The sequence below is a fragment of the Chryseobacterium cheonjiense genome, from assembly GCF_012927265.1.
Lineage (GTDB): Bacteria > Bacteroidota > Bacteroidia > Flavobacteriales > Weeksellaceae > Chryseobacterium > Chryseobacterium cheonjiense.
On sequence record NZ_JABBGF010000001.1, the window covers coordinates 1 to 57,671 of the forward strand.

The window sequence follows — 57,671 nt, forward strand, 5'->3', positions numbered from 1 at the left end:
GCATAGCCGAGTAGTACTAATTACCCGTAGATTTATTGCCTATTGGTTCTCAATAAAGCCTTATAAGTGCAACCAAGGTTTTGCCTTTGTGATGAAATTTACCGATAAAAACGGTTCAAGGTTCAATGTTTAAGATTCAAGGTTAAAACTTTGAACATTAAACTGAAAAAACCTTAAACCTATATACAGCCTTTAGGGTGGTTTTAGCGGTGGGGCTCACCTGTTCCCATTCCGAACACAGAAGTTAAGCCCACCAGCGCCGATGGTACTGCTAACGCGGGAGAGTAGGTCGCCGCCAGTTTTTATTTAAAAGTCTCATAGATTAATTTCTATGAGACTTTTTTTGTTTATATCCACTTAAGATTCAAGATTCAAAATTCAAAGTTTAAAATTCAAAGTTTAAGGTTCAGAGTTTAAGGTTCAAAGTTCAAAGTTCAAAATTCAAAGCTCAGAGTTTATTTAAATAGAATATCCTGGATTATACCCATACTTTATTACACATTACGCATTACCCATTACCCATTACTCATTACTCATTACCGATTACTTATGTAAGATAGGACTACCGGCTCTCGTGACGACAACTGCCCTAGCCTCGATAGTAACGGTTACCCCGCAGTAAGGATGGGAATGTGTGGACTTAGTAAGGCACGTACCGGAACGAGGAGTAAAAGTGGATAGCGAGAGAAAGCTTCTGAAAATAATAATATGTTATTCTAATTAGTAAAAATTAAAATAGACGAAATCTTTTACGAAAGCGCAGATTATATTGTAACTTTATTGATATGAAAGAGCATATTGTAAGAGGTTTCAGATTTGGTAATTACCAACCGCCGGAAATGTCTGTATTCGACAGATTGCTGGAGATTTTCACCGATCTGCTGACCCATACTTCAGGAGATTTTGATGAAGCGATCGACTGGCTGCGTATGCTTGATGAAGAGTATGAGCTGACAACACCGGACTATACCATTGATGATTTTATAGAAGACCTTAAGAAAAAAGGATATATCCGCGAGGAAATTGATCCCAATGGAAATGGAAATGGGATACGTCTTAGTGCTAAAATGGAACAGAATATTCGCAAACAGGCACTTAACCAAATATTTGGAAATCTTCAGAAAAGTGGAACCGGAAATCATAAAACCAGTAAAAGCGGTGCTGGAGAAGATACTACAGGGGAATTTCGGAATTATAATTTTGGAGATCCGGTAGAGAAGATCTCAATTACAGAAAGTATTAAAAATGCCCAGATCAATAATGGAATCGGTGATTTTCACCTTACTGAAAGTGATCTGGTAGTTGAAGACAGTGTTCATCAATCGCAAATGAGTACTGTTCTGATGATTGATATCAGTCACAGCATGATCTTATATGGTGAAGATAGAATCACTCCTGCAAAGAAAGTGGCTATGGCTCTTGCTGAATTAATAACAACAAGATATCCTAAAGATACATTAGATATTATTGTTTTTGGTGATGATGCATGGCCGGTAAAAATTCAGGAACTGCCTTATCTTCAGGTAGGTCCTTATCATACCAACACGGTTGCCGGGCTTCAGCTGGCGATGGATATATTACGTCGTAAACGAAATACGAATAAGCAGATCTTTATGATTACCGATGGCAAGCCAAGCTGCGTAAGAGAACCTGACGGTACTTACTATATGAATTCCTATGGTTTGGATGAATATGTTGTTCAGAAATGTTATAATATGGCGGCTCAGGCACGCCGGCTTCATATTCCTGTTACTACTTTTATGATCGCTCAGGATTCTTATCTTCAGCAGTTTGTCAGAGAATTTACAGAAGCCAACCAGGGGAAAGCCTTTTATACCGGACTTAATGGTCTGGGGCAGATGATCTTTGAAGATTATGAGGCCAACCGTAAAAAAAGAATACGTTAAATAAAATAATGTTTAAAAACATTACTATAAATATACATACAATGACTGCAAAGCCAGATATAAAAACATTAGGTTCATTAAAAGAATCAGGATATACCATTAAAAGCATAAAAGACGAATTAAGAGATAATTTAATCATTAAAATCCGAAATAAGGAGAATGTGTTTGAGGGAATTTTCGGGTATGAAAATAGTGTAATTCCTCAGTTGGAGCACGCTATTCTCAGCCGCCATAATATCAATTTGCTTGGACTGCGCGGGCAGGCAAAAACAAGATTGGCCAGAATGATGACAACATTGCTGGACGAATGGATTCCTTTTGTAAGCGGAAGTGAGATTAATGATGATCCTTTAAGCCCGATCTCGCGTTATGCAAAAGAGCTTATCGAGGCTGAAGGAGACAATGCACCGATAGACTGGCTGCATCGTGATGAAAGGTTTTTTGAAAAACTGGCGACTCCGGATGTAACGGTTGCCGATCTCATTGGAGATGTCGATCCTATAAAGGCTGCCAATCTAAAGCTTTCTTATGCGGATGACAGGGTTATCCACTTCGGGATGATTCCTCGTGCCAACAGAAGTATTTTTGTCATTAATGAATTGCCGGATCTTCAGGCCAGAATTCAGGTGTCTTTGTTTAATATTCTTCAGGAAGGTGATGTGCAGATTCGTGGCTTTAAAGTAAGAATGCCGTTGGATATACAATTTATCTTCACGGCCAATCCGGAAGATTATACCAACAGAGGAAGTATCGTGACGCCGCTGAAAGATAGAATTGGCTCTCAAATCCTTACTCACTATCCGGAAAACATTCATGTGGCGAAGGAAATTACAAAATATGAATCCAGCTTAGACAGCCGACAGCAAAAGGGAGTCTATGTTCCCGAACTGGCAAAAGATCTTTTAGAACAGATCGGATTTGAAGCACGCGACAGTGAATTTGTAGACTACAAAAGCGGAGTGAGTGCAAGAATGAGCATCACGGCATTCGAAAACCTTTTGAGTACCGCAGAAAGAAGGTCCCTTCTAACCGGAGACGAAAAAACATCTGTAAGATTGAGCGATTTTATGGGAGTAATTCCGGCCATTACCGGAAAAGTGGAACTGGTTTATGAAGGTGAGCAGGAAGGTGCAGAAGCAGTGGCACAGATCCTCATCGACAACGCCATTAAAACATTGTTTACCTCTTACTTTCCGAAAGTGGAAAAGCTGGAAAAGAAAGATGCAGCAGGACCTTTCCAACAGATTACCGACTGGTTCCTGGAAGATGACGGTTTCATAGAAATTACCGACGAATCATCGGATGAATCGTACGCTAAAGCACTTAATCGAATTAATGCACTCGACAGAATTATAGAGAAATACCAACCGGATACGAAGAAGGAAGATCTTTTGTTTATGAAAGAGTTCATTCTTTGGGGATTATCGGCCAATAAAAAACTAAACAAGGAAAGATTTCGTAGCGGAGTGTTCTTTTCCTGATAAATGAATTAATTTTCCGGGAGCAATTTGACTATGTCGAAAAGTTATTATTTATTTTTATTTGAAGCTTTTTCCTGCTTTCCGCACTCGCTATTTTTTTAGTTTTGGCTGCGGCGGCGAAGCCGCCGCAGCCAAAACTAAAAAAATGAGCTCAGACAATTGCTGCAATCAGGGCTAGGCTGATGGCACTAAATCAATATGGCACAAACGAAATAATATCCAAAAAAAGATGCGGAAACCTTCCGCATCTTTTTTATTTATAATCAATCATCAATCATTAAACCTGTATTACACCCAGATTGAACTTCTCAGTAATCGGAGAATGATTAGCCGCTTCAATTCCCATAGAAATCCATTTTCTTGTATCTACCGGATTGATAATGGCATCTGTCCAAAGCCTTGCCGCTGCGTACGTTGCTTCCGTTTGCTTCTGATATTTCTTTGAAATGCTTTCCAGAATTTCATTATGCTTTTTCTCTGTTATTTCTTTTCCCTGCTTCTTAAGCGTAGATTCCTGGATCTGCGCCAGAACTTTTGCCGCCTGTGCGCCGCCCATTACCGCAAGATCTGCCCATGGCCAGGCTACAATAAGCCTTGGATCATAAGCTTTTCCGCACATTGCGTAATTTCCGGCACCATAAGAATTTCCTGTAATCACGGTAAATTTAGGAACTACAGAATTAGAAACCGCATTTACCATTTTGGCACCATCTTTAATAATTCCTCCGTGCTCAGATTTAGAACCGACCATAAAACCCGTTACATCCTGTAAAAACACCAAAGGAATCTTTCTCTGATTACAATTCGCAATAAACCTTGTAGCCTTATCTGCAGAATCAGAATAAATTACACCGCCGAATTGCATTTCGCCCTTTCCACTTTTTACAAGCTTTCTCTGGTTGGCAACAATTCCTACCGACCAGCCGTCGACTCTTGCCGTCGCACAAATGATGCTTTTACCGTAATCAGGTTTATATTCTTCATATTCCGAATTGTCGACCAGGCATTTCATGATCTCATACGTATCATACTGCTCTGCCCTTGAAGCCGGCATAATTCCGAAAATATTTTCAGGTTTTTCTTTCGGTTGTGCACTTTCTATCCTGTCGAAACCGGCTTTCTCAGTGCTTCCCAAAGACTTCATAATATTTTTGATTCTATTCAGAGCATCTTTATCATCCTTCGCTTTATAATCGGTCACTCCGGAGATCGAACAGTGCGTTGTTGCACCTCCCAATGTTTCATTGTCAATACTTTCACCAATAGCAGCCTTCACCAGATAACTTCCAGCCAGGAAGATAGAACCTGTTTTATCAACAATCATTGCCTCATCACTCATGATCGGCAGGTAAGCTCCACCCGCAACACAGCTGCCCATCACAGCAGAAATCTGGATGATCCCGGCAGCACTCATCTTCGCATTATTTCTGAAAATTCTTCCGAACATTTCCTTGTCAGGGAAAATTTCGTCCTGCATCGGAAGATAAACACCCGCTGAATCTACAAGGTAAATAATTGGCAGTCTGTTTTCCATGGCGATTTCCTGGGCTCTCAGGTTTTTCTTACCCGTTATCGGAAACCAGGCCCCCGCTTTTACAGAAGCATCGTTGGCAACAATGATACATTGTCTTCCCGATACATACCCCATTACCACCACTACACCACCGCTTGGGCAGCCGCCGTGCTCCTCATACATTTCATAACCGGCAAATGCACCGATCTCTATGGAATCAGAATCTTTATCAAGAAGATATTCAACCCGTTCTCTTGCTGTCATTTTTCCTTCATCACGAAGCTTTTGCAGCCTTTTTTCTCCGCCTCCCTTTTTAATTTCACTGAGTAAACGATTTATTTCTGATAATTTTAATCTGTTTTGATCTTCTCTTTTGTTGAATTCAATGTCCATAAATCACAATTTTTTCGTTTTAAAGATACTATTTTTTAAATGGAATGAAAATTGCTCTAAACATTTGTTTAAGAAATTGGTTTTCAGAATTTTATGAAATATTTAACAAAAAATATATTTTTTATGGTTCGTTATTTGCTAACTTTACCATAGAGAAAGTAAGAGTGAAATCTTACACTTTTCTCTAAGTTCCTAGTTTATTTTTTTAATAGTTTATTATTTGAAGGCCCTGAAAGTTGAATAAATTTTCAGGGTTTTTGTTTTCTTATATTTTGCCTAAACTCAGACAATACATTCTACAGTAAAATCAATATTTTACTGACAGGCTTACATTCTGCATCTTGTTTTTATCTTTCATATAAAAATTTAACACAGTAAAATAAAAGTTAGAAATAAGCTGATTTTGTTGCCAATAAATAACTGCATTGTAAAACCGATTTGTAAATTTGCAAAAAAAATAAAAAGAAGTAGGATATGCATAAATTGGCTCTTTTCAGATTGCATTTGATAGTGTTTTTATGGGGGTTTACGGCAATTTTGGGAAAATTGATTCATGCCAATGCAGAGATTCTGGTTTTTTATCGGATGCTTTTTGCCGCTGTATGCCTTTTTATTTACATCAGGGTATTCCGGAAAGAAAGTATTAAAGTCTCAAAGAAAATTTTTTTTCAGCTGGCTGCCATAGGCTTCTCTATGGCTTTTCACTGGTACTGTTTTTTTTATTCCATTAAAATCTCAAACGTTTCTATTGCGCTGAGCTGTCTTTCCCTTTCTACCTTATTCGCTTCCATTTTAGAGCCCATTATTTTTAAAAGAAAAATTGATGTTTCTGAAGTCATCATGGGAATCGTTATTGTTGCATGTATTTTATTAATCTTCAAAACCGAATTCAGATTCAAAGAAGGAATTTTCTATGGAGTGCTGTGTGCAATTTTCGGGACTATATTTTCAGTGTTCAATGGTAAGATGTTTGGCAAGACGAGCTCAGGAAATATTATTTTTTATGAAATCTTCTGTGGATGGGGCATTTTAATGCTGATTTATTTATTTACGGGGCAAATTTTTCATATGAATGAAATAAGTTACCGTGATATTGCGTTAATATGCTTGTTGGCAGGTGTTTTCACAGCTTTTCCGATGCTGGAATCGGTGAATCTGATGAAATATATTTCGCCTTTTACACTAATTTTAACAGTTAATTTAGAACCGGTTTACGGAATTATACTAGCTTTTTTTATCTTTGGAGAATCAGAACATATGAGTCCTGTTTTTTACGTGGCTTCAGGAGTTATGATACTGGCAATCATTGTCAACGGATTAATAAAAGCTAAAAAACAAAAAACTATAAATTAAGCATCAACTATATGATGAAAAAATATCTTTTACCTGTATTTTTCCTGATGTTCGGGATTTCGCAATCGCAGATCATCAGAAAGTATTCTAACGAATTCTTAAATATCGGAGCCGGAGCCAGAGGTCTGGCGATGGGCGGGGCAGTAGTTTCCAACCAGGATGATGTTTATTCGCCGATGTGGAACCCGGCAGGACTCATGGCGATCGAAAAAGACTGGCAGGGAGCAGCAATGCACGCCGAATATTTTGAATCAATTGCCAAATACGACTATCTTGCTTACGCCAAAGTTCTTGAAACCGGTGTTTTCGGGGTATCTGTCGTAAGACTTGGGGTTGATAATATCCTCAATACCACACAGCTTATCGATACCGAGGGAAATATTGATTACGATAAAATTACAAAATTCTCACAATCGGATTATGCGGCTATACTTTCATATGCTTTCAATCCGGGAGGCAATACGAAGCTGGATGTCGGGATTAATGCGAAAATTGTCTACAGAAATGTAGGAAAGTTTGCCAACGGATACGGCTTTGGTTTCGATGTCGGTGCCATTTATAAAATGGACAACGGCTGGAAGCTGGGAGGTATGCTGAGAGACGCCACTACTACAGTAAACTTCTGGAGTGTTAATCAGAAAGAGCTTTCCACAGTGGTCAACGGAGAAGAATTTAACCCTGCCCCTAAAGATAAAATGGAGCTTACCATGCCAAAACTGAACATCGGTGCCAGTAAAATATTTGATATTAACAGCAGTGTATATGTTTTGCCAGAAGCGGGTTTGAATATCGATTTTGCTAAAACAGCAGCCCTTATTTCCTCGGATATTGCAAGTATCACTCCTTATGCGGGAGCCGAACTTGGGTATCAGAAAATGATTTTTGTGAGACTTGGGGTCAACAGATTCCAGTCGATTACAGATATTGAAGATCTTCGAAGAAAAGTTTCCTTCCAGCCGAGCGCGGGAATCGGGATCAGATACAGAGGTCTTACGTTAGATTATGCCATTACCAATTCCGGAATAGGAGGATCTAATTTTTATTCTAACTTCTTTTCTCTGAAACTGGATATGGGACAATTCAGAAATGATTAATTTATTTAAAATGAAAAAACTCTCACTCGTTATACTGACAGCATGCTCAACATTTGTATTTGGACAAAAAGTTTCCGATTATCAATATGTTTCAATTCCGTCAAAGTTTGAAAGCTTTAAACAGGATTATGGTCTGGCTGATATGCTTGCCAAAACCTTAAAAAGTAAAAATTATACCGTTATACCGTCAGACAAATTGCAGTGGCCGGCTGAAGCACAGGCCAACCCATGCAGTGTATTAATGGCGGATGTGGTAAACGACAGCGGTCTTCTCAGAAATAAAGTATTGCTTCAATTTAAGGACTGTAATGACAAAATATTGTCTTCTGCGAAAGGTGCTTCCAGTATTAAAGAATTTAAGGAAGGTTTTCAGGATGCCCTTCAACAGACTTTTATATCACTTTCTCCTTCCAGCCCAATCGTTCATACACCGACAGCAGTCACCACTACATCTTCTGTTACAGAGACAAAACAAAGAGATACTACAAGCTCGATGACACAAGACAATAATGCCATAAAATTCAGTAATGGAAAAGTTGATCTAATGAAAGTGCAGTTGGATAATCATCAGTTTATTTTGGTAAACTCAAACAGTTCTTCGCCGTATGCGACGTTTAAAACAACAACAAAAGCAGACGTTTTCAGAGTGAAACTGCAGAACGGAGAGGCGACTCTAGGATATTATGAAAACGGAAATATTGTCATTGAATTGCCTAAAGCAAATGGTGAGTATGAAAAAGAGATATTTATAAAGAAATAATTTGAGATAGTGAAAAGGTTGGAAATTTTCCAACCTTTTTTGTTTTATTCATTATTAAAAAATTCGTATACAATTTTGGCTTTACTTTTCCCAAGAATTTCTTCCAGGGTTTCCAGGCTTGATTCTTTAATTCTTTTTACGGATTTTAACCGGGATAAAAGTAATTCAATTGTTTTTCCGCCCACACCGGGAATTTCTTCCAGCTCAGATTTTATCGTAGAATTTTTTCTTCTGGTTCTGTGGTGCTTTACACCAAACCGGTGCGCTTCGTCCCGTACTCTCTGTAAAATTTTAAGCGTCTCGGATTTTTTATCAAGGTATAACGGGATAGAATCTTCCGGAAAGAAAAGCTCTTCCAGCCTTTTTGCAATGCCGATGATGGTAATTTTACCGTATAATCCCAACAGACGTAAGCTTTTCACCGCTGAAGAAAGCTGGCCTTTACCTCCGTCGATCAGGATCAGCTGCGGTAGGTCTTCTCCTTCATCCAGCATTCTTTTATAACGCCTGTAAATGACTTCTTCCATCGTCGCAAAATCGTTCGGACCTTCTACGGTTCTAGGATGAAAAATTCTGTAGTCAGCCTTGCTGGGCTTTCCGTCTTTGAAAACAACACAAGCCGAAACAGGATTCGTTCCCTGGATATTCGAGTTGTCAAATCCCTCGATATGGCGCGGTTCTACAGGCATTCTGAGCAGTTTCTGCATTTCTGCCATAATGCGGTTGGTATGTCGTTCCGGGTCTACAATCTGTACCTGCTTCAGCTTTTCCAGACGGTATTCTTTGGCATTTTTTTCTGAAAGCTCTACAATACGCTTTTTGTCCCCTACTTTAGGAACAATCAGTTTTACATTCGGGATCTCAATAGCCAGGTGAAAAGGCAGCAAAACCTCCTTGGAATTTGAATCAAATTTTTGACGGATCTCAATTAAAGCCTCTTCCATAATCTCTTCATCTGTTTCCTCAAGGATTTTTTTGATTTCGGTCGTAAAACTCTGAATGATATTCCCGTTCCTGATCTTAAAAAAGTTCACATAAGCGGCAGTCTCATCGCTGGTCATTCCAAAAACATCTACATCATCAATGCTTGGATTGACGACTGTATTTTTAGCCTGGTAATCTTCAAGGGCATCCAGTCTTTCCTTTACGATCTGTGCGCTTTCAAACTGAAGATTTGTGGCATATTTCATCATCTGATTCATCAGATATTCCTTTGCTTTGCGGAAATCTCCCTTGATAATCCCGCGTATGGCATCGATCTTTTCATCATAATCTTCCTTGCTTTCCAGTCCTTCACACGGTCCTTCACAGTTTTTAATATGATATTCCAGACATACTTTGTATTTACCTTCCTCAATCTTCGCAGGAGCCAGATTAAGATTACAGGTTCTCAGTTTATAGATATGTTTGATGGTATCCAGTAAGATCTTTGCAGGACGCACTTTCGCATAAGGTCCGTAATATTCAGATCCGTCTTTGATCTTGGTTCTCGTTAAAAATATTCTCGGAAAATCTTCATTTTTAATACAGATCCACGGATAGGTCTTGTCATCCTTCAGCATGACATTATAAAACGGCTGATGTTCTTTGATGAGATTATTTTCTAATAAAAGCGCATCGTATTCACTATTAACGATCGTAGTTTCCAGGCGGTTTATCTTCCCGACCATTATTCTTGTACGGTAGCCGGAAAGGGTCTTATTGAAATAGGAGAGTACTCTTTTCTTCAGATTTTTGGCCTTACCCACATACAGCAGCTGATCGTTTTTATCATAATAACGATAAACGCCGGGTTCAGATGGTAAAGTTTTCAGCTGTAATTCTAAGGAAGGATTCATATAACAAATTTAAGGAATTTAAAGGCAAAAAAAAAGCCGAATAGCTACCTGGGTTTTCCATGTTCATTTACTATATCTATTAAATTGTAACAGGGTTGTGTTTATTTTGTTTAAACAGCTGTGTAATAGGATCAGGTTACATGTTATTTATTTATAAAGCCATGTTAACGATTATACTTAAAATATTAGTTGTATAATGTGTTGATTTTCAGTATTAATTGTGATTGTGTGGAAACGTGATGATATTTCGGTCAAAACCTGCTCAGGTTTTTGATAAAAGGTGCTTAGGTTTCAGGTGAAAGGTGCTTAGGTTTTATAAGAAACCTGCGCGGCTTTTAGAACACATAAAAAATGCTGCCTCTGATAAAGGCAGCATACTTTAATATAGATGTAAGATTATCCGTTGCTCATTGACGTATACTCATTCACCAAAAAGCTGAAGTAATCCCATTCTACAGAATTTTTAGGATATTTTTTCATGAATTCCGCATTATCTCCGAAAAGAAAATCGTAGTTGTCTTCAAAGTCATCTTTATGAAGCCACATCACTTTATCGCCTTTTTTTACATAATAAGACTTAATAACACCGCCTCCCATCTGAGGTCCGTATCCGAAAGAAACTCCTCCGGTTTCTTTCGCTCTGGGATCATGGTAAACCGAAATAATATCATCAAATCCGGGATTGATTACCTGCATCAGGAATTCTTTATCGTCTTTTTTATTTTTTAAAGAAACCGTCTGATTGATAAAATATATTCTGTCGTTATTGGTAGTTTTGGTAAGTTTTCGGGTGCTGTAATTTCTAATGTTTCCCATGTATTTGGCCACCTTTGCAATTTTCTCAGCATTGCTTGGGTAAATGTACATTTCCGCGATATGATCGGCATCAAAAGTCTCTGTCTTTTTCGTGATGCTGTCTTTCAGGGAAACTTCAAAGATCTGTCCTTTTTTGGAATCCGTTTTACTGCAGAAACCTTTGTGTACGCTTCCGTCTTTTAAAATAACAGTTGAAGTTTTCTTTGGTGACGGCATATTGAACCCTTCATTGAAAAGGTATTGTTCCATCTTTTTAATTTCTTCTTTCGAGTATTTTACTTTCTGAGCGAAAGATGCGGTACTGAAAAGAACCAACGCAAACAGTAATGTTTTAAGTTTCATAAGGATATTAATTTTTTTTATTTCGGCGGTAAAAATAGGAAATTAATCTGCTTGTTTTCAGAAAATTTTTATCGCAGAAAATTAGTTTTCCCAATTATGGCTAAATGCGTAATTTTAAGACAAAATTTAGAGAATGATATACGGCGTAGATGTTTTGAGTTTCCATGATGTTCTGGAGATCTGCAAAACTCCCAATAAAGCTAAACTTAATAAAGCAGCAAAAGAACAAATTTTAAAATCACAAAAGAACGTTCAGAAAATTGTAGAGTCAGACCGTTGTGTTTATGGGATCAACACGGGTTTCGGACCTCTTTGCGATACGAAAATTTCAGCGGATGAAACCGCACTTTTACAATATAATCTTATCATTTCCCATGCGGTAGGTGTAGGAAAGCCTATTGATAAAGAACTTTCAAAAATCATGATGATTGCCAAAGTTCATGCTTTGTCTAAAGGATTTTCGGGAGTTTCTCTCGATGTGATTGAAAGAATGATCCTGATGCTGGAAAAAGATATCATCCCAGTTGTTCCGGAACAGGGTTCTGTCGGAGCTTCCGGTGACCTTGCCCCGCTCGCTCATTTGGTATTGCCGCTTTTAGGATTAGGAAAAGTATGGGTTGGAAACGATATATTTCCTACTGCAGAAATTTTAGAAGAAAACGATCTTTTGCCATTATCACTGGGCCCAAAAGAAGGATTGGGATTGATTAACGGAACCCAATTTATTTTAGCCCATGCGATTAAAGGGCTGGAAAAATTTGAATATTTACTGGATCTTGCGGATATGACGGCAGCCATGAGCCTTGAAGCGTATAGGGGTTCTGCAAGTCCCTTCAAGAAAGAACTTCATGAGATCAGACCTTTTGAAGGCAGTAAAAAAGTGGCCGCAAGAATGCTGAAATTTTTAAAAGGCTCGGAAAACCTGCAGGCTCATGAAGATTGCGAGCGTGTTCAGGATCCGTATTCCATGCGATGCGTTCCACAGGTTCACGGGGCAAGCAGAAACGCTTTTGAGCACCTGAAAATGATGGCGGAGACGGAATTGAATTCCGTAACGGACAACCCGATTGTTTTAAGTGCCGAAGAATCCATCTCCGGAGGGAATTTCCACGGTCAGCTGATGGCTTTACCGCTGGATTACGCTACTTTGGCGGCGGCTGAATTAGGAAATATTTCTGATAGGAGAAGCTACTTATTGTTAGAAGGAAAATACGGTTTACCAAGATTATTAACGGAAAGCTCAGGACTGAATTCCGGATTTATGATTCCACAGTATACCTCAGCAGCATTGGTTACGGAGAATAAAACATTGTGCTTCCCGGCTTCTGCGGATTCTATCCCGACAAGTCTCGGACAGGAAGATCATGTTTCGATGGGAAGTATTTCAGGAAGAAAATTCAATCAGGTTCTTGGAAATCTGGTGAATATTTTAGCGGTAGAATTGATGTTTGCCGCACAAGGCTTAGAATTCAGAAGACCGTCAAAATGTTCAAAAATCATTGAAGAAAATGTTGCAATTTTACGATCAAAAGTTACAAAGCTTGAGGATGACCGTTTAATTGGAGAAGATATGCTGGCGATCGCAGAATTGATAAATGAAAGGAAATTCGTAGTAAATTAACATAAAGCATTTATAATAATTTATCCAAAAGCTCCTTCGTCCGGAGCTTTTGGTTTTTTTAATTCAATAAAAATTTAGTTATGAAAATTCAGAGAACAGATTCTTCCGGCAGAGATTTTCGGGATTTGGTACAGCTTTTAGATGCTGATCTGGCAGTTCGTAATGGTGAAGACCAGGCATTTTATAGCCAGTTTAATAAAATCGATATGATTAAAAACTGTATTGTTGTTTACATCGATGAAATTCCTGCGGCATGTGGCGCTTTTAAAAAGTTTGAAGACGATACGGTAGAAATTAAAAGAATGTACACGCATCCTGATTTCAGGAAAAGAGGTCTGGCAACAGCTATTGTAAAAGAGCTTGAAAAATGGGCAAAGGAGTTAAATTACAAAAAAGCGGTTCTGGAATCTTCATTGGAACAGAATGAAGCACTCTCAGTGTATGAAAAAAGTGGCTATATAAGAATCCCTAATTATGGGCAGTATATAGGCATTGAGAAGAGCGTCTGCTATGAGAAAATTCTATAAATTTTCAGTGAATATTATTTTCAGCATAATAAAAATTCACCAGAATTTAGACTTTAATATTCTGTAATTCAATGTAAAGTGATATCTTGGTTTACCAATCAAATATTATTTTATATGAAGAAACATGTATTCTACTTACTCATGCTGTTTTTTGTTTTTACGGCATGTAACAGAGATGATCTGCAGAATTTATCTGCAGATATGGAAATCACCCAGAAAGACCCACTTTCTGCAAAACAGATCAATGAGAAAATTAATGAAACCATTAAAACAAAAGGAAGATTCTCGTGGAAGGGATCATCCGATCATTTTGTATGGAGTGCTATTTTTCAGGGAAATAAAATTGCTTCGATAGGCTTCGGATCTTCTTTCGACAGAAGCCAGACACCAGACAGCAAATCTATTGAGTCAGAAATTTTAAAAACAATTGAGCAGTATGAAGGGAAAAAAGACAGGATCGTATTGTCTTCCGACCCATATCTCAACCAGATGGACGTTGCCATCGAAAAGCAGGAAACGGTGATTGCTTTACGTAAAATGAAGAATATCCGTTATGTGGAACCTGCAGATTACCGCTATTTTGAAAATGAAAGAAAACTGAATGGTACTGCAAAATCCAGCAGCTCCTCATCAGGATGCGGATTTGAATCTACAGCATTGAGCGCGCCAGATTATACAACCGTTACACCCAATGCCAAAGCGCCATGGTCTTTTTTGAAACATAACATTATCAATGCCTGGAGTTACAGCACCGGTGCCGGAATTACCATCGGCGTGATCGACAGCGGCGTTTCTTCAGAGCAGTCTCTCTTAGGCTCCGGTTTCAACAACGGATTGTCTTCGGGCAGAAGCATCAGTAAAAACGGGGTCTATGTAGATTCCATATGGCCGTGGAGTACAGGGTATGATGGTTCGGCAGATCAATGCGGACACGGAACTAGCATGGCTTCTGCAATGGCAGCACCACGAAATAATATGGGGCAGCCGGTAGGAGTTGCCTATAATGCCAATTTGGTTACGTATAGAGCGGCATCCAATGTTGTGTTGGATGGCTATCACGAACAGAACGGGGTTAAAATTGCCTTCACGGAATTAGGGAACAATGCCAATGTAAAAATTATATCTATGTCGATGGGTCATATTTTCTCCGTAGGAAAAATTGAGGATGGAGTGAAATATGCGTATTCAAAAGGAAAATTGATTTTCTGTGCAGGCGGAACTTCAACAAGCTTTACCAATTTCGTAGGAGTGATTTTTCCGGCTTGGATGCCTGAGACGCAGGCTATAACAGGAGTAAAAGAAAATACATCCAATCAGAGATGTGATGTGTGTCACTCCGGTGCCGAGATTGATTTTACGTATCAGATGGAAAGAGCTTCTGGAAATAGTGTCCCCGTATTGAGTTATTATAACGGACAAACGGATTACGTGGGCGGATCTTCTGTAGCAACAGCTTCCACCGCAGGAATTGCCGCTTTGGTATGGTCTAAAAATCCTTCATGGACGAGAGATCAGGTGCTGAACAAAATGCGGCAGTCGGCTACTTATTATCCTACTCCGAATTCTGATTACGGATACGGTAATATTAATGTTCTCCAGGCAGTACAGTAATTCTCCATTGATAAATTAATACAGAGACAGCGATAATTATTGCTGTCTTTTTAATTATTATAATTAACTAGGTACTTTTACGTAATCTAAAATTGAGTATATCTACTCTATCATTTATCTGTTTTCTGAAGTAGCTTTGTCATGTGATCACAACAAAACATTTCGACTTTTACAATTGATAATTTTACCATTATTTATGTATTTGGGAGGAGGTTTAAAAACTAAAACTATGGAGCCAGAAACCATTCAAACGGGGCGTATCCGAAAGGCCATAAGAGTAGGAAAACAAAAATATTAATCATGACAGAACAACAAGAAACATTAGTAGGAGGCTGGACAGCATTTCACCCTCTTACTCCGGAAGATCAAAAAGTATTTGACGAAGCGATGAGAGGATTTGTGGGGGTAAAATATTCACCTTACGAAGTATCAACACAAGTGGTAAATGGCACCAATTACCGTTTCAAGTGCGACGCTTCAATGCCACCTGCAGATGTTATGTGGCAGGCAATTGTGGAAATCTATCAGCCGATTAACGGTCAGCCACACGTTGTTGGTATCACAAGAATCTAAAAAGCTTTATGCATATTCTAAGGTCGGGGAATTTTATTCCTCGATTTTTTATTGTTTAAATATCAGCCAATTCTTACACTCGTCATACTAAGGGAACCTCCAATCAGTTCATCATTGAACAAAGACAGCTCATCTGAAGAAGTTTTCAGTCCCAGTGTATAAATTAGGGGAAGATAATGGTCAGGAGTTGGAACAGCATATTGCAATGAGATTCCTTGTTTGTGATAATCAATGATAGGATCAAAATTTCCATCCAATAGCCAATTGTTGGTTTTTTCACGGGCTTCAACAGCCCAGTCCCATCCGGCTCCTACAGTATTGATATTTCTCCAGTCAATTAGCCTTAAATTGTGAATAATATTTCCGCTTCCGATGATCAGGATTCCTTTTTCGCGAAGTTTGTTCAGTTTTTGGGCTAAATCAAAATGATATTGCGGAGGCTTTGAATAATCAATGCTCATCTGAATTACCGGAATATCTGCTTCAGGATACATGTGCTTAATAACAGACCATGCACCATGATCCAATCCCCAGCTGTGGTCTTCTTCTACAAAAACAGGCTCTAATAATTCAGCGGTCTCTTTAGCCAGTTCCGGAGATCCCGGAGCAGGATATTGTACATCAAACAGCGCCTGTGGAAAACCTCCGAAATCATGAATGGTTCTCGGCATCGACATAGCGGTCACCTTAGTTCCGTCTGTAAACCAATGTGCCGAAATACATAAAATGGCATTCGGTTTCGGAATCTCAGAAGCGGCCTTGCGGAATCCCTGCACAAACTGGTTTTCTTCGATAGCATTCATAGGAGATCCGTGTCCCAGAAACAGCACCGGCATTTTTGCCGTATTGCTGAAAAGACCACTTATGTTTTGAAGATCGTTGAGGTTCATTTTTTATCTCATATTCATTAAAAAGGTTCAAGGCTTTTGCTCCCTGAACCTTTTATGTTATTTAAATAAAAACAGGATTGGCATCCTGTTGTCGGATAGTTCGTCCTTGCGGACTCATTTGTTTTTTTTAATAAATCGGATTAGCATCCGATTCTGTTATAGGTCGTCCCTTCAGGACTCCCCGGACTCCGTTAATGAATTATGCCTGTTTTACAAACTGTAATTCACCGGCGATTTTTACTTCTTCGCTTACCATAACACCTCCTGCTTCAAGAGCTGCATTCCAGTTCAGTCCGAAATCCTTTCTGTTAATTTTCCCTTCAAAAGAAAAACCAGCTTTTGTATTTCCCCATGGATCTACATTGATTCCGTTAAAATCAACGTCTAATGTTACAGGTTTTGTAATTCCGTTGATGGTAAGATTTCCTGTTACTTCGTTGTTCAGGGCTGAAGATTCAAAAGTAATCGTAGGATTAGCTTCAGCGTTAAAGAACTCAGCAGATCTTAAGTGGTTATCTCTGTCTGTATTGTGTGTAGAGATAGAAGCTGTCTGAATGGTAGCCGTTGTTTTAGCGTTGGAAAAACTATCGTCATCAGCATCGATTTCTGCTGTAAAATCGGTAAAGTTTCCTTTGATGTTAGAGATCATCATGTGTTTTACTTTAAAAGTAAGTTCACTATGTGCTGGGTCTAATGTCCATTTTGTTGCCATTGTTTTGTAATTTTGATTGTTATTAATGATGCAAATGTATGTCGGAATACAGGTTCGTTTCATTGACGTAGGATAAGAAATGATTTTTTGGCTTAAAACTGTATCATTTTAATTTTCCGTTCAATAACAAAAAGGTAAGGATAATGCCTCAATTTCCATTGTCAGCGTTTTGTTTTAACATTTTCTTAACGGGTCATATTTATTTCTTATTTTTGGAGGATTCAATTTTTATCAAATGAAATTATATAAATTTTCTTTACTGATAGTGCTTCTGGGAAGTTCTGCATTTGCCCAGACTCAGAAATTTACGATGGCAGAAGCTGTTAATGGGTTGAGAACTAATCTTGCAGTGAAAAATATTTCCCAGTTTTCATGGTCCGGAGACGGAAAATCATATATTCAGGCCGTGAAAGGCGGCTATCTTGTCACAGATCTGAAAACCAATAAGCAGGACACGCTGGTATCTTTAACACAGTTAAAAAGAAACCTTGCAGACAATACATTAAAAGCGGTTCCGCAAATCAAATTCATCAGTAATTCCCGAGGATATTTCAATTCCGCCGGAAAGATGACCTGGATTGAAAAATCCGGTAACGACTGGAAAATAAAAGATCAAATCACTATTGACGAAAATGCTTCAGATCTGAAACTTTTCGGCGACAGCCAGACTTTTGCATTTACCGTAAAGAATAATTTATTTGTCAATAAGAATGGTAAAACCATTGCCGTAACAAATGATACGGATGAAAATATCCTGAACGGAGCATCCAATGTTCACCGCAATGAATTCGGTATTGATACAGGGATTTTCCCGGCACCAAATTCCGAAAGTGTAGCTTTCTACAGAATGGATCAGACCATGGTAGCAGATTACCCGATCATCGACTGGTCCGTAACACCTGCTGTGAACCACAATATCAAATACCCAATGGCAGGACAGACTTCCCATCAGGTAACGTTAGGTGTGTTTAATATCAAGAATCAGTCAACCACATTTTTAAAGATTGAAGGTGAAAAAGATCAGTATTTAACGGCGGTAACATGGAGCCCGGATTCTAAATATATTTTTGTAGGCGTGCTGAACAGGGGACAGAATCACCTTACAATGAATCAGTACGATGCGGCAACAGGAAATTTTGTGAAAACATTATTTGAAGAAACCAGTGATAAATATGTAGAACCGCAGCACCCGCTTACCTTCTTCCCGAATTCCAATACTGATTTCATCTGGCAGAGTCAGAGAACAGGATATAACCATTTGTTTCATTATAGTTTGGAAAAAGGTCTTATTGCTCAGATCACCAAAGGAGATTGGCTGGTTACCGATATTTTAGGTTTTAACGAAAAGAAAAAAGAGATTTATTTTGCTTCCACCAAAGAAACTCCTTTGGAGAAGCATTTGTACAGAATCAACTGGACTAATTTCAAAATGCAGCGGTTGGATAATGCAGATGGTATCCACACCGGGATTTTAAGCAGTGACGGGAACCATTTGTATGATATCTACAGCAATGCAACCACTCCGAGAGTAGCAAGTATAATCAATACAAACAGTCTTAAATCAAATACAATTTTGACTGCTGAAAATCCGCTGAAAAATTACCAGCGTCCCGAAATAAAAGATGTCGTATTAAAAGCTGACGATGGTACTCCGCTGTACGGAAAGATTATCCTTCCAACTAATTTTGATGCATCTAAGAAATACCCGGTGATTGTGTATTTATACAATGGCCCGCATTTACAGTTAATTACCAATTCATTTCCGGCATCCGGGAATCTTTGGTACGAATATATGGCGCAGAACGGATATATCATCTTCACGATGGACGGAAGAGGTTCTGCAAACAGAGGATTGAAATTTGAGCAGGCTGTTTTCAGAAATCTGGGTACTACCGAGATGAATGACCAGATGAAAGGGGTAGATTACCTGAAATCATTGCCTTATGTAGATTCTGAAAGAATGGGGATTCATGGATGGAGCTTCGGAGGATTTATGACAACCAGCTTTATGCTTCGTCATCCTGAAGTTTTCAAAGTGGGCGTTGCAGGCGGCCCGGTAATCGACTGGAGTATGTACGAGATCATGTACGGAGAAAGATATATGGATACGCCCCAGGAAAATCCGCAGGGTTATGCAAAAGCCAGTCTCCTGGATAAAGTACAGAATCTTAAAGGAAAGCTGTTAATGATTCACGGAGCACAGGATGATGTGGTGGTGTGGCAGCATTCGGTTAAATTTATCAAATCTGCTGTAGACAACGGGGTACAGGTAGATTATTTTGTATATCCGGGACATCCGCATAATGTAATCGGAAAAGACAGAGTACACCTTATGCAGAAAGTAACAGATTATTTTGATTTATATCTGAAAAAATAATCTATTCCGGCATAATGAATTTTATACAAAAAGACAGAGTACACTTTCATACGTTTGATTCGTTGAGGTTTCTGTCTTTTTTGTTGGTTTTCCTCCATCATTCACCGGTTCCAAAAGATAATTTTCTTCATTACTTTGCTAAAGAAGGCGGGATTGGCGTTTCCTTTTTCTTTGTACTCAGCGGTTTCCTGATTACCTATATTCTGATGGTTGAGAAAGTAAATACTCATGGGAAAATTGACCTGAAAAAGTTTTTCATAAGAAGAATATTAAGAATCTGGCCGTTATATTATGCCATGGTTTTATTTGCCATGTTTACGCCTTTTATTCTTGATTTTTTTCATATTTCCTATTCTAATGAAGGATATGAACCCAATTGGTTTTTAACCTGTACTTTCCTGGAAAATTATATGCAGATGTGGACGGGCACATTTCCCAATGTTTCTCCGTTAAACGTTATCTGGTCGCTCTGTATTGAAGAACATTTTTATATCTTCTGGGGGCTGGCTTTTTATTGGACTTCCTTAAAAAATATTCCGAAACTGCTTTTGGGATGTATTGTTTTTTCATTCGTGATGCAGACAGTGTATCAACATTACGGGATCATTACGCTGGATCTTTTTACCAATATTCATTACTTTGCGTTTGGCGGAATTCCGGCTTATATTTTTGTTTTCAGAAAAGATATTATTAAAAAGCTGGAATTGATTCCTGCAGTTTACAAATATTTGTATGCGTTGTCCGTTCTGGCAATAATTATCCTTCTGGCAAATACCGGGATAATATCTGATCCTAAAGTAATCTCATTGCTGCTGAGTATTTTGTTTTCTGGATTGATCTTATCTACGCTGGGAACGAAGAATGTTTTTAAGATATCCGATAAAACTATTCCTGCAAAACTCGGAAAATACACCTATGGGCTGTATTTACTCCATCCTGTTTTCATTATGCTGTTTGTGAAAATGGGTAATTATTTTGAATGGAGCTGGTTTGTCATTGTTTTGTTATCCTTCATGGCTACGGTAATTTTTTCTTTTTTATCCTATCATCTTTTTGAAAAGCAGTTTCTTAAACTTAAAAGCAAACTGTAGATTCTGCAACCTGTTTCTTATCAAAGATCAATGTGCCTGATTTTTGCCTGAAGTATCTTTGTATCATAAAATCAACAATATGGAATTAGGTATCGGAATGTTTGGCGATCTGGCAGTAGATCAGTCAACCGGAAAATATAAAGATGCAGGAATTAAAATCCGTGAAATCATTGATCAGGTAAAACTGATGGACGAAGTGGGAATTGATGTTTTTGCTATGGGCGAACATCACCGCCCTGACTATGCAGTTTCATCGCCGGAAATTGTGTTGGCTGCGGCAGCAAGTGTTACCAAAAATATAAAGCTTGCAAGTGGGGTAACGGTTCTCAGCTCATCCGAACCTGTGAAAGTTTATGAAGATTTTGCAACAATTGATTTAATTTCAGACGGGCGTGCAGAAATTTTCGTAGGCCGTGGAAGTTTCATTGAATCTTTTCCGCTCTACGGATATTCTTTAAATGATTACGAAGAACTTTTTGATGAAAAACTGGAACTGCTTTTAAAGATCAATTCTGAAGAAAACGTTTCCTGGTCTGGAAAACTTCGTGCACCCATGCAGAACCAGACTGTTTATCCAAGAGCCAAAAATGAAGGAAGGATTCCAATCTGGAGAGCCGTTGGCGGCACACCACAGTCTGTTTTGAGTGCTGCAAAATTGGGAATGCCGCTAGTTGTTGCGATCATTGGCGGAATGCCGATACAGTTTAAAAATCTGATCGACTTTTATAAGCAGGAATATCTGAAAGCCGGCCATCCGGAATCTGAAATGCAGATTGCCATTCACTCGCATACTTTTGTAAGTGAAGACCAGGAAATCATAGACGGATATTTTCATAATTATAAATCACAGATGGACAGGATCGGTTCGTCAAGAGGCTGGGCGCCTTACACCAAAATGCAATATGAGGGCGGAAGAAGCAATGACGGTGCTTTATTCATTGGAAATGCTAATCAAGTAGCCGACAAAATTGCCTATATGAAAGAGATTTTCGGGATTACGAGATTCATCGGACACATGGACGTCGGAGCTCCGGAAAATGATATCATGAGAAAATCAATCGAGTTATTTGGTGAAAAAGTTGGTCCGCAGGTAAGATAATAAGAATTCCGCTGAAGTTACTTCAGCGGAATTTTAATTTTAAATGGTAGAATCAAACTTCGCTTTATATTCATTCAGAAGTTCGGCAAGCTTGTCTGCAGACATTCCGTAGGTGTCGGGAAAACCTCCCTGCCGGCGCTTTAATTTTTCTCCCGCAAGATTTTTATTAAGATCAAAAATCACGAGCTTATTAAAAGCCACCCATTTTGTACGGAAAGAATGTACCGCCTGCCACGGAATAAAGGTTATTCTGAAAAGATTTTTCATCTCAATTCCTTTTTCATCAATCTTAAGATAAGAGGAACCGGGAATAAGATTAAGAAGAAAAACAATAAAACAAATTCCGAAAAATACAATATTCAGGATCGCGATAAGCATATTTGTGTCTAGGAGAGAAATTCCTAAAGCAACAAATCCTATGCTGATGACCAATAAAATGCTGCTTTTTACTTTTCCGGGTTTTAAAATAAGAGGTGTATTTTGCATGTTATATTTAAAAATAATTAATTAGATTATACGATTTCAATCTGGCTGCCTTTTTCTTCGTCCTTAATGATATTCAGTGATACTGGGATTTTCTCCTTGAGCTCTTCCACATGGGAAATGATGCCTACAATCCTGTTTTCTCTCTGAAGATTCACAAGGGTTTCAAAAACAATATTCACTGATTCCAGATCCTGAGTTCCGAAGCCTTCATCAATAAAGAAGAAGTTTTTTTCTGCCTTTGCATTGCTTTGTACACTTTCTGCCAAAGCCAGCGCAAGACTCAGAGACACCTGAAAAGCCTGTCCGCCGGAAAGGGTTTTTACACTTCTGCTGCGGCCTTCGTTGAGGTAGTCGATAATTTCAAATTCGTTGTTGTCGTTAAGCTGCAGACTCAGCTGATTTCTTGTCATTCTGTGAAAACGTACATTCGCATGGTCGCACAGTTGCCGCAGATAAATTGAGGAAACGTACTGTACGAATCCCGCCCCTTTGAAGAGGTTCATCATGATTTTCAGATTTTCTGCCCGTTTTTGAAGCTGCGCCGAAACTTTTAAAAGATCTTCTTTTTTCTTAAACTCTTTTTCCAGCCTTTCAATTTCCGCTTTTGTTTTTACAACCGCATCATTGGCTGCTTTTACTTCAAGCTCAAGGGTGGCAAACCGCATTTCAGCGGCTGAAAACTCCTCAGGATCAAAAGTGAAATCTTTTAATTTTATTTCAAGCTCAAGAATGCTGTTTTTTAAGGTTTCAAACTTTATTCTGAATTCCTGGATGAGGTTTTTGGCTTCCTGAACATCTATTTTCTCAGCCAGAATTTCCAGCACTTTATTCTGGTCAAACGGCTGTTCTGCTATAGCTTTTTCAATTGAAAGCGTATTTTCTGAAATTTCCTGCTCCAGCTCGGAAATTCTTTTTTCCAGCTGCTTCACAATGGTTTTTTGTTCTGCCAGCTTTGGAGAAATTTCTTTTTCTTGTTTAAGCAGTTGCTGATAATGCTGCTCCGTTTCGCGGTTGGAAATGCTGAGTTTATTAAGAGCTTCCTCTACTTCCGAAGCCTCTTTTTCAAGATAATTCTTCCATTCCAGGATTTTCAGGTTGGCTTCATTCGTTTTAATCTGCTCTTCTTTTTTAGCTTCATCCAAGCGGAATTTTTCCAGTGCTTTGTTGTAGCTGTCGAGGGTATTTCTTTCTTTATCAAGATTTTTCTGCTCTACGCTGATCTGCTCATTCAGTTCTTCCATCTGCTTTTCGATGGTGAAAGAATGCTGTCTTTTTTCTTCAAAATCAGTTTCATTTGTTGCATTAAATTCTTTCCAGGTAAAATTTTTAAGATGAATTTCTATCTGATTCTGAATCAGTTTTGTCTGGCTCTCTTCATATTTTAGCTGTTCTTCAAAGATTTTCTTTCGGTCGAGGATTTTTTCCGTTTCAGACACTTGTTTCTGAAGAAGATCCTTCCGGTGTTCAAGCTGGTCTATTTGCTGCTGAATTTCATCTAATTCTGAATTAACATCGGCATATTGTACAATATTCGGATGTTCCAGGGCGCCACAGAGCGGACATGCTTTTCCGTCGTGCAGTTCAATGGCAAAATGAGAAAGCTTTTGCTGAACCTCCAGCTGACTACGTTTTTCAGAAAGTATTTTTTTCTGATTTTCCAGATTTTCAGCCTGAATCTTAAAATCTTCTCTGAAGGTTTCGGGATTAATCTTTAAAACTTCAAGCTCTTTGGAAATGGCAATAATTTCATTTTTTTTAACTTCAGCTTTTTGGATCTGGCTGTTGAGGTTTTCCGTTAATTTTTTGTGCTCCAGAAACCAGTTTCCTACACTCACCAGTAATCCGGGTTCCAGTTTTCCGGGTTTTAACAGTTCGTGTTTTTTAGAAAGCGCTTCGATTTTCTGCTGAAGCAGCTTTTGCTGAGTTTCAACTTCTTTTACTTTTTGGAAACCATTTTCCGTTCTTTCTTTTAAGATTTTAATTTCATCAGATACCCTCATCATCTGCAGAATCAGGCTCAAATCGTTTTCCTGAATTTTCGACTGATGAAGGGCTTCATACTGGGGCTGTATCGCTGCAAGTTCGCTTTTTACCTTTTCAAACTGAAACTCCGTGCTCTGTACAACTAGTAACTGTTGTTTTTTTTGCTGCTGCTGTTCAGCAATTTCTTTTGCCAGTTTATTTTTTTCAGAAAACAGGGGAGTGAAGATTCGCGACACCCGGTCGTACAGTTCTGTTTTTGTCTCCAGCAAGTCTACATTTTCCTTTTGTTCAGTTAGCTGCTTAAAATGGGCTTTCTTCTGATGCAGCAGTTCAAAGTCTTCTTTTAAAATTTTCAGTTTGGAATACATGTTTTCCGTTTCTTTGAAACTTTTCAATATTTCTTCAAACTTCTGCTGTTCCTGCCTCAGATTTTCTTTCTGTGATGAAATCTGTTCTTCATTTACCTCTTCAAATCCTTTCAGCTGACCTTCCAGCTGATCAAGCTCCGAACGGTTTTTGGTATTGATAAGGGAAACATTGTTCTGAAGATCAAATCGCTGAAGACCGAATATTTCCTTCATCATATTCGTCCGCTCTGCGGCTCCCAATTCCAGGAATTCTTTGAATTGGCCCTGAGGAATAATAATGGTCCGTTTAAAATTAGCATAACTTAGCCCTACAATCTGCTCTGCATTCGAGTGATCAAGCGGAATCCAGTTTTCATTTTTCCATTCGTAAAAAGTGACTGACGGGGTTTTTACATCTTCAAAGTTTTTAGAATTTCTTTTAAATTCGCGTGTTGCACGGTATTTTTTGTTTTCGGAATTAATAAAATCAAACTCGATATAAGATCGGTTGGATTTCAGGTTCATCATATTGTATGCGCGTCTGTCACGGGCATTAAGACGCTCGGTTTCTCCGTAAAGTGCAAACGAAATTGCTTCCAGGATTGAAGATTTTCCTGAACCCACAGCTCCGAATATACCGAAAAGGCCCGCTTCCGTAAGATTTTCAAAGTCAATTTTCTGACGCTCCTGATATGAGTAGATGCCCTCTAAAGTTAATTGAACCGGAATCATAGGTTAGGGTTAAGAATTTCGTTAAACAGATTGATAAGTTCGTCATTGGCTTCCTGGCCCCCGTTTTTCGATTTAAAATAATCTCCGAACAAAGACTGGATATCCTGATTAAGGTTGATCTCCCGAAGCTGATTTTCATTCAATTCCTGGTTTTTAACTTTCGGAATAAGATGTACGATTCCGGTATGGGTTTGATACAGTCGTTTTCTTTCATCAGCTTTAAGGAAGGTTTCGCTTTCTAAAGTCAGTTCTACGAATGTGTCCTGGTTTTCCGTAAGCCATTCCACCGTTTTTTCGATACAGTCAAAGCTTTTTCTTTCGAGGCATTTGCCGTTTTTAATCGGAATTCTTTTAAATTGAACGGTTTTCGCAGGTTCCGCTTCAATGATAGAAATATATTTGGTCTGTCCTGCTTCACTGAAGCTGTAGCAAAGGGGAGAAGATGAATACACGACAGGTTTTTCTTCGGTTCCGATATTCTGAAAACGGTGAAGATGTCCTAATGCCGTATACTGAATCTGTGGAGGAATGCTATCTGAAAAAATAAGGTCTGCATTTCCGATCCTGAGTGGCTTTTCACCTTCGGGTTCGTCCAGAAGGGGAGCGCCTTTTTTATTCATGTACAAATGGGTCATGAGGAGGTTAACCCCTTTTTCATCACAAAATTCATCAGCATTTTTCTGCCAGTGTTCTGCCAGAACTTTATTCAGTTCGGCTTCCTTTTCTTCACCGAAATACTGCTTAAGCCTGATCTCGTTGGCATAAGGCGTATGAAGAATTCTCACGGGATGATCCAGGCTTTTTAAAGTAAGTTCAATATATCCTTCGTCAGATTTTGAAATGCTGAAATGTTCCAGTTCAAAAGGAGTGATAATCGCTTTGGGATGGCCAATGAGAATAATACCGCATTCCCGGGCCAAAGGATCTGGTGCGTCAATAAGGTTCGGAGAATCGTGGTTTCCCGAAATAGCAATTACGGGCCGCTTTCCGTTCAGCGACAGCCTTTTTAACGTTTTATAAAATAATTGTACGGCGTCGACACCGGGATTGAAGTTATCAAATAAATCTCCGGCAATCAGGATGAGATCAACATTTTGTTCGTCAGCAATCTCTACAAGCTCATCCATCACCAAAACCTGTTCTTCGAGTCTTGAAAATCGGTCGAGTCTTTTACCCAAATGCCAGTCGGCAGTATGCAGAATTTTCATATTGTAAATGTAAAGAAGATAAATGAAAAGTAAGAATTGTGGTATACAACATTATTATCGCTATTTTTGCAAAAACTAACTACCATGAAACCAATACTGACAGTATTTGCTGTTTTGTTCATCCTTTTTGTGAATGCCCAAAATCCTGAAAAACTCTCCAAAGAAATCAATGAAGAAGGAATTGCCCTGTATCACAGCGAAATGACAAGCTGGAACGGTACCGATATTTTTATTGAAAATTATAAAAACAGGGAAAATATAGGAGGCTATTTCTCTTATCTGGATGAAGGTGTCCCGAAATGTATTTTTTTCTCTAAAAGCCAAAAAGTGATCGGCACCATTTGTTTTCCTGCAAACTACAACCCTAAAGATGCGAAACTTGATCTTACTGAAAGAGATTTTACGCCCCAGGAGACCGAATATTTTACGATAAGAAAAAATGCTTTGGAAAGAATTCAGAATGATACGATCTTTAAAATATATAAAGATACCAACCTTAATATTGTTCCGCTGATTAGAAATAAAGTTAAAAAAGTATATGTTTTAACGGGAACTTCAGCCGGGGATACGGTCATATTCGGAAATGATTATCTGATTACTTTTGATCACAAAAATCAGGTGAAAAATGCTGAGAGGCTCCACAATACTATGATTGTACATAAGATTAATGACGAGGAAATAGGGCATACGATAAGCGGAGTCCACAGTCATGTCATCAAAAACTGGCAGGCCATGACCCCTACCGATGTCTGTACACTGATGTTACATCAGAAATTTACCGGTTGGGAAAGCTATACCACTGTTTCTAAAAAGTTCGTGAGCGTATGGAACCCCAGCAATAACCTGATGATTATGAAAACTGAAAATTTTAAAGGTATTGCAGAGAATATTCTTAAAAATAAAAAGGAAAAATCTGAGTCCGAGAAAAAGAAAAATAGTTCTGATTAGGATATGAACAGGATTTTTTAGAATTAAAATAATCCTTTCAAAAAGTCTTTTCGGTATATTTCAGATCTGATTATTATTAAATTATATCTACTTTTACACCATGGAACAGCAACCTAAAGATCCCCTTCACGGGAAAAGACTTGACGCCATTCTTGAAGAACTGGTAGAATATTACAACGGTTTTGAAAAGCTTGGTGAGCAGATCAGCATCAAATGTTTTACAGATAATCCCAGCATCAGCTCATCTCTTAAATTTCTCAGGAAAACGCCTTGGGCCAGAACAAAAGTAGAAAGTTTGTATCTTTTTGTGCTGAGAGAGAAAAAAAGAAAAGAAACAAGAGGGCAGAAGTAGGATGCAAAGGATGCTTCTTTACCCCGTTATTTTCTCCTAATGAATCCAAAAACAGTATATTTGTAACGTTAATCGTGAAAATTCACGAAAAAAAGAAAAAAATATGACAATCGAAAACAATCATGTTGTAGCTGTAAGTTACATACTTCACACCATCGAAGAAGACGGGAGTAAAACTCTTGTAGAAGAGACAACAGCAGAAAATCCACTTACGTTTTTGTACGGTGTTGGAATGATGATTCCAAAATTTGAACAGAATATTTTGGGATTGCAGGCTGGAGATAAAGCAGCATTTGTAATTCAGCCGGAAGAAGCTTATGGTGAAAGACAGCCGGATGCAATGGCACAGCTGCCGGTAGATATGTTCCAGGAATCCGGATTACCGCCGGTTGGTGCAATTTTACCATTATCCGATAACCAGGGGAATAATTTCCAGGCATTCGTGGTAGAGGTAACACCGGATGTAGTAATAGCAGACCTTAACCATCCAATGGCCGGAAAAGTTTTGGATTTTCAGGTAGAAATTTTGAACACACGTCCTGCAACACAAGAAGAGCTTGCACATGGTCACGCTCACGGCGTTGACGGAAACGAAGCTCACTAAATATAAAATGTCCGATTCTTTCGGACATTTTTTTTATTCTAAAAATTCACCGCTTACATAATACCACCGGTTCTGAATCAGTTTAAATGTTGATAATTCATGATGAATCTGTGCTTTATTATTTTCATCAATGTAAAAAGCTTTAAACTCCACTTTATATAAAGAAGGCTTGTTTATAATTTCCAGACGTGTCCATTTGTTGCTTTCTCCCCATTCCTGTAAATCCTTTTTATTGTGATATTTCCTTTTGCTGGGCAGCGTTGTGTCCATTAAATATTCACCATTCGGAATAGCAAACGCCGAAAATCTTGAACGCATTAAGGCTTCAGCCGTCGGAGCATTCTTCTCGCCGTTATGATAGGGCTTACAGCATTCTTCGTAGGTTTTTCCGGAGCAACAGGGACAGTTCATTTTCTGATTTTATTTTAAAACACAAATTTACACGAATATTTTCTACCAATCATATAATGTCCAAATCAATAGAGGCGGGCTTTAGCCCGGCTTGACAATAATCAATTCAATTTGGCTTTAGCCCAAACTTATAATGTTGCAAATCTGTGCGTTTGCAAAGTCAGCGTAAAGAACTCATGTAGTCATTAATGTTTACAAAAAAAGCATCCAAAAAAAAAAATTGAATGCTTTTAAAAATTATTTTATAAAACCTCTGCTTCTCAATAAAGGCTTAATATCCGGATCGTGTCCTGTAAAATCTCTGAACGCCTGATTCAGGTCCACAGAATTCCCTACGGAAAGAATATATTTTCTGAAACGGTCACCGTTTTCTCTGGTAAGCCCGCCGTTATTCTTGATCCATTCCCAGGCATCATTATCCAGTGTTTCAGACCAAAGATATGCGTAATAACCTGCAGAATAACCACCACCCCAGATATGGGCAAAGTAAGGCGTATGATATCTTGGAGGAACAGTTTTTAAAGTAAATCCGTGCTTCGTTAATGATTCTTTTTCAAAATCTAAAACGGGAATTAACTGGCTTTCGTCAGTTACCGTATGCCAATCCATATCCAGTTCTGCGGCAGAAACCAGTTCCGTAGTCATATACCCCTGGTTAAAGGTTGACGCTTTCTTGATTTTATCTACCAGAGTCTGCGGAATCGGCTGTTTTGTATCGTAACGAATTGCATAATTCTTAAGAATTACAGGATCCAGCGCCCAATGTTCATTGATCTGTGAAGGGAATTCCACAAAGTCTCGTGGTACGTTGGTTCCGGACAGAGAAGGATATTTCTGGCTCGCAAACATTCCGTGGATAGAGTGCCCAAATTCATGGAATATCGTTGAAACATCATCAAAACTGATTAATGAAGGTTTTCCCGGTGCAGGTTTCTGGTAATTGTAGCAGTTTACAATCACAGGTTTTGTGCCCAGTAAATAAGACTGTTCAACAAAGTTGCTCATCCAGGCTCCTCCGTTTTTAGAGTCCCTCGTATAGAAATCAAGATAATAGATCGCAATAGATTTACCATCATGGTCAAAAACTTCATAGGTTACCACATCCGGATGATACACTGGAAGGTCTGTTCTTTTTTTGAAAGTAAGTCCGTAGAATTTTTCGGCAGCAAAGAAAACCCCTTTTTCAAGAACTGTTGTAATCTCAAAATAAGGCTTGATTTCACTTTCGTCAAGATCAAATTTTGCTTTTCTCACCTGTTCGGCATAGAAGTTCCAGTCCCAAGGCTCCAATTGAAAACCTCCGTTTTGCTGATTGATAAGATCCTGAATATCTTTAGCTTCACGTTTTGCGGTTTCAACGGCAGGGATAGCAATCTGATTCATTAGGTTGGTTGCTGCCTCCGGGGTTTTGGCCATCTGATCCTGAAGTTTCCATTCTGCGAAGCTCTTTTTGCCTAAAATCTGTGCTTTTTTAAGCCTTAATTTAGCAAGCTTCTCGATAGTTTCCCTGGTATCGTTAGCATCCCCTTTCTCCGCTCTTGTCCATGATGCTTTGAAGAGTTTTTCTCTTGTTGATCTGTTTTTAAGGTTTTGAAGAAGAGGCTGCTGCGTAGTATTCTGTAATGCCAGAAGATATTGGCCTTCTTTTTCTGCGTTTTTGGCATCGGTAGCCGCAGCTGCAATTTCATCTGCGGAAAGACCGTCAAGTTCTTTTGCATCCGTAAAGAAAACGCCGCCCTGCTTTCTTGCTTCCAATAATTTATTGGAGTATTGGGTAGATAAAGAAGCCAGCTCCTGATTAATCTGCTTCAGTTTTTCTTTGTCTGCGGCAGAAAGATTGGCTCCGGCAATTTCAAAATTTTGCTTGTAATATTGTAATAATCTTTTGCTTTCAGAATCTAAGCCATTTTCAGAAATAGCCTTGATTCTTTTATAAAGATTTTCATTCAGATACATTTTATCGGAATGTGCCGCGAAAATCGGCGCATATTCTTCATCCAGCGCCTGTAAAGTGGGGTTGGTATTGGCACTTGTAAGATTAGAAAATACAATGGTGGCTCTTTTTAGAATTTCCCCGCTTTTTTCCAGGGCTACCAACGTATTTTCAAAAGTTGGAGCTTCCGGGTTATTGGCTATTTTCAGAATTTCAGCGTCATGTTGCTTTAATCCGAAATCGAATGCCGGCTTAAAATGTTCATCTTTAATTTTGTCAAACTCAGGGGCCTCATACTGAAGTTTGCTTTTCTTCATAAAAGGATTAGACGACAGGGAAGCATCCGGTGAAGGAACTTCCTTTTGAGTTTCAGTGCTTTTCATTGTGGTACAGGATTGATTAAATGCTAACGCAGAAATTAATAATACTGATGAAATCTTCTTCATAAATGATTTATTAATAATGCCTAAAGATATTAAATCTTCCGTTAAAAAATGCAGGATTTACATCTATCATCAAGAAATAAAGCTCTTCCGAATTAGGAAAAGCTCTATTATATTGCATTGAAAAATTAAAATGAGTCTAAATGTGTCTTGGTGTGTGAACTGTTGATATCGCTTTTCTGGAAAGCAATACGGCAACAATTTCAAAAGCACCTAAAATAACATGCGGAAGGTAAATCCTGTCGCTGAACCCGAATAGCCATGGTGATACCAGCAAAAGAGCACCTGCTATAAAGTCGATTGTAAGGTGAATCCTGTACGGAATTACTTTTGCCACAGAATATTCGTAATTGGTAAGAATACTGTACAATAATGTTGAAGCCCCCAGAATTACAGGAATTACAGTAGCAGCACTATCGTCAGCAAATCCTAACAACCATGGGACAGCAATTAATAACAAACCTACAAGGTAATCCAGCATTGCGTGTATTTTTGATGAAATCATAATATATATTTTTTTGTGTTGTGTAACATATGCAGTTCAATACGTATACCATTGAATGAGAAAACGTGGTATAAATTATTGATTTTTAGAGTGTTTTATTTTTGAATTAATAGAAACAAAGTATTTTGAAAATGTAGATTATGATTCAGATCGTATAATATTGAGACAGGATGTAATATTTTTTATAAATTAGGTGTCAATAAATAAGATAATCATAAAACCATTGAATATGAAATCAACAAAACTTTTTATTTTTTCCGCATTTATTATATTGACATCATGTGATGGCAGAAAAGAAAAGCACGAAAACAGTGACGGCGACTGGGTGAAAAAAGTAGTCAGTACCGATCATGGACCTGTAAGAGAAAAACAGGTAACGGGCGATTTTGATGAGATTGAAGTCTCCCAGGCTATAGAAGCCGAGATTATCAAGTCGGATGTAGAAAAAGTAGTTATTTCCGCCCCGGAAAATATTATTGATGAGGTATTGGTGGATATCAGCGGAGGCAAGCTTCATATTCACTATAAAAAAGGCATCAGGGTAATGAACAGCCATAATGTTTCAGCAAAGATCTATGCTAAAGATTTCTCCAAAATAAATGCAAATTCTGCAGCAGGAATCACTATTAAAGATAAATTCGTTCAGGACAAAACTGATATCGAGGTTTCAAGCTCAGGATCCATAAACGGAGACCTTGAAGCCAATGACTTTGAAATTTCTGTAGGAAGCGCAAGCAATTTTACCGGAAAAATATGGGCAGTAGATCTTGATATTGACGCTTCATCCGGAGCAAGTCTTGATCTTTCGGGAAAAGCGAAGAAAGCGGAAGTTTCATCATCATCAGGAAGCAGCGTTTCTGCTAAAAATCTCGTTGCCGATAATTTAAAGGCAGAAGCATCTAGCGGAGCGAGTATTGATATCAGTGCTTCATCATCCATTAATGCAGAAGCCTCTTCCGGAGGAAGCGTAGATGTCTACAAAAAAGGAAATGTAACTTCTGTAACGAAGCAGGAAAACAGCGGTGGAAGTGTAAGCATCCATTAATTATTTTCGCTTTCATCTTCATCATTTGATGAATCTTCCCATTGCTTATTATCAAAATTAAGATTGTCGTAAGCCAGTAATTCCTCCTCTCTCTGGAGGATTTCTTTTGTGGTAAAAAGATGAATCTCATCATCTTCCTCTGCCTTGGCAAGTTTGCGGATGGATTCTTTATCAATAGCCATAAATCTTTGCCCGAGACGTCTTGCGGCATACTTCCGCATTCCCGTTTCATGAAGGACGTCTACGGCCATATCTACAGCTGTACCCAATGTTTCACGGTAAATATTATTAATTCCGTTATTCAGATAATCGTACGCGTCGATTCTGTTTTTAGCCCTTACGAATATTTTCACATGAGGATAATTTTCACGCACAATATCGGCAACAAACTTATTATTATCCGGATCGTCCAGGCAGAGAATAAGTATTTCGGCGTCCTCAATTCCTGCGGCACGCAACGTTGGAATTTTAGTAGCATCACCGTAATATACTTTAAAACCATAGCTCCTTAATAATTTAACACGGTCAGAATCCCTGTCTAAAACCGTTGCCGAAATTTTATTAGCTTTTAAAAGTCTCCCCACCGTACTTCCGAAGTGCCCGAACCCCACAATAATGATTTTCTTTTGTCGGACATTGCCGTCCAGAATGTTAAAATCATTGTCAGAATCCGGAACCTCTCTGATAAAACGGGGCGTAATCAATTTATCATTAATAATCAGCAGAAACGGAGTAATACACATCGTAATGGCTGTAACGGCCATCATCTGGGCATTAAGTTCAGGGCTCAGCAGATAAAGGTTAGATGCATAGTTGATCAGTACAAAGGCAAACTCTCCTACCTGAGAAAGCGCAAAAGCATAAAATAGAGTTTGAGGATTATCGAGCTTAAAAAATTTCCCGATAGAAAAAAGTACAACGAACTTGATAATCAGCACCGCAAAAACAGTACTGAAAATAAAAAGAGGATCTTCCCGGATAATATTAAAATTCATAGTTGAACCTACGCTTACAAAAAAGACGGCAAGTAATAACCCCTTAAAAGGATCAATCTGGGCTTCCAGTTCGTGCCGGAATTCACTGTTCGCAAGCATTACTCCTGCAAGAAATGCTCCCAATGCCGGAGATAGCCCAATGGCAACCATTAATTCAGAAACGCCAATAACCAGAAACAGGGAAGAAGCAGTTAACAGTTCCGTCATTCCCGATTTTGAAACATATCTTAAAAAAGGGACAAAGACATATCTTCCCAATAGAATCAGTATCACCACTCCCAAAATTACCGTTGCAAACTGCATCCATTCCGGAAGTGTCTGAATCAATACCTGGATTTCATTATCATGATCTCTGGTCTTATAATTGGCAATGAGAGGTAGAATAGCGAGAATAGGAATTACCGCAATATCCTGAAACAAAAGCGTGGAAAATGAAGCTTCTCCGGCAAGTGTTTTTAAATTGTTCTTTTCCTGTAGAGTCTGCAGAACAATGGCCGTAGAAGAAAGGGCAAAACACATAGCGATAGCAATGGATTTATCCAACGGCCATCCCACCATTATAAAAACAAGGAAAAGCAGCGAAATGGTAAGAAGCATCTGCGTGAGGCCAAGCCCGATAATTTTCTTCCGCATTTCCCAGAATTTTCTCGGTTCAAGCTCAAGCCCGACTAAAAAAAGCAGCATGATGACCCCAAACTCACTGGCATGCATGATATCATTAACGTCCTTACCTGTCAATTTTAATACATATGGACCGATAATTATTCCTCCTGCAATATACCCGATAACAGAACTTAGTCCGAATTTCCTCGCCAGCGGAACCATAATAATGGCAACGCCCAGAAATAAAAGGGTATTCATGGCTAAGCTTGTTTCCATAATTTATTGATTAAGAAGTTTAGTGAACTCCTGTTTATGTATGATAATTTCTTTTTTTGAGAGTTTGTTGGCTTCGTAAACGGTTTTGATATGTTTGATATCAGCCTTAAAAACATTCAGTGATACGATGAGTCCGCTGATCAGCTCTTCAATCGTAAATTTGTAGGTGCCTTCTTTGTGGAAAGATCTTTCCTTGCCGCCTGTGGTTACCAGAATATAAACCTCTTTTCCCTCCAGCGGGTTGTAATTTCCTTCTTTAATCCAGTCACGGTCGAAGACCTCATCGATCCAGAGTTTTAGCAGAGGAGGCATGCCAAACCATATCAGTGGAAACTGGAAAATAAAACGATCATAATTTTTTATTCTCTTTCTTTCCCTGAATGCGGCAATATGAAAATCCGGATATTCTTCATATAGATCTCTTAAGGTAAAATGTTGTTGACGAACATAGAAATTGATGAGCTCTGCATTCGAGTTTGAGTGCTCTAGATAAGGATGTGCAAAAACTACCAACGTCTTCTTCATAAACCTGTTTTCAGTAAATATAATGAAAAAAAATTGGATTAAAAACAGATTTAAAGGGAACTTACTGATTATTTAACATTAATAATAGAGATTTTCGCTATTAAGATTAAAAAAATCGAAAAAAATTCCTAATTATGAAATGAATACATAAAAACTATAAATAGCGGGAAATGTTTTTACCATCCTCCTGATGCGCCGCCACCGCCGAAGCTTCCGCCACCGCCAAATCCTCCGAAACCTCCTCCTCCGGAACTTCCGCCGCCAAAGCCGCCGCCTCCGAAACTACCCGGGAAAGGGAAGAATCCACCGGGATAATTTCTCCGGCCTCTTCTTGACAGGATAACATCATCGTCATCCCCGTTTCCGCCTCTTCCGCCGCCTCGGTTTCCGAAAAGTACCACGAAAATGATGAATATGATAAAGGCGATAATCATAATTCTGACAAGACCTCCATCACTGTTTTTCTGATGTTGCTTTAAAGGTTTGAATTTTCCCTGTACCGCTTCCATGATGGCAGAAGTACCGCGATCAATACCTTCAAACCATTCGCCATGTTTGAAATGCGGTGTTACGATATAATCAAGGATCTGTCCTGAAACGGAAGCTGTTAAGTATTGCTCGACCGCGCGGCCTTGCTGGATCGACATTGTGTGATCTTCGGTTGCAATTAAAAAAACAACACCATTATCTACACCTTTCTGGCCGATTCCCCATTTCTCGCCGAACATGGTCGCCAGAAAATTAACATCTTCTCCATTTGTTGATTTGATGATAATCACCTCAATTTCTGTGGAAGTAGAATCTGAGAAAGCAATCAGTTTTTTATTAAGGTCGTTTTTTTCCTGTTCGGAAAGAAGATTAGCTTCATCAAAAACAGGATATAGAACCGCAGGCTTTTTAGGAACAGAGTACTGTGCTGATACGAATGTGTAAAAGCATATAAGGATGAATGAAAATACTATTTTAAGAGAACGTAATTTCATTAGACAGCTGATTGGGGTTTTCTCCCGTTACAGGAAAATGTTTTTTGAGTTCAAGACCGGTTTCCAGAATCGCACTTTTCAGTGCTTTGTAATAATTTCCTTTGGCAAATTCCGAGGTGATATAATCGTGCAGATGATCCCAGTAAGACTGGCGTACTTTTTCATGGATTCCCGTATCGCCGATGATGGTAAGATATTTCCGTTCAAAATTAACATGAAAAAGCACGGCATTTCTTTCCGTAGTTTTCCCCATGCACAATTCTTCAAAGACCCTGAATGCTGTTTTCGCACTGTCATTATCCGAATTCGAATCTATATGCACACGGATTTCGCCGGTAGAATGTTCTTCTGCTGACTGAATAGCTTCCACAAGGGAAGCTATCTGCTGACTTGTTAGGAAATTACCGGCCATTATTCTGTGAATACTTCAGGTGCTTTTTCAGCGCCCGCTTCTGCTTTAAAATAAGGTTTTTCTTTAAAGTTGGTAAAGTTCGCCAGAATATTATTCGGGAACGTTTTGATAGCGGTATTATATTCCTGAGCTGCCTGGTTGTAATACACCGTTTCTGTACGGATGCTGTTTTCAATGGCAGTATATTCTCTCTGGAAATTAATGTATTGCTGGTCTGCTTTTAGGTTGGGATAAGATTCCACAACAGCCATTAATCTGCTTAATGCACCTGATAATTCTCCCTGTGCAGCCTGGAATCTTGCCATATCCTGCTCTGTCATATTGGTAGGGTCAACATTGATGGAAGTCGCTTTTGAGCGCGCCTCAACAACTTTTGTCAATGTTTCCTGTTCAAATTTGGAGTATGATTTTACCGTTCTTTCAAGATTAGGAATCAGGTTTGCCCTTTTTTGATAAACCGTTTCTATATTAGACCATTTTGTATTTACATTCTGTTCTTTCGTAACAAAATTGTTGTAGCCGCTTTTTCCCCAGAAGAATAAAACCGCAACGATAATCAGAAGAGCAATGCCGATGGTACCGGCGCTCAGACAGCCCCTGTTTTTCATAGTTTAATTTTTTTAAAATTTTTTTGTGCTAACCAAATATACAAATTATGTGCTAATTTTGTGAAAAATAATTTTAATGACAACAATAGTCGTGGCAATGGGAGAAAAGAACGAAATTGGTTTTGAAAATCAATTACTTTGGGGTCTCCCGAAAGATCTGAAACACTTTAAAGATATTACTTCCGGACATCCGGTTATTATGGGAAGGAAAACGTATGAAAGTATCGGGAAACCGCTTCCCAACCGTACGAATATTGTTGTATCAAGAAGAAACGACTGGTTTGAAGAAGGTATTCTGATTGTCGGAAGCATCAAAGAAGCCATAAAATTTGCGAAGAAAATAGATGAAGAAATTTTTATCATCGGGGGAGGTAAAATTTATGAACAGACGATGGATTTGGTCGACCGGCTTGAGATAACCAGGGTAAAGGCTGATTTTACTGCTGATACTTTTTTTCCTGAAATTGATGCAAATGTATGGAAGAAAGTAAATGAAGAATGCCATGAAAAAGATGAAAAGAATCAATATGATTTCTGTTTTCAGACCTACGAAAAAATTTAAAATTTGAAGTTCGAGGTTTCAAGTTTGAAGTTCTACATTCTGACCCTGAACTTTAGCCACTGAACCCTAACCTCTAAACCTTAATTTTATTATCTTTGCACTTCTAAAATTTAATAATGAATAAATATATAAAACTTGCTGTTGCTGCAGTCCTGATACTTCTGGGACTTTATATGATGTTTTTTACCAGAAATCTGGGATGGGGAATTGTAGTTTTCCTCTTAGCAGGGGCACCTATTCTGCTTTTCTTTAAAAATGAATATATCCTCCTGGCTTTCTGGCAGCTTAGAAAGCAGAATATGGAAAAAGCGGCGGAGTGGCTGAAAAATGTCACAGATTATAAGGCACAGCTTCACAAGTCTCAGTATGGGTATTTTCATTACCTTACAGGATTGACGCAGGCTCAGGATCATCCGACAAAAGTGGAACCTCTGATGAAAAAAGCATTGGAATATGGTCTCAACATGAAACATGACCGTGCAATGGCTACGTTAAACCTTGCCGCAGCGGCGATTTCCAAAGGAAGAAAGCAGGAAGGACAAAAATTATTGGAAGAGGCAAAACGACTGGACAGCGCCGGAATGATGACCGACCAGATCAAAATGATGAAAGAGCAGCTGAAAATGCCGACTATGCAGAAACATATGCATAACCCGAATATGAGAAACCGAGGGAAATTCTTTTAACAATATCGTTAATAAAAATACAAAAGCACTTGAAATCAGGTGCTTTTTTTATTTTAAACAAGTAGCTTAATATTTTTAGCCGCTTAAATATCCTTAATGGTTAAAATTAATTTTACATCTCAGAATTATTTTCATACCCATAAAATTTCGGGATCTGCCAATGGTATTTTACCGCTAAAGTTCTGATCGAAACAATCAGCAAAATGGTAAAAATCTGAATAACAGTATATGATAAAGTCGTAAATTTAGTTAATAGTAAAAATGCAGCACCTCCTACAATACAGGCCGTTGCATAGATTTCTTTCCTGAAAATCAAAGGGATCCTGTTGAGCAGAATGTCCCGGATAATTCCTCCGAAACATCCGGTAATGGTTCCCAATCCGATGCATATTAAAGGGTGAATATCGGCATGAAGTCCTTTCTGAACACCAATGATGGTAAACAGCCCCAGTCCGAAACTGTCAAAAATAAATAAAGTAACCCTGAAGTTTTTTTCAAAAGATTTAAAAACCATAGTGAAAATGCTGGTCAGGATAATCAAAGCACAGGTTAGCAGATCGTGCATCCAGAATACCGGGATATCCAACAATAAATCTCTTACCGTTCCGCCGCCAACTGAAGTGACAAATGCAATGATCAGCACCCCGAACGGATCCAGCCGTTTCTGCATTGCCGCAAAACTTCCCGACATCGAAAAAGATATCGTCCCAAGGACTTCTATGGCAAAATTGAACTGTTCGTGCATATTGTATGATTGATAAATGATGATCGATTATTGATAATTGATAATAGTGAAGATTTATCAATCATCATTTATCAATTATCAATAATCTATTTTTCCACTCTCACCGAGTCCGGTACCAAAAGTCCGTATTCTCCGCCGTGGTTGATGATTTCCCTTACGATGCTGCTGCTGATGAAGGATTTTCCGGATGAGGTCAGTAAAAAGACCGTTTCCAGTTTTTTATGGGCTAACGTTCTGTTGGTATGGGCGATGGCTTTTTCAAATTCAAAATCTGCGGGATTTCTAAGTCCTCTTATGATGTACTGAGCGTTTTTTTCAAAACAGTAATCTACCGTTAAGCCTTCAAAATAATCAACTTCTACATTCGGAAATTCAGCGACGGAGTTTTGGATAAATTCCATTCTTTTTTCCAGAGGAAACATATATTTCTTTTGGGAGTTCTGCCCGATGGCGATGATCAGTTTATCAAATAGCGGAGCTGCCCGTTCTATGATGTCGTAATGTCCTAAAGTGATCGGGTCAAATGATCCCGGAAAAACAGCAATTTTCATGCGTAAAATAGTTTTGAGTTTAGGTCTTGCGTTCGGATTTTACAACCGCTCACTTCGAACCTCTAATATCTAACTTTATTTTTTATTAAGTGCTTTTTCAACCTCATTTCCGCAAAGGTCTGTTATGGAGATTCCGTAAATTTTGGCCTGCTGCGGAAGAATACTTGCAGGAGAAAATCCGGGATTGGTATTCATTTCCAGCATGTAGGGAATTCCATCCATTAGAATGAACTCGCTTCTTGAAAAACCGCTCATCCCAAGAGAATTGTAGGCTCTTTTTGCAATTTCTTCTACACGGATTCTCGTTTCATCATCGATTCTTGCTGGGGTAATTTCTTCGGATGCTCCTTCGTATTTGGCTTCATAATCGAAGAACTCATTTTTAGGAACAATTTCCGTGATGCCCAGAACAATGGTTTCTCCTTTATAATCAATAACGCCCACAGAAACCTCCATGCCGTTAAGAAAACTTTCAATTAAAATTTCATCATCTTCTTTAAAAGCAATTTCTGTTGCAGCAATTAATTCGGATTTTTCTTTCACTTTTGAAATTCCCAATGAAGAGCCCGACTGGTTCGGCTTAACAAAAACAGGCAAACCGAGATTTTCTGTAATTTCATCCACATGGATGTCTTCGCCTTTTCTCAGGTAAACACTCTTTGCAGAAGGAATTCCATATTTGGAAAGTACGGCTAACGTATCTTTTTTATTGAAGGTAAGAGCACTCTGGTAAAAATCGCAGCCGGTATATTTCTGGCCGATGGCATCCCAATATGCCTGAAGAATACCGTTTTCTCCCGGTATTCCGTGAATGATGTTGAAGCAGACATCAAATTTCAGCGGGGTGTTGTTATCGATGGTTACAGAAAAATCAGCTTTATTAATCTGGAATTTCTGATTATTTTCATCTAAAAAATACCATTCATCCCGAAGAATAATCACTTTGTATACATCATAAAGATTTCTGTCCAGAGAATCGTAAATCAGCTGCCCGCTCTTTAATGATACGACATATTCGTCAGAATAGCCTCCCATTACTACAGCAACACTTTTTTTGCTCATATTTCTAAAGTATCAATTAGGGCAAATTTAATGATTTTATATCATGCAATTTTGGAAATTCCAAAATTTTGAAAACGAAAATGCGCAACGGAAATCAAAGCACATTCTAAAATATTAATTATATTTGCTGTCTAATTATAGTAATAATAGTATGCTTAAATCACTTTTCAATTGGAAAGTTTTACTGAACTTAGTTGTTGCCATCGGTGTTTTCGTGGGATTGGTTTGGCTTACATTCCGTTGGCTGGAGTATCACACCAATCACGGCCAGGAAATTCCCGTTCCCAATATTGTCAATAAATCAGTGCAGGAAGCAATCAAAATATTGGACGATTCCGGACTGGATTATGAAGTGGATAGTTTTAAATATGATCCTAAATACAGACCATTCCAGGTATTGCAGGTGTATCCTGCTCCCGGCTCGCGTGTAAAAGACGGAAGAGCAATTCAGCTGAAAGTAAACCCGAGAACCTGGGCCAGAGTGGAAGTTCCTGATGTTATCAATAAATATTCGGGGCTTGCATTCCAGAGATTGGAGCAGGTGGGATTAAAAGTAGGAGATACTATTTTTGAGCCGAGCATTCAGAAAGATGCGGTTTTAAGAATACTGTATAAAGGAACGGCTGTAAAACCTAAAACAAAACTTCCGAGATTTTCTGTAGTAGATGTTGTGATCGGTTCAGGACCGTTAAGAAATATTACGATACCTAATGTTGTAGGACTTACCGTAAAAGAAGCCAGAGCTGTGATTGCAAGAAGCATGTTTGAAGTAGGTCTTGTAGAACATGAAGACGGCAGTAAAGATGAATCGGATATTATTTATTATCAGGATCCTGCTGCAGGAGATGTAAGAGATCAGGGAATGCAGATGGATCTCTGGGCCAGTAAAAGAACTCCGGCTGAGCTGAGAGCAAAAATAGAAGAGCTGAATTCCATTTACAGAATGAAGGTAGACACGGCGCTGCCTCCGATTCAGTATCAGGAAATGCCTGTTCAGGAGCCGGCTTATGAAGCTCCTCCGCCTGTTGCAGCACCTAAAAGAGAAAGCCCGAAGCCGTCGACGGATGTACAGAAGACAGATGCCCAAAAATCTTCCGTAAAACCTTCTTCAGGAACTGAAAGTGCTAAGCCGAAAACTACGGGTACCAGTACTTCCGGAAATACAGCTTCTGCTAATAAACCTGCTGCAACAACACAAAAAACCGCAGAAAAGCCGAAAGCTAAAAAAATAGTGGTAGAATAATAACAGATTTTCATAAAAATACAGGCTTCAACTTTCATTATGTTGAAGCCTTTTGTATAAAAAACAAAACAATGGCAGAAGATAACGAAGATTTTTTCGATGAAGAATTAGCAGATCAGAACAGTATTGATAACATTGATATCGATGAGGAAAACAAAGGACTGTATGAACACCTTAATATCACGGTAGACAAAAGTCAGGAACCTTTGAGAATTGATAAATTCTTATTGATCTTTCGTCAGAATTCATCAAGAAATAAAATCTCACAAACCTGCAGGGCAGGTAATGTTATTGTAAACGGAGTTGCCGTAAAACAAAACTACCGTGTAAAACCCGGAGATCAGATTTCCGTATTGCTGGCACATCCGCCAAGGGAAAATTTCATTATTCCTCAGGATATTCCGATCAATATTGTGTATGAAGATGACGATCTTATCGTTGTTGATAAAGATCCGGGAATGGTAGTGCATCCGGGATTCGGAAACTGGGACGGAACTTTGGTGAATGCTTTAGCTTTTCATTTTGAAAAGAAAGGTGAAAAATCCGATCTCGACAGGGTAGGGCTGGTTCATAGAATTGATAAAGATACTTCCGGTCTCCTTGTTATCGCTAAAAACGAATATGCACTGAGCTTTTTGGCCAAACAGTTTTTCGACAGGAAAACGAAGCGGCTTTACTGGGCTTTTGTGTGGGGAAATGTACAGGAAGATGAAGGCACCATAAGAGGCCATATCGGCCGCCATCCGAAAAACAGGATGCAGATGCATACCTATGAAGACGGCAGCCATGGGAAACATGCAGTGACACATTACAAAGTATTGGAAAGATTCAGATATATGACCTGGGTAGAATGTAAGCTGGAAACCGGAAGAACGCACCAGATAAGGGCGCACTTCAAACACATCGGCCATACCCTCTTCAATGATGAAAGATACGAAGGGCATACACCTCTCCGTGGGGTGAATCTTCCTAAGTATAAGCAGTTTATAAAAAATGTGTTTGAAATTCTGCCCAGACATGCGCTCCATGCTCATACTTTAGGATTTGTACATCCTACTACAAAAAAGGAATTATATTTTGAAAGCCCAATGCCGAAAGATATGGCGGATGCTGTAAAAAAATGGAGAAATTATTTAGAAAACTAAAAATATATTGAGAATTTTTTTATATTTGTTGAATTGAAATCAAGATTTGTTATGAGAAAACTATATGCTATCGTATGTTTAGCTCTTTTGTCAAATGCATACAAAGCACAAGAAACATTACCATACTATCAACAATACCTTTTGGATGGTGAGTTTCTGTTCAACCCAGCACAATACGGAAAAACTGACTATGTGCAACTTAATCTTAACTATCAGCAGCAATTTTCGAAGTTCAGTGAGTCTCCAAACGTACAGTCGGTGGGGATCAACGCGAACATCTTTGATAGAGTAGGAGCAGGTTTGTCTGTATTCAGAGACAGTAATGGTCCTATTTCTGCAGGAGGTATTACGGCTGGTGCTTCATATTTTATTCCTCTTAGCAGCGAAGGAGACAGAAAAGACCAGTTTTCTTTCGGTACAAGCGTGAGCTTTTACAACATGAATTTTGATTATTCAAAAATTAATACGCAAGATGCTTCAGATCCTTTATTACAGGGAAGTGAAAGCAATATTTTTATGGCATATGCCAACTTTGGGGCACAGGCTACCTATAGAAATATTTTCGCAGGAGTTTCCGTTAATGACATCGCCCTTACCAATGATGAGGCAATTGTAAACGGACGTGAACCTTCTCCGATCAAATTTTTCTTAAACTTAGGATATGACTGGCATGTAGGAGATAACATCTATTTCACACCGTCAGCTTTAATTAACCTTAATACAAACTCTACAAGAACGATTGATTACAACTTAATGGCAACGTTCTTTAATGATATCAATGCATTCTCTTTCGGGGTTAGCTACAGATCTGTTCAGAACAGATTCGACAGCCAGCAGTTGCAGATTGCACCGGTAGTAAAAGTAAGATTCAACAAATTCATGATTGGAGCTACTTATAACCTGGGATTGTCTGATATTCAGGAATATGGAGGAAACAGCTTCATGATCGGGGTAGGATATAACTTCGATAACTTCATTAACCACAGAGGTTATAGATATTAATTGATTTAATTTAAATAAATTTGAGCTCTGAATTTTTCAGGGCTTTTTTTATGATCTATATTCACATTCCTTTTTGCAAGCAAAAATGCAGCTACTGCAACTTTCATTTTTCCACATCTCTGAATTTTAAAGATGAAATGCTGGCTGCGATGAAAAAGGAGATCTATCTCCGTAAAGATGAATTGCAAAACAAAAACCTGCAGTCTCTGTATTTTGGAGGCGGAACCCCGTCGATTCTTTCACCGGATGAAATAAAATCTCTTATTGATGAGGTTTTACAGTATTTTAGTTTTGAAAATGACATCGAAATAACACTCGAAGCCAATCCCGATGATCTCGATAAAAATTTCCTGAAAGGTCTGGCTGAATCTCCTGTAAACCGCTTGTCTATAGGCACTCAAAGCTTTTTTGAAGCAGATTTAAGATTGATGAACCGGGCACACACTTCAAATGAAGCGGAAGACTCCATCAAAAGGTCTCAGGATTTTGGTTTTGAAAATCTGAGTATAGATTTGATCTATGGCTCGCCAACTTCTAACCTGGAAATCTGGAAAGAAAATTTGAATAAAACGATTGCGCTGGAAGTTCCCCATATCTCATCGTATGCTTTGACAGTAGAGCCCAAAACGGCATTGGAAAACTGGATATCAAAAGGAAAAGTAATCAGTCCGAAAGAAGAGGAGCAGAACCGAGAATTCTATTACCTGTCAGATTTTCTGAAAGATAACGGATTTGAACATTATGAAGTATCCAATTTTGCAAAACCAGGTTTTTATTCAAGACACAATTCTTCTTATTGGAAGTACAAAGAGTATCTGGGAATCGGCCCCTCGGCGCACTCTTATAACGGTTTCGACCGACGAAGCTGGAATATTGCCAACAATCAGCAATATATTAAAAAATTAAACGCGAATCTCCTGGCTAAAGAAGAAGAAATTCTTTCACAGAAAGATCAGTTTAACGAGATGATTATGATTGGACTAAGAACAATCTGGGGAGTTGATCTTGCACGCCTTAATGAAAAATTCAATAATGAAATTCTCGAATATTTCCAGAAAGAAATCAAACTGAAGCTTGAAGAAGGAATTTTAATCATCGAAGAAAATCATTTAAAAATTCCGGAGAAGAATTGGTTTATGGCAGACGGAATCGCTGCAGATTTGTTTGTCGTTTAATTATTATTAAATACTTCGACTCCGGTTAAACATTACATCTACTGTCTGTCTTAAAGATATTGAATCAAATAGTATTAGATGACATCCTGAGCATGTGGAAGCATCTCTTTAAAGAGTAGTATATTATAAGACAATTTCACTATTTTTGTATAAAATTTCAGCTCAATTTTGAAAACGAAAAAGCAAGATTATTCGCATCTTTCACCAAAGCAGCCCATAGGCATTTTTGACAGCGGAGTGGGAGGGTTAACGGTTGCCAAAGAAATTAAAAGACTTCTTCCGCATGAAGACCTGATCTATTTTGGTGATACCAAACACCTTCCTTACGGTGAAAAATCCAGGGAAGCCATCATTGAATATTCTACGAAGATCACTAATTTTTTGCTGGAGCAGAACTGCAAAGCGATCGTAATTGCCTGCAATACCGCCACTGCAAATGCTCTGAATGAAGTTATGCAGTCAGTTGCGGGAAAAGTTCCGGTAATTGACGTGATTAATCCTGTTGCAGAAAAGGTTTCCTATGAAATTCACAATAATGTGGGAGTCATTGCTACAAAAGCTACGGTGAATTCGGGCCTTTATAAGAAAAGTATCAGGAAGCATAATAAGTGGATTAAAGTGGATGAACTGGCAACACCGCTATTAGTCCCTGCTATTGAAGAAGGCTTTAAAAATCATCCGATTACGCATGCGATCATTTATAATTACCTCAGCAACAGTAAGCTGAAAAATATTGAAACCTTAATTTTAGGCTGCACTCATTACCCTTTGTTAATTGATGAAATAAAGCAATATTACGGAAACCGTGTCCGCGTGATTGATTCTCCGAATATCGTAGCCAATCATCTGAAAATTATTCTGGATAAATATAATCTGCTGAACGATCAGAACCCGAATCCGAACTATCATTTTTACCTTTCGGATCTCACCAAAAACTTTGAGAAAATTTCAAAGAAATTCTTTGGTAAAACCATCGATCTGGAATTAAAAGTATTATAAAAAAATAAAAGCTGTTTCAAGGTGAGACAGCTTTGGTTTTATATTTATCTTTTTAAAAAATCAGGATATAAATTTTTTTATCGATAGGATTATTATATTTTTCAAAAACTCCTTTCACGTATTCATTCATGTCTTTATAAGAATTATCCCTTTTACCACTGAATTTATAATCAAATTGATCTCCATAACTATTCACCAATTTAAAATTTTGTGATCCCGGATCTTTTAAGAAATTAGCAATGAACGTTTCTACTTTTTTCTTTTTTAATTTAGTATATCTGCTTGTTTGAAAAAGACTAAGATAACTTTCAGAAGAATATTTAGTAAGTTCTACCATTTCAAAACTGTAATCTCCATCTTCCGAATATATTTTCAAAATAAGACCGGGCAAACCTGAAAACTTGTAAGGTCCGGAGGTAATTGGAATTTCCGGTGCAAACTGTGCAATCCATTTTCTTCCATCTATTTCTATTTGTGCTTCTTGAACTTTATAATCATTATACATCGAAGTTTTATTGATTATTTTCCAGCTTCTTTCTAAAGGTTCATTATAAACATAATATAAATCATTAAACTTTCCATAATAGCTGTAATTATTGTCCTTTTGCGTGATGATAAACCGTAAGTAGGGTATTTCTTTTTGTTTTAGATTACTTATAGAATCTTTGTAAAAAATACTTTGTGATTTAGCTATTGTTTCCAGGCGCATATATTCTGTCTTCATATCAGCATTCTCTTTTTTTGGCCGGAAACTGACTTTATATAAAACATGATATTTTTGAGAGAAGCACATAGAAATCCCGCAAAATAAAACTATTAAAAAAGATAATTTGTTCAGCATTTTATTCATCTTTAAATTTTTCTTTTAAAACGGTTTTATAATATTCTTTTTTAGGGCTGTTTATATGGAGCAAATAATTGTAATTATTGATAAAGTAATATTTTTGACAGCTTTTGGGTAAGTACTGATTAAAAACGTCATTCTGAGTACTTTCAATAATAGGATATTTTGGAAGTGAGATATTAATCTGATTGATATATTTTGCTAAATCACTCATAATATCGTATTGTATTTTATAATTGCAGTTATAATTGTCAACGTCTTTTCTGATGTATTTATTATAGTAATATAAAATAAGTTCTTTTGTCTGAAGATCTAATTTTTTTGTTCCTGTTAGAATAAGGTATAAGGACGCAATCCAGTCATTGATTGCATATTTTTGTATTCTTTCATATGCCTTATCTTCTTTATTAGGATTTGCTGAGGTATGTAATGCTTTAATTTTATCAAGGTAATTGATCAAAACAAGTTCAGAATAATTTATTAATTCCTGAGTATTTTTCTTTGTAGAATATATGTTTTGATATTTGCCAATTTCCTTATATAAAATATAATGTTGTTGATTAACGATGAGGTTATGTAGACTGTCCTTATCACCTTTGAAAGTGATTGATCTATCATTCCCGACATTTAGGGTTAAAGACTCGTCCGGATTAAGGAAAATAGGAATTAATTGGCTTTCATTTTTCCCATTATCGTATTCAATTGTTAAGTAATTGATTTCTGTATTTAATAATGTTTTTTTTTCTTTAGAATTTAGCTTTATGCTGTTAGTTTTATATTTAATATGAAGTGAAACACTATTATTGTTGACAATAGTAATCTGTTGGCTGAATACCCTTAAAAATAAAAATAGTAAAAGAGTAATTAATATTCTTTTACTATATCGATATGTGAATGTCAATTTCAATTTAATTAAGATCGTTTAAATATAATAAATATTGTTATATCCCAATTATGTGAATCGAATTTTGTTGATATATTCTAAATTTCCAAAATCACGTTTTGCCTTTCCATTCTTTTTTTCGGAGTATGCACTGGCTGGTTTTTATCACTTTCGGATCGTTCGCCGATGGTTACGGCAAATAAACTTACGTATTTTTCGCTGCCTAAAATAGTATCATATTTATCGTTTTCAATGCCTTCCATCGGTGTGGAATCAATTCCCATCTCTGCACATGCCGCAAGCAGCACACCCAGAGAAAGATATACCTGGTGTTTCATCCATGCTTTGATCTCAGCTTCACCTTTAGGTTTTACAAAAGTTTTATAATAATTAATGGATCCTTCCGGCAAGTTTTCTTCAATCTGTCTTTCGAAATCCTCAGGACTCCTTAGAACCCGGAAAACAATAACGTGACTGGATTCCAACACTTTTTCTTTGTTAAAATACGAAACTTCTGCAAGCCGTTGTTTGGTTTCCGGATCAGATACAAACACAAAATTCCAGGGCTGGCTGTTGATGGATGACGGACTTAAATGCAGAATCTCTTTAAGCTGTGCGATTTGTTCATCACTGATCTTTACTTCTGGATTATACTTTTTCACAGTATATCTCGATTTCATTTTTTCTAAAAAGCTCATAATTTTTATACTATATTTTTTATAGTTGCAAAACTAATGTATGTTTTATATATTTGCAATAACGGTCTAAAATGATAGTATGAAAAAAACGTATTCAATCGACAATAAAGAATATCCTTGCTGTACAACGGTTACGATGAGATTTATCGGCGGAAAATGGAAAGCGGTGATTCTGTATCACCTTGTAGACGGAGCCAAACGATATAACGAATTGAGGAAACTGATTCCTACCATTACGGAAAGAACCCTAAGTCTTCAGCTCAAGCAGCTTGAAGAAGACCACATTATCAACAGGAAAGTGTACACTGAAAAACCGCCTTTAATGGTAGAATATACCTTAACGGATTTTGGGAAAACCCTGATTCCTGTTTTAAAGGAGATTGCAAAATGGGGCGAAAGTGCGGTGGTAACTTCTGAGAAAGTAACGATCGTTTAAAACAAAAAAATCAGGAAATTATTCCTGATTCTGTATTTCTGTTACCTCTTCTTTATTCGGTTCAAAAAAGCTGAAGCTTACGTTGCCGTATTTTCGGGTATCCACTAAATTCGGATGATTGAATTTCATTCTGCTTTGATGCTCTACCACAAGAATTCCGTTTTCTTTCAGGTATTTATTATTTAAAACCAGCGAGATAATTTCCTGATACTTTTTTTCTTCCATTTCGAAAGGCGCATCGGAAAATACAATTTCAAAAGATTTTTTGTTTCTGAATTTTTTCAGCCAGTCGAATACATCTCCTCGCTGAACATTCACCTGCAAAGACATATCGAGTTCAGCAGCAGTCGCATTAATGAACGCCGTATGTTTCGGGTTCATTTCCACGGAAGTAATATCCTGACATCCTCTCGAAGCAAATTCCAGCGTGATGGAGCCGATGCCTGCAAAAAGATCGAGCACGGAAACCGACTGCATATCGTAGGTGTTTTCCAAAATACTGAAAAGCGCCTCTTTCGCAAAGTCCGTAGTAGGTCTTACATCAAAATTTCTCGGAGCTGCTATTTTCTTGGCTTTCCACTTGCCTGAAATGATTCTGTACATATTTGTTGGGTTTTAGACGATAAGAACTGTCAGGAAAATAAGCTTTAACCTGATTTTCAAGTCTAATTTAAAATAAAATTTTTATTGGGAATATTATCGTATACGATTTTCAAATTTTTTACAAATTTCTGAAGCTCTGAAATAAAAGTTTCATTTTCCGTTGTTTCTCCGTACGCAAAGAAATGGGTTTCATTGATTCCGAAACCGATCTTGCTTAAAGTAAACATGATGAAATAAAGAAAATCAACCTCCGAATTGACATCCAGGTTATTGTATAAAATAATTTTCTTCTGGTCTATGGCAAAAAATTCACACTGATTATGATAAAGATTAATATGAATTTCTTTATTGTTTTTGTTTTGGATGGAATTGAGGAACTTCTCTCCCGAAAAATTAAAGTTCACAGGCAAAGCCAGCTCCTTTATCTTTTTATAAAAATTCTTCGGAAACGTATAATAAAACTGAACCTTGAATTTCTCATTGATCGACAGCATCAGCTCTTCTTTCTCCTTATCAACGGGAGCGTTAAACGCAATCAGGTCGAATCCGGCTTCATGCTCGGAAAAACCTTCCGGCATCAGCGTAAAATGATTAAGCGCGGAAATGACATGAATTTCATCAAATCGCTGTTTGATCAATACTTCATCCAGCTTATCTGTGATAAGATTTTCCGGAGATTCTTCATCTTTGAAATAGGATTTTTCTTCCACGATGCTTTTGTTTTTAGCAATCTGGTAGGTTAATCCGTCTTTGGTGAAAAGTAAATTAAGTATGTTCATAGTCCAATTCCTGCAAATTTAGTGAAATTCTACCATTACAGCACCCGATTGATGATGAAGTATGTCCTTATTGTAAAAATCCAGTCCGGTCTGGCTTTCAAGAATATCCCAAACCATTCTTTGCAGGACGCCGTCGCCGATTCCGTGAACGATTTCCAATCTTTTAAGATTGTTTTTCCTGCAAAAATTCAAGGTTTCGAGTAATCTTTCCTTCTGAATGAACAGTCTTTCAAAACTGTCGTAATCATTGGGGTTTTTGACCAGGTTATGAAAGTGCAGATCCAGAATCAAAGCATTTTTCTGATGCTTTTTCGAAATGTTTTTCTTGGGTTCCGGTTTTTTTACAATTTTGATATTTTCATATAAATCGGAACTTTTCGGAACCAATTTTTCTTTCGGATATTGATGGGTGAAGCCATACTCATCTTTAAAAACAACAATATTTCCTTTAACCGAAGTTACAGCCCCGCTCAAATCTTCATCTACCACAGAAACTTTATCACCAATTTTCATAAACTCTAAACTCTAAACTTTAAACCCTGAACTCTAAACCTTCGGTCCCAATTCAATAACTTCCAGATCCTTGATTTCAGAACCGTCAATCACAAAACGCATCATGGTTCTTACCTTATGCCATCCTTGCTTTCCGCATGCTCCCGGATTCAGGTGAAGCAGGCTGTTTTTCTGATCATACATGACCTTTAAAATATGAGAGTGCCCGGAAATAAACAATTTAGGCGCTTTTTCAGCAATTTCCTGTTTAGCCAGTGGCGTATATTTTCCCGGATAACCGCCAATGTGAATCATCAGTACTTCCACATTTTCACAAAAGAAACGGTTGACTTCAGGAAATTCAGACCGTATTTTTGCGTTGTCAATATTTCCGTAAACACCTTTTAAAGGTTTTAGTTTTTCCAATTGCTCAATCACCTCCATGCTGCCGAAATCACCGCCGTGCCATATTTCATCAGCCTCACCGGCATATTCTAAAATCCGTTCATCAATGTATGAATGGGAATCGGAAAGGAGAAGGATTTTTGTCATTGAATCATTGAATTTTGTACAAAGATAAGTTTAAAATTAAATTATTTCATTTCATTGAATAGATAAGGAGGTCATTCTGAATAAAATTTTGCGAAGCATTCTGAAATGAAGAATCTGTAAATATGTTCAGATTTTATTTAAAAGCAAAAACGCAAAGATTAATTTAATGCTTACCATATAAAGAACATACGGGTTTTAAAATCTTTGATCTTTATTCTTTTTCATTATCTAACGAAATCTTATAATAAAGCTTTGTATCTTTTGCGGTAAAAGTAAAGTTAATTAAACAACCTTTATAAAAATGATTCAGCGCAGGAGATGGTAAACGGCTTTATTTACTACATTTGAAAAAATTAAAAAAATGAAGCAGAAACTTTCTATTTTCCTTCTTATGCTCACGGTTGGCTTCGCCAATGCGCAGGTTGAAGAGAAAAAACTGGATGAGCTCGTACAGAACACCCTGAAAACTTTTGATGTACCGGGAATGTCAGTCGGAATCATCAAAGACGGTAAAGTTATTTACTCAAAAGGATTTGGTGTACGCTCTTTAACGACAAAACAGCCGATGGACGACAACACGCTGGTCGGGATTGCCTCCAACTCCAAAGGTTTTACCTGTACAGCCCTGGCAATTTTAGCGGATGAAGGAAAATTGAACTGGGACGACAACGTTTCAAAATACATCCCGGAATTTCAGATGTACGATCCGTATGTTTCACAGAATGTTACCATTAAAGATCTGGTAACGCACAGAGCAGGATTAGGATTGGGACAGGGAGATCTGATGTTTTTTCCGGAAGGCGGAAATTTAACGGTAAACGATATTGTGCATAATGTTAGATATTTAAAACCTGAAAATCCTTTCAGAACAACATTAGATTATAACAATATCATGTTTATTGTTGCCGGAGAAGTGATCCACAGGATTTCAGGATTAAGCTGGGCCGAATTTATCGAACAGAGGATCATGAAGCCGGTTGGGATGACTTCCAGTTTCGGGAGCTATAACAGGGCAAAAGCCGTTGCCAATAAGATCGACGCCCATGCTCCTGTTGACGGAAAAGCCATCGCCGTTCCTCACGACTGGAACGAAACGGCGAATGCAGCAGGAGGCATTATGAGCAACATCAAAGACATGACCACATGGGCTGAATTTCTATTGAATAATTTCACCACGAAAGACGGTAAAAAATTAGTTTCAGACAAAAATGTGCAACAGCTGTGGAGCCTGCAGATTCCGGCGGGAGTTGCCGCTAAAAATCCTTACGATACCAGCTTCTACGGATATGGAATGGGATGGTTTTTAAGTGATGTGAAAGGCCACAAGCAAATTCAGCACACGGGAGGATTGATCGGAACGGTGACGCAGTTTACCTTAATTCCGGATATGAAGCTGGGAATCGTAGTATTGACCAACCAACAATCCGGAGCGGCTTTTAATACCATTACCAATACCGTAAAAGATTCATACCTAGGCATGGCCGACAGAAACTGGCTGAAAACCTACGGCGAAAGGATGAAGAAAATGGAAGAAAGTTTTAACCAACAGAAAAAAGAAGCGTTTGCCAAATCGGAAGCTTTCAGGAAAGATAAAAACCTTCAGCCAAAAGTAGAGCAGTTTACCGGGACTTATCATGATCAATGGTTCGGCGATGTGGAAATTGCGCAGCAGGGAAATGCCTACAGAATTTCCTGCAAAAGTTCTCCAAGATTAAAAGGGGAGCTGCTTCCGTATTCCAATAATTCTTTCATCATCAAATGGGACGACAGAAGCTACGATGCCGATGCTTATATTATTTTTGATTACGATGAAACAGGAAAAGCACAGTCGGCGAGGTTAAAACCGATTTCCGATGTTACGGATTTCAGTTTTGACTTTGATGATCTGGATCTGAGACGAAAATAATTAATAAAAAATCATTCAGGGGATGGTTATCAATAGGGACGGGCAATGTCATCCTGAGCTTGTCGAAGGAAGCCCGTCTTTTGTTTTGAATGTAGAAAAAAGGCTTTAGCCGAAAATTATTGGTTAATTTGTTTGAACTTTTTATTTAACCACAAAAGTCACAAAAGCTCTTAAGCACATAAGTCACATTAGATTAAAGGATAAAGCTTTGTGTCTATTTTAGAACACATAAGCTTTAAAAAATCTTTGATTTTTTTTCTAATGTGCTCTGAAATATTTTCGATATTTTAAAAAATTCTTCTGTGACTGATGTGTTAATGTCTCTGTGAAATCTGTGGGAGATTTTAATCACAAAAGTGCAAAAGCTTTTTAAACACATGAGTCACATTAGATTAAAGGATAAAGCTTTGCGCATATTTTAGAACACATGAGTTTTTAGAATTGAAACGATCCGGTGGCTGAGGCACTCGAAGCCACCGGATCGTTTCATTTTATTTTCCCCGGATCGTAGAAAAACATCAGTCGCTTTTTAGCACCATCAAATTCCGACCACGAATTGCAGTCGATTTCAAAACCCGCAACGCCGCAGGTCGGGAAGTGGAAGATGTCTTCGGAAATAGAATTCGCGAAATTGGAAATCCCGTTGTTGTGCGAGAAAAACGCTACGGAATTTACATTATCATCAAGATCATAGATCACAGATTCAAAATTGCTTTCTGAAGGGTTATAAAGCTTCTCATTCGTTGTAATATTGATGTTGTAGGACTGGTTGAAAATTTTGCAGGTATTCAGTGCACGCACCGCCGGGCTCGACACGAAGTAATCGATCGCCACATTATTATTTTTCATAAACCGGGACATATGCATCGCTTCTTCCAACCCCTTGTCTGCCAATGGTCTGTCGAAGTCTTCCGTTTCTTCCGGCCAGTCGCTCTTCGCATGTCTTACAAGAATGAGTTTCTTCATATTTTCGTTTTTAGAAAATTAAAATTATAAAAAAATTAGCGGAATAAAAACATGATTTATAAAAAAAATGTGTTTAGAATAAAATCATTAAAATTTACTAAATTTGCAAACCTATGGGACAAATCCTTGCAATAGACTACGGAAAGGCTCGCTGCGGAATTGCAGCCACCGATGATATGCAGATCATTGCAAGCGGTTTGGATACCGTATCGACGCCGCTTCTTACTGAATTTTTAAAGAAATATTTCGGCGAAAATAAAGTAGATGAAGTCGTGATCGGGCTTCCCGTAGATCTGAAAGGAAATATCTCCGAAGTGGAAACCGACATTCTGCAGTTTATCGAAATTTTTAAAAAAGAATTTCCAGCCGTGAAAGTCAGCCGCTTCGACGAAAGATTTACATCCAAGATGGCTTCTTTTTTTATCTCCCAAAGCGGGAAAAGTAAAAAACAGAGACAGCAGAAAGGATTAATAGATAAAGTAAGTGCAACCATCATATTGCAGAATTTTTTAGAACAAAGAACAAGATGATTTTACCGATAAGAGCCTTTGGTGACCCCGTATTGAGAAAAGTAGGAAAGGATATTGATAAAGACTATCCCAACCTGCAGGAACTGATTGAGAACATGTTCGAGACCATGTACAGCGCCAACGGAATTGGGTTGGCTGCCCCGCAGATCGGGCTGGATATCCGTCTGTTTGTCATTGATGTAAGTCCTTTGGCGGAAGATGAAGATTATGAGGACATCAAAGATGAGCTGGCAGAATTCAAAAAAGTGTTCATCAATGCTAAAATTCTTGAAGAATCCGGGGAAGAGTGGAAATTCAACGAAGGATGCCTGTCTATTCCGGATGTGAGAGAAGATGTGAAGAGAAAAGGCACGATCGTGATCGAATATTATGACGAAAATTTTGTAAAACATACAGAAACTTTTTCCGATATTAGAGCCCGCGTAATTCAGCATGAATACGATCACATTGAAGGGATTTTGTTTACAGACCACCTCAGCGCCCTGAAAAAGAAGCTGGTAAAAGGAAAACTGACCAAAATTACCCAGGGCGACGTAAGCATCGGTTACAAAATGAGATTTCCAAAATAGTTTACATTAAAAATAAAGAAAATAAGAAAGCGCAAAAAAGCTGTCACACTAAGCTTGCCGAAGTGGAACAGCCGATTGCAGAATTTACAAAAAATAAAATTATGCTGTTAGAAAAAATAATTTCAATTTCAGGAAAACCAGGACTTTACAAATTAGTTTCTCAGTTAAGAAACGGATTTATCATTGAAGATGTTACTACGAAGAAAAAAGTTAGCATTGGGAATTCCAGCCAGGTGAGCCTGTTGGATAATATTGCGATGTTCACTTTTGATAAAGAAGTTCCTTTGTTCGAAGTTTTTGAAAATATTGCCAAAAACTATGACTACAAGGAAGCCATTCACCACAAAGCATCTGATGCTGAACTGAAAGAATTCATGACGGCTTCTCTTCCTAATTACGATACCGAAAGAGTATATGCTTCCGATATCAAGAAACTGGCACAGTGGTACAACATCCTTCATAAAGCAGGATACATCACTCCGGAAAGCTTCGTAAAAGCAGAGCCTGAAACACTGGAAGGCGAACCGGCAACGGAAGAAGTAAACGTAGAAAAAGAAGCGCCTAAAAAAGCTGCTCCAAAAGCTGAAAAGCCAGCCGCTCCAAAAGTAAAAGCCACTTCTGCAGCCAAAGCAGCTCCGAAAAGCACGCACAGAAAACAGGGATAATTGATTTATCTTACTTAAAATATGAACCTCATCAGATTTGATGAGGTTTTTTGTTTTTGTGATGAAATGAAGAATATTCTATTATTAATTCAGTGTAAATACGGATTGCCGTAAATATGAAATATTTCTTATTATTACATTTGTGAATTGATTGCTATAAAATATCAACCATACTTGTTATAAATTATGGCACCCCACAATTTGTTAATATCAGAACAATGCTTTTGAATTTCTGTATATTGCCAATTAAATTTTAATTAGATGGTAAATTGCTGAATGTTTGATGCATATAAAGTAATTGCTAGTTATTTATTTAAATATTGGTTATATGATTATATAACTAAATAATTTTTAAAAACGATCTTATGGAAGATAGATACAGTATATTAAGGCCTTTAACAATTGCAGAACAAGAAATATTTGCACTTGAAATGTGCAACTTTTTTTCACCCTTAAGTTATAGAGAAAACTGTGCTTTGCTTGAAATTAAAGCTGATGAAAAAACTATTAGACCATTAACTTTTGGCGATTTTCTGAGATATTTAAAAATAAAAACAGAAATTGATTCTTACAAATATGTGCGTCATTTAGATGTATTAATTCAAAAGTTTATCAATAATGGTTTTTTCGTAAGAGCAGGAGATTCTGTTACAGGATCTCCACCATTGAATCATTGCTATTATGCTCAATTTGAATTAACTAAAATTCAAAGCACTAATATTTTTTGGCTTGGGAATATTTTAGGTGAAGAATATCTAATGCAAAAATATAAACCTTTTATAATACGGTTTGAGGGAGAATATCAAAATAATATATCTGGAACTGGCTCTGGTATTTTGATAAATAAAAATACAATATTAACTTGTCGACACAATTTGACAGATTTGCTAAAATACAAATGCTTTTCTGGTGAAACAGAATTAGAAATAATTGACCACAAGTATCATGAAAAACATGATATAGGGATAGTAAAATTAAAAAACGACATAAACATTTCGGTTTTTCCATATTTTGGATTACCATATGTGTTAGACAATACAATAACAATGGGATATCCACCATTAAGAGGAATGCGAGAAGCTCCACTAATATCACAAAAAGGAGAAATTAATGCATTAAGTAAAGATTGGGGGAATTGTGATTGTATAACAATTTCGTCAACTGTTCGACCAGGTAATAGC

General features: G+C 37.8%; 56 protein-coding genes and 1 rRNA gene (1 of these 57 running past the window's edge). 30 read left to right on the plus strand and 27 right to left on the minus strand.

The window, feature by feature from the left end:
- The first annotated feature begins 193 nt into the window (after positions 1-193).
- The 3 genes from rrf to HHL20_RS00015 all read left to right on the plus strand — a co-directional run bounded on the left by rrf (position 194) and on the right by HHL20_RS00015 (position 3,388).
- Positions 194-301 (plus strand): 5S ribosomal RNA (gene rrf, locus HHL20_RS00005).
- Between the two features lie 484 nt (positions 302-785).
- On the plus strand, positions 786-1,907 hold the full coding sequence (locus HHL20_RS00010; RefSeq protein ID WP_169229174.1) for a vWA domain-containing protein: 1,122 nt from the start codon (positions 786-788) through the stop codon (positions 1,905-1,907).
- A gap of 41 nt (positions 1,908-1,948) precedes the next feature.
- On the plus strand, positions 1,949-3,388 hold the full coding sequence (locus HHL20_RS00015) for an AAA family ATPase (protein ID WP_169229175.1): 1,440 nt from the start codon (positions 1,949-1,951) through the stop codon (positions 3,386-3,388).
- Positions 3,389-3,665: 277 nt separating this feature from the next.
- On the opposite strand, the gene HHL20_RS00020 is transcribed toward HHL20_RS00015, so the two are convergent.
- Positions 3,666-5,294 (minus strand): acyl-CoA carboxylase subunit beta, encoded by a 1,629-nt coding sequence (locus HHL20_RS00020; protein WP_169229176.1) that lies wholly within the window; start codon positions 5,292-5,294, stop codon positions 3,666-3,668.
- A gap of 474 nt (positions 5,295-5,768) precedes the next feature.
- On the opposite strand from HHL20_RS00020, the gene HHL20_RS00025 reads away from it, so the two are divergent.
- Genes HHL20_RS00025 through HHL20_RS00035 form a run of 3 tightly spaced genes read left to right on the plus strand, consistent with a single transcriptional unit; the run spans position 5,769 to position 8,501 of the window.
- A complete protein-coding gene (locus HHL20_RS00025) occupies positions 5,769-6,647 on the plus strand; it encodes a DMT family transporter (protein ID WP_169229177.1) in 879 nt (292 codons plus the stop codon).
- Between the two features lie 11 nt (positions 6,648-6,658).
- Positions 6,659-7,741 carry a putative type IX sorting system protein PorV2 gene (locus tag HHL20_RS00030; protein WP_169229178.1) on the plus strand — a complete coding sequence of 361 codons (1,083 nt, stop codon included), beginning with the start codon at positions 6,659-6,661 and terminating at the stop codon, positions 7,739-7,741.
- A 10-nt stretch (positions 7,742-7,751) separates the two neighbouring features.
- Positions 7,752-8,501 (plus strand): hypothetical protein, encoded by a 750-nt coding sequence (locus tag HHL20_RS00035; protein WP_169229179.1) that lies wholly within the window; start codon positions 7,752-7,754, stop codon positions 8,499-8,501.
- A gap of 44 nt (positions 8,502-8,545) precedes the next feature.
- Here the strand turns inward: HHL20_RS00035 and uvrC are convergent, their stop codons facing one another.
- A complete protein-coding gene (gene uvrC / locus HHL20_RS00040; protein WP_169229180.1) occupies positions 8,546-10,339 on the minus strand; it encodes an excinuclease ABC subunit UvrC in 1,794 nt (597 codons plus the stop codon).
- A gap of 396 nt (positions 10,340-10,735) precedes the next feature.
- Positions 10,736-11,497, minus strand: a complete 762-nt coding sequence (locus HHL20_RS00045) for a hypothetical protein (RefSeq protein ID WP_169229181.1) — start codon at positions 11,495-11,497, stop codon at positions 10,736-10,738.
- 133 nt (positions 11,498-11,630) lie between these two features.
- On the opposite strand from HHL20_RS00045, the gene hutH reads away from it, so the two are divergent.
- The 4 genes from hutH to HHL20_RS00065 all read left to right on the plus strand — a co-directional run bounded on the left by hutH (position 11,631) and on the right by HHL20_RS00065 (position 15,829).
- The gene (hutH, locus tag HHL20_RS00050) at positions 11,631-13,118 is read left to right on the plus strand and encodes a histidine ammonia-lyase (protein WP_169229182.1); all 1,488 of its coding nucleotides are present in this window, start codon (positions 11,631-11,633) and stop codon (positions 13,116-13,118) included.
- An 80-nt stretch (positions 13,119-13,198) separates the two neighbouring features.
- Positions 13,199-13,645 (plus strand): GNAT family N-acetyltransferase, encoded by a 447-nt coding sequence (locus HHL20_RS00055; RefSeq protein ID WP_169229183.1) that lies wholly within the window; start codon positions 13,199-13,201, stop codon positions 13,643-13,645.
- Between the two features lie 114 nt (positions 13,646-13,759).
- Positions 13,760-15,256, plus strand: coding sequence for a S8 family peptidase (locus HHL20_RS00060; protein WP_169229184.1), 1,497 nt, complete (start codon positions 13,760-13,762; stop codon positions 15,254-15,256).
- A 300-nt stretch (positions 15,257-15,556) separates the two neighbouring features.
- Complete coding sequence (locus HHL20_RS00065; RefSeq protein WP_169229185.1) at positions 15,557-15,829, plus strand: hypothetical protein; 273 nt, start codon at positions 15,557-15,559, stop codon at positions 15,827-15,829.
- Positions 15,830-15,891: 62 nt separating this feature from the next.
- Here the strand turns inward: HHL20_RS00065 and ygiD are convergent, their stop codons facing one another.
- Positions 15,892-16,719, minus strand: a complete 828-nt coding sequence (gene ygiD, locus HHL20_RS00070; protein WP_169229186.1) for a 4,5-DOPA-extradiol-dioxygenase — start codon at positions 16,717-16,719, stop codon at positions 15,892-15,894.
- Between the two features lie 199 nt (positions 16,720-16,918).
- Positions 16,919-17,431 (minus strand): YceI family protein, encoded by a 513-nt coding sequence (locus HHL20_RS00075; protein ID WP_169229187.1) that lies wholly within the window; start codon positions 17,429-17,431, stop codon positions 16,919-16,921.
- A 235-nt stretch (positions 17,432-17,666) separates the two neighbouring features.
- Between HHL20_RS00075 and HHL20_RS00080 the strand changes: the two genes are divergently transcribed.
- The 3 genes from HHL20_RS00080 to HHL20_RS00090 all read left to right on the plus strand — a co-directional run bounded on the left by HHL20_RS00080 (position 17,667) and on the right by HHL20_RS00090 (position 21,998).
- A complete protein-coding gene (locus HHL20_RS00080) occupies positions 17,667-19,808 on the plus strand; it encodes a S9 family peptidase (protein WP_169229188.1) in 2,142 nt (713 codons plus the stop codon).
- A gap of 14 nt (positions 19,809-19,822) precedes the next feature.
- Positions 19,823-20,899 carry an acyltransferase family protein gene (locus HHL20_RS00085; RefSeq protein WP_169229189.1) on the plus strand — a complete coding sequence of 359 codons (1,077 nt, stop codon included), beginning with the start codon at positions 19,823-19,825 and terminating at the stop codon, positions 20,897-20,899.
- Between the two features lie 79 nt (positions 20,900-20,978).
- Positions 20,979-21,998: an LLM class flavin-dependent oxidoreductase gene (locus HHL20_RS00090; RefSeq protein WP_169229190.1), complete on the plus strand. Its 1,020-nt coding sequence runs from the start codon at positions 20,979-20,981 to the stop codon at positions 21,996-21,998.
- 39 nt (positions 21,999-22,037) lie between these two features.
- Here the strand turns inward: HHL20_RS00090 and HHL20_RS00095 are convergent, their stop codons facing one another.
- The 3 genes from HHL20_RS00095 to HHL20_RS00105 are packed head-to-tail and all read right to left on the minus strand — an operon-like array spanning position 22,038 to position 26,754.
- Positions 22,038-22,484 carry a PH domain-containing protein gene (locus HHL20_RS00095; RefSeq protein ID WP_169229191.1) on the minus strand — a complete coding sequence of 149 codons (447 nt, stop codon included), beginning with the start codon at positions 22,482-22,484 and terminating at the stop codon, positions 22,038-22,040.
- Positions 22,485-22,510: 26 nt separating this feature from the next.
- A complete protein-coding gene (locus HHL20_RS00100; protein WP_169229192.1) occupies positions 22,511-25,546 on the minus strand; it encodes an AAA family ATPase in 3,036 nt (1,011 codons plus the stop codon).
- The gene (locus tag HHL20_RS00105; protein WP_169229193.1) at positions 25,543-26,754 is read right to left on the minus strand and encodes a metallophosphoesterase family protein; all 1,212 of its coding nucleotides are present in this window, start codon (positions 26,752-26,754) and stop codon (positions 25,543-25,545) included. The genes HHL20_RS00100 and HHL20_RS00105 overlap by 4 nt, the downstream gene beginning before the upstream one ends.
- Positions 26,755-26,838: 84 nt before the next feature.
- Here HHL20_RS00105 and HHL20_RS00110 point away from each other — a divergent pair, with 84 nt between their 5' ends.
- The 3 genes from HHL20_RS00110 (at position 26,839) to HHL20_RS00120 (ending at position 28,658) form a co-directional block, all read left to right on the plus strand.
- Positions 26,839-27,702, plus strand: coding sequence for a hypothetical protein (locus tag HHL20_RS00110; protein ID WP_185194776.1), 864 nt, complete (start codon positions 26,839-26,841; stop codon positions 27,700-27,702).
- Positions 27,703-27,802: 100 nt separating this feature from the next.
- A complete protein-coding gene (locus HHL20_RS00115; RefSeq protein WP_169229194.1) occupies positions 27,803-28,054 on the plus strand; it encodes a VF530 family protein in 252 nt (83 codons plus the stop codon).
- A gap of 103 nt (positions 28,055-28,157) precedes the next feature.
- Positions 28,158-28,658 (plus strand): FKBP-type peptidyl-prolyl cis-trans isomerase, encoded by a 501-nt coding sequence (locus HHL20_RS00120; protein ID WP_169229195.1) that lies wholly within the window; start codon positions 28,158-28,160, stop codon positions 28,656-28,658.
- Positions 28,659-28,691: 33 nt separating this feature from the next.
- Here HHL20_RS00120 and HHL20_RS00125 read toward each other — a convergent pair whose 3' ends face one another.
- The 3 genes from HHL20_RS00125 to HHL20_RS00135 form a co-directional block, all read right to left on the minus strand.
- Positions 28,692-29,069, minus strand: coding sequence for a YchJ family protein (locus HHL20_RS00125; RefSeq protein ID WP_169229196.1), 378 nt, complete (start codon positions 29,067-29,069; stop codon positions 28,692-28,694).
- Positions 29,070-29,306: 237 nt separating this feature from the next.
- Entirely contained in the window at positions 29,307-31,448 is a 2,142-nt protein-coding gene (locus tag HHL20_RS00130; protein WP_169229197.1) for a M3 family metallopeptidase, read from the minus strand.
- A gap of 136 nt (positions 31,449-31,584) precedes the next feature.
- On the minus strand, positions 31,585-31,950 hold the full coding sequence (locus HHL20_RS00135; protein ID WP_169229198.1) for an SPW repeat domain-containing protein: 366 nt from the start codon (positions 31,948-31,950) through the stop codon (positions 31,585-31,587).
- Positions 31,951-32,179: 229 nt separating this feature from the next.
- On the opposite strand from HHL20_RS00135, the gene HHL20_RS00140 reads away from it, so the two are divergent.
- Complete coding sequence (locus HHL20_RS00140; RefSeq protein ID WP_169229199.1) at positions 32,180-32,995, plus strand: head GIN domain-containing protein; 816 nt, start codon at positions 32,180-32,182, stop codon at positions 32,993-32,995.
- Here the strand turns inward: HHL20_RS00140 and HHL20_RS00145 are convergent.
- The 5 genes from HHL20_RS00145 to HHL20_RS00165 form a co-directional block, all read right to left on the minus strand.
- Positions 32,992-34,869 (minus strand): monovalent cation:proton antiporter-2 (CPA2) family protein, encoded by a 1,878-nt coding sequence (locus HHL20_RS00145; RefSeq protein WP_169229200.1) that lies wholly within the window; start codon positions 34,867-34,869, stop codon positions 32,992-32,994. The two genes, HHL20_RS00140 and HHL20_RS00145, sit on opposite strands and share 4 nt — an antisense overlap.
- A 3-nt stretch (positions 34,870-34,872) precedes the next feature.
- Entirely contained in the window at positions 34,873-35,394 is a 522-nt protein-coding gene (locus HHL20_RS00150; protein ID WP_169229201.1) for an NAD(P)H-dependent oxidoreductase, read from the minus strand.
- A 176-nt stretch (positions 35,395-35,570) separates the two neighbouring features.
- Positions 35,571-36,377 (minus strand): TPM domain-containing protein, encoded by an 807-nt coding sequence (locus tag HHL20_RS00155; RefSeq protein ID WP_169229202.1) that lies wholly within the window; start codon positions 36,375-36,377, stop codon positions 35,571-35,573.
- Positions 36,358-36,789, minus strand: a complete 432-nt coding sequence (locus HHL20_RS00160) for a TPM domain-containing protein (protein WP_169229203.1) — start codon at positions 36,787-36,789, stop codon at positions 36,358-36,360. The genes HHL20_RS00155 and HHL20_RS00160 overlap by 20 nt, the downstream gene beginning before the upstream one ends.
- Positions 36,789-37,397, minus strand: a complete 609-nt coding sequence (locus HHL20_RS00165) for a LemA family protein (protein ID WP_169229204.1) — start codon at positions 37,395-37,397, stop codon at positions 36,789-36,791. The genes HHL20_RS00160 and HHL20_RS00165 overlap by 1 nt, the downstream gene beginning before the upstream one ends.
- Positions 37,398-37,473: 76 nt before the next feature.
- On the opposite strand from HHL20_RS00165, the gene HHL20_RS00170 reads away from it, so the two are divergent.
- Positions 37,474-37,959 carry a dihydrofolate reductase gene (locus tag HHL20_RS00170; RefSeq protein ID WP_169229205.1) on the plus strand — a complete coding sequence of 162 codons (486 nt, stop codon included), beginning with the start codon at positions 37,474-37,476 and terminating at the stop codon, positions 37,957-37,959.
- 116 nt (positions 37,960-38,075) lie between these two features.
- Positions 38,076-38,645 (plus strand): DUF2892 domain-containing protein, encoded by a 570-nt coding sequence (locus HHL20_RS00175; RefSeq protein WP_169229206.1) that lies wholly within the window; start codon positions 38,076-38,078, stop codon positions 38,643-38,645.
- Positions 38,646-38,757: 112 nt separating this feature from the next.
- On the opposite strand, the gene HHL20_RS00180 is transcribed toward HHL20_RS00175, so the two are convergent.
- The 3 genes from HHL20_RS00180 to HHL20_RS00190 all read right to left on the minus strand — a co-directional run bounded on the left by HHL20_RS00180 (position 38,758) and on the right by HHL20_RS00190 (position 41,003).
- Positions 38,758-39,390 (minus strand): trimeric intracellular cation channel family protein, encoded by a 633-nt coding sequence (locus HHL20_RS00180; protein ID WP_169229207.1) that lies wholly within the window; start codon positions 39,388-39,390, stop codon positions 38,758-38,760.
- Positions 39,391-39,476: 86 nt separating this feature from the next.
- A complete protein-coding gene (gene coaD / locus HHL20_RS00185) occupies positions 39,477-39,941 on the minus strand; it encodes a pantetheine-phosphate adenylyltransferase (protein WP_169229208.1) in 465 nt (154 codons plus the stop codon).
- 75 nt (positions 39,942-40,016) lie between these two features.
- Positions 40,017-41,003 carry a D-alanine--D-alanine ligase gene (locus HHL20_RS00190; protein WP_169229209.1) on the minus strand — a complete coding sequence of 329 codons (987 nt, stop codon included), beginning with the start codon at positions 41,001-41,003 and terminating at the stop codon, positions 40,017-40,019.
- Between the two features lie 151 nt (positions 41,004-41,154).
- On the opposite strand from HHL20_RS00190, the gene HHL20_RS00195 reads away from it, so the two are divergent.
- The 5 genes from HHL20_RS00195 to murI all read left to right on the plus strand — a co-directional run bounded on the left by HHL20_RS00195 (position 41,155) and on the right by murI (position 46,567).
- Positions 41,155-42,246: a PASTA domain-containing protein gene (locus HHL20_RS00195; RefSeq protein ID WP_169229210.1), complete on the plus strand. Its 1,092-nt coding sequence runs from the start codon at positions 41,155-41,157 to the stop codon at positions 42,244-42,246.
- A gap of 71 nt (positions 42,247-42,317) precedes the next feature.
- Complete coding sequence (locus HHL20_RS00200) at positions 42,318-43,391, plus strand: RluA family pseudouridine synthase (protein ID WP_185194777.1); 1,074 nt, start codon at positions 42,318-42,320, stop codon at positions 43,389-43,391.
- Between the two features lie 51 nt (positions 43,392-43,442).
- On the plus strand, positions 43,443-44,393 hold the full coding sequence (locus HHL20_RS00205; RefSeq protein WP_029298699.1) for a PorP/SprF family type IX secretion system membrane protein: 951 nt from the start codon (positions 43,443-43,445) through the stop codon (positions 44,391-44,393).
- A gap of 50 nt (positions 44,394-44,443) precedes the next feature.
- Positions 44,444-45,568: a radical SAM family heme chaperone HemW gene (gene hemW / locus HHL20_RS00210; RefSeq protein WP_169231076.1), complete on the plus strand. Its 1,125-nt coding sequence runs from the start codon at positions 44,444-44,446 to the stop codon at positions 45,566-45,568.
- 168 nt (positions 45,569-45,736) lie between these two features.
- On the plus strand, positions 45,737-46,567 hold the full coding sequence (gene murI / locus HHL20_RS00215; RefSeq protein ID WP_169229211.1) for a glutamate racemase: 831 nt from the start codon (positions 45,737-45,739) through the stop codon (positions 46,565-46,567).
- A 52-nt stretch (positions 46,568-46,619) separates the two neighbouring features.
- Here murI and HHL20_RS00220 read toward each other — a convergent pair whose 3' ends face one another.
- From HHL20_RS00220 to HHL20_RS00230, 3 genes are all read right to left on the minus strand, one after another.
- Positions 46,620-47,291 (minus strand): GLPGLI family protein, encoded by a 672-nt coding sequence (locus tag HHL20_RS00220; protein ID WP_169229212.1) that lies wholly within the window; start codon positions 47,289-47,291, stop codon positions 46,620-46,622.
- Between the two features lie 118 nt (positions 47,292-47,409).
- Positions 47,410-48,312 carry a hypothetical protein gene (locus HHL20_RS00225; protein WP_169229213.1) on the minus strand — a complete coding sequence of 301 codons (903 nt, stop codon included), beginning with the start codon at positions 48,310-48,312 and terminating at the stop codon, positions 47,410-47,412.
- An 80-nt stretch (positions 48,313-48,392) separates the two neighbouring features.
- On the minus strand, positions 48,393-48,992 hold the full coding sequence (locus HHL20_RS00230; RefSeq protein WP_169229214.1) for a nitroreductase family protein: 600 nt from the start codon (positions 48,990-48,992) through the stop codon (positions 48,393-48,395).
- A gap of 79 nt (positions 48,993-49,071) precedes the next feature.
- Between HHL20_RS00230 and HHL20_RS00235 the strand changes: the two genes are divergently transcribed.
- Positions 49,072-49,428, plus strand: a complete 357-nt coding sequence (locus tag HHL20_RS00235) for a winged helix-turn-helix transcriptional regulator (protein ID WP_169229215.1) — start codon at positions 49,072-49,074, stop codon at positions 49,426-49,428.
- Between the two features lie 18 nt (positions 49,429-49,446).
- Here the strand turns inward: HHL20_RS00235 and HHL20_RS00240 are convergent, their stop codons facing one another.
- From HHL20_RS00240 to HHL20_RS00255, 4 genes are all read right to left on the minus strand, one after another.
- On the minus strand, positions 49,447-50,031 hold the full coding sequence (locus tag HHL20_RS00240; RefSeq protein ID WP_169229216.1) for an RsmD family RNA methyltransferase: 585 nt from the start codon (positions 50,029-50,031) through the stop codon (positions 49,447-49,449).
- A 62-nt stretch (positions 50,032-50,093) separates the two neighbouring features.
- Positions 50,094-50,810: a DUF3822 family protein gene (locus tag HHL20_RS00245; protein WP_169229217.1), complete on the minus strand. Its 717-nt coding sequence runs from the start codon at positions 50,808-50,810 to the stop codon at positions 50,094-50,096.
- Positions 50,811-50,828: 18 nt separating this feature from the next.
- Positions 50,829-51,323 (minus strand): Smr/MutS family protein, encoded by a 495-nt coding sequence (locus HHL20_RS00250; RefSeq protein WP_169229218.1) that lies wholly within the window; start codon positions 51,321-51,323, stop codon positions 50,829-50,831.
- 33 nt (positions 51,324-51,356) lie between these two features.
- The gene (locus HHL20_RS00255; protein WP_169229219.1) at positions 51,357-51,854 is read right to left on the minus strand and encodes a metallophosphoesterase family protein; all 498 of its coding nucleotides are present in this window, start codon (positions 51,852-51,854) and stop codon (positions 51,357-51,359) included.
- Positions 51,855-52,215: 361 nt separating this feature from the next.
- Here HHL20_RS00255 and HHL20_RS00260 point away from each other — a divergent pair, with 361 nt between their 5' ends.
- Complete coding sequence (locus HHL20_RS00260; RefSeq protein WP_169229220.1) at positions 52,216-53,760, plus strand: serine hydrolase; 1,545 nt, start codon at positions 52,216-52,218, stop codon at positions 53,758-53,760.
- A 486-nt stretch (positions 53,761-54,246) separates the two neighbouring features.
- Here the strand turns inward: HHL20_RS00260 and HHL20_RS00265 are convergent, their stop codons facing one another.
- Positions 54,247-54,726, minus strand: a complete 480-nt coding sequence (locus HHL20_RS00265; RefSeq protein WP_169229221.1) for a SixA phosphatase family protein — start codon at positions 54,724-54,726, stop codon at positions 54,247-54,249.
- Between the two features lie 113 nt (positions 54,727-54,839).
- On the opposite strand from HHL20_RS00265, the gene ruvX reads away from it, so the two are divergent.
- From ruvX to HHL20_RS00285, 4 genes are all read left to right on the plus strand, one after another.
- Positions 54,840-55,256 (plus strand): Holliday junction resolvase RuvX, encoded by a 417-nt coding sequence (gene ruvX / locus HHL20_RS00270; RefSeq protein WP_169229222.1) that lies wholly within the window; start codon positions 54,840-54,842, stop codon positions 55,254-55,256.
- Entirely contained in the window at positions 55,253-55,825 is a 573-nt protein-coding gene (gene def / locus HHL20_RS00275; RefSeq protein WP_123852564.1) for a peptide deformylase, read from the plus strand. Before ruvX ends, def begins: the two co-directional genes overlap by 4 nt.
- Positions 55,826-55,926: 101 nt before the next feature.
- The gene (locus tag HHL20_RS00280) at positions 55,927-56,490 is read left to right on the plus strand and encodes a DUF5606 family protein (protein WP_169229223.1); all 564 of its coding nucleotides are present in this window, start codon (positions 55,927-55,929) and stop codon (positions 56,488-56,490) included.
- Between the two features lie 365 nt (positions 56,491-56,855).
- Positions 56,856-57,671 carry the 5' portion of a S1 family peptidase gene (locus tag HHL20_RS00285; protein WP_169229224.1) on the plus strand. 207 nt of this gene lie beyond the right edge of the window, so 816 of the gene's 1,023 nt are visible here — the first part of the coding sequence; the start codon lies at positions 56,856-56,858; the stop codon falls past the right edge of the window.

Bases quoted from the DNA above. Each gene is read 5' to 3' on its own strand.
- HHL20_RS00085 (WP_169229189.1), top strand. From the start codon at position 19,823: ATGAATTTTATACAAAAAGACAGAGTACACTTTCATACGTTTGATTCG.
- HHL20_RS00060 (WP_169229184.1), top strand. From the start codon at position 13,760: ATGAAGAAACATGTATTCTACTTACTCATGCTGTTTTTTGTTTTTACG.
- HHL20_RS00145 (WP_169229200.1), bottom strand. From the start codon at position 34,869: ATGGAAACAAGCTTAGCCATGAATACCCTTTTATTTCTGGGCGTTGCC.
- HHL20_RS00115 (WP_169229194.1), top strand. From the start codon at position 27,803: ATGGAACAGCAACCTAAAGATCCCCTTCACGGGAAAAGACTTGACGCC.
- HHL20_RS00190 (WP_169229209.1), bottom strand. From the start codon at position 41,003: ATGAGCAAAAAAAGTGTTGCTGTAGTAATGGGAGGCTATTCTGACGAA.
- HHL20_RS00035 (WP_169229179.1), top strand. From the start codon at position 7,752: ATGAAAAAACTCTCACTCGTTATACTGACAGCATGCTCAACATTTGTA.
- HHL20_RS00110 (WP_185194776.1), top strand. From the start codon at position 26,839: ATGAAACCAATACTGACAGTATTTGCTGTTTTGTTCATCCTTTTTGTG.
- HHL20_RS00240 (WP_169229216.1), bottom strand. From the start codon at position 50,031: ATGTACAGAATCATTTCAGGCAAGTGGAAAGCCAAGAAAATAGCAGCT.
- HHL20_RS00170 (WP_169229205.1), top strand. From the start codon at position 37,474: ATGACAACAATAGTCGTGGCAATGGGAGAAAAGAACGAAATTGGTTTT.
- HHL20_RS00125 (WP_169229196.1), bottom strand. From the start codon at position 29,069: ATGAACTGTCCCTGTTGCTCCGGAAAAACCTACGAAGAATGCTGTAAG.
- HHL20_RS00130 (WP_169229197.1), bottom strand. From the start codon at position 31,448: ATGAAGAAGATTTCATCAGTATTATTAATTTCTGCGTTAGCATTTAAT.
- HHL20_RS00245 (WP_169229217.1), bottom strand. From the start codon at position 50,810: ATGAACATACTTAATTTACTTTTCACCAAAGACGGATTAACCTACCAG.
- HHL20_RS00195 (WP_169229210.1), top strand. From the start codon at position 41,155: ATGCTTAAATCACTTTTCAATTGGAAAGTTTTACTGAACTTAGTTGTT.
- HHL20_RS00095 (WP_169229191.1), bottom strand. From the start codon at position 22,484: ATGCAAAATACACCTCTTATTTTAAAACCCGGAAAAGTAAAAAGCAGC.
- HHL20_RS00265 (WP_169229221.1), bottom strand. From the start codon at position 54,726: ATGAAGAAACTCATTCTTGTAAGACATGCGAAGAGCGACTGGCCGGAA.
- HHL20_RS00020 (WP_169229176.1), bottom strand. From the start codon at position 5,294: ATGGACATTGAATTCAACAAAAGAGAAGATCAAAACAGATTAAAATTA.
- hemW (WP_169231076.1), top strand. From the start codon at position 44,444: ATGATCTATATTCACATTCCTTTTTGCAAGCAAAAATGCAGCTACTGC.
- HHL20_RS00120 (WP_169229195.1), top strand. From the start codon at position 28,158: ATGACAATCGAAAACAATCATGTTGTAGCTGTAAGTTACATACTTCAC.
- HHL20_RS00260 (WP_169229220.1), top strand. From the start codon at position 52,216: ATGAAGCAGAAACTTTCTATTTTCCTTCTTATGCTCACGGTTGGCTTC.
- HHL20_RS00105 (WP_169229193.1), bottom strand. From the start codon at position 26,754: ATGAAAATTCTGCATACTGCCGACTGGCATTTGGGTAAAAGACTCGAC.
- HHL20_RS00235 (WP_169229215.1), top strand. From the start codon at position 49,072: ATGAAAAAAACGTATTCAATCGACAATAAAGAATATCCTTGCTGTACA.
- uvrC (WP_169229180.1), bottom strand. From the start codon at position 10,339: ATGAATCCTTCCTTAGAATTACAGCTGAAAACTTTACCATCTGAACCC.
- HHL20_RS00065 (WP_169229185.1), top strand. From the start codon at position 15,557: ATGACAGAACAACAAGAAACATTAGTAGGAGGCTGGACAGCATTTCAC.
- HHL20_RS00175 (WP_169229206.1), top strand. From the start codon at position 38,076: ATGAATAAATATATAAAACTTGCTGTTGCTGCAGTCCTGATACTTCTG.
- ruvX (WP_169229222.1), top strand. From the start codon at position 54,840: ATGGGACAAATCCTTGCAATAGACTACGGAAAGGCTCGCTGCGGAATT.
- HHL20_RS00180 (WP_169229207.1), bottom strand. From the start codon at position 39,390: ATGCACGAACAGTTCAATTTTGCCATAGAAGTCCTTGGGACGATATCT.
- ygiD (WP_169229186.1), bottom strand. From the start codon at position 16,719: ATGAACCTCAACGATCTTCAAAACATAAGTGGTCTTTTCAGCAATACG.
- HHL20_RS00075 (WP_169229187.1), bottom strand. From the start codon at position 17,431: ATGGCAACAAAATGGACATTAGACCCAGCACATAGTGAACTTACTTTT.
- HHL20_RS00220 (WP_169229212.1), bottom strand. From the start codon at position 47,291: ATGAAGACAGAATATATGCGCCTGGAAACAATAGCTAAATCACAAAGT.
- HHL20_RS00150 (WP_169229201.1), bottom strand. From the start codon at position 35,394: ATGAAGAAGACGTTGGTAGTTTTTGCACATCCTTATCTAGAGCACTCA.
- HHL20_RS00160 (WP_169229203.1), bottom strand. From the start codon at position 36,789: ATGGCCGGTAATTTCCTAACAAGTCAGCAGATAGCTTCCCTTGTGGAA.
- HHL20_RS00015 (WP_169229175.1), top strand. From the start codon at position 1,949: ATGACTGCAAAGCCAGATATAAAAACATTAGGTTCATTAAAAGAATCA.
- HHL20_RS00080 (WP_169229188.1), top strand. From the start codon at position 17,667: ATGAAATTATATAAATTTTCTTTACTGATAGTGCTTCTGGGAAGTTCT.
- HHL20_RS00090 (WP_169229190.1), top strand. From the start codon at position 20,979: ATGGAATTAGGTATCGGAATGTTTGGCGATCTGGCAGTAGATCAGTCA.
- HHL20_RS00155 (WP_169229202.1), bottom strand. From the start codon at position 36,377: ATGAAATTACGTTCTCTTAAAATAGTATTTTCATTCATCCTTATATGC.
- HHL20_RS00045 (WP_169229181.1), bottom strand. From the start codon at position 11,497: ATGAAACTTAAAACATTACTGTTTGCGTTGGTTCTTTTCAGTACCGCA.
- HHL20_RS00250 (WP_169229218.1), bottom strand. From the start codon at position 51,323: ATGAAAATTGGTGATAAAGTTTCTGTGGTAGATGAAGATTTGAGCGGG.
- coaD (WP_169229208.1), bottom strand. From the start codon at position 39,941: ATGAAAATTGCTGTTTTTCCGGGATCATTTGACCCGATCACTTTAGGA.
- HHL20_RS00025 (WP_169229177.1), top strand. From the start codon at position 5,769: ATGCATAAATTGGCTCTTTTCAGATTGCATTTGATAGTGTTTTTATGG.
- HHL20_RS00255 (WP_169229219.1), bottom strand. From the start codon at position 51,854: ATGACAAAAATCCTTCTCCTTTCCGATTCCCATTCATACATTGATGAA.
- HHL20_RS00010 (WP_169229174.1), top strand. From the start codon at position 786: ATGAAAGAGCATATTGTAAGAGGTTTCAGATTTGGTAATTACCAACCG.
- HHL20_RS00140 (WP_169229199.1), top strand. From the start codon at position 32,180: ATGAAATCAACAAAACTTTTTATTTTTTCCGCATTTATTATATTGACA.
- HHL20_RS00165 (WP_169229204.1), bottom strand. From the start codon at position 37,397: ATGAAAAACAGGGGCTGTCTGAGCGCCGGTACCATCGGCATTGCTCTT.
- HHL20_RS00200 (WP_185194777.1), top strand. From the start codon at position 42,318: ATGGCAGAAGATAACGAAGATTTTTTCGATGAAGAATTAGCAGATCAG.
- HHL20_RS00280 (WP_169229223.1), top strand. From the start codon at position 55,927: ATGCTGTTAGAAAAAATAATTTCAATTTCAGGAAAACCAGGACTTTAC.
- HHL20_RS00205 (WP_029298699.1), top strand. From the start codon at position 43,443: ATGAGAAAACTATATGCTATCGTATGTTTAGCTCTTTTGTCAAATGCA.
- HHL20_RS00100 (WP_169229192.1), bottom strand. From the start codon at position 25,546: ATGATTCCGGTTCAATTAACTTTAGAGGGCATCTACTCATATCAGGAG.
- def (WP_123852564.1), top strand. From the start codon at position 55,253: ATGATTTTACCGATAAGAGCCTTTGGTGACCCCGTATTGAGAAAAGTA.
- HHL20_RS00230 (WP_169229214.1), bottom strand. From the start codon at position 48,992: ATGAGCTTTTTAGAAAAAATGAAATCGAGATATACTGTGAAAAAGTAT.
- HHL20_RS00055 (WP_169229183.1), top strand. From the start codon at position 13,199: ATGAAAATTCAGAGAACAGATTCTTCCGGCAGAGATTTTCGGGATTTG.
- HHL20_RS00030 (WP_169229178.1), top strand. From the start codon at position 6,659: ATGATGAAAAAATATCTTTTACCTGTATTTTTCCTGATGTTCGGGATT.
- hutH (WP_169229182.1), top strand. From the start codon at position 11,631: ATGATATACGGCGTAGATGTTTTGAGTTTCCATGATGTTCTGGAGATC.
- HHL20_RS00135 (WP_169229198.1), bottom strand. From the start codon at position 31,950: ATGATTTCATCAAAAATACACGCAATGCTGGATTACCTTGTAGGTTTG.